Below are 56,147 nucleotides of genomic sequence, written 5' to 3'. Positions count from 1 at the left end.
TTTAACACCAAAAGGAGCACCTGCATTACCTGGGTTAATAGTGAGTGAGGAAGGCTTTGGCAATCACCAGCTTGAGCTAGAAACTTGGGATCAACTTGAACAGTTATTGGCACACCTTCAAAATGGGGATGCTGATTTTGTCGCTGCTCCAATTAATGTTGCTTCAAATCTAGTTAGTAAAGGCTTACCGTTACAATTAATTCACGTAAATACGTGGGGAACAATCTTTTTAGTCACAATAGACGAAAATGTAAATTCACTAGCTGATTTACAAGGTGAACAACTCTATGTTTCCCATAAAAGCGGTCCACCAGATGTATTAACAAACTTCTTATTAGAAGAGGAAGGAATAAAAGATAGTGTGGAAATACAGTATGCTACACCACCAGAGATTGCGCAAATGTTAATCGGTGGAAAGATTAAACATGCAGTTTTACCTGAACCTGTTTTAAGTGGTGTGCGTTTGAATTTGAAGGAGCAATTAAAAGAAGTTGTTGACTTCCAAGCGACATGGAATGAGATGTATGGTCAAGATCTGCCTCAGGCGGGTATCGTTGTGAATAAGGAGTTTGCTAGTGAAAATGCTGATGTAATAGAAGCTTTCCAACAAGCATATGGAGAAGCCATTGAAAGAATGTACGAGAATCCAGATGAAATTGCAACCCTTGCTGAAACACATCTAGATCTAAAGGCGCCAATTGTAAAAAGTTCACTAAACAAAATGGTCATTAAATTAGTTGAGGCTGAGGAAGCACAGTTTAGCATTGAACAATATTTCAATTTATTACTAGAATCACAGCCTGAGTCTATAGGGGGACAACTACCAGATGAAGGATTCTACTACAAACGATAGAAATTCATTGATGACTGTTTCGGCTTTATCTACAATCGTAGGGATTTGGTGGGTACTCTCATTTTTCTACCCACCAATTATTCTTCCATCACCAGTTGAAACAGTTTCAAAAGCCTATCAGTTAGCAGTAGAAGGTCAATTAATGAAGGAGCTTGCCATTACGATCCAACGGGTGGTTATCGGTTTCTCCTTCTCTTTATTTATTGGAACAATGCTTGGCTGCTTCATAGGCTCATATGAAAATTTATATAAATTTTTTAAGCCGATGGTTACATTTTTACAAACGGTTCCACCAATCTCCTGGATATTACTTGCAATTATATGGATGGGATTTGGTAGTGGGGCACCGATCTTTGTTGTTATTATCGCGACATTTCCTATTTTTTTCTTTAACTCGGTACAAGGGGTTCGTAATTTACCGGAACATTTAATTGAAATGGGGAACACCTTTCGAGTACAGCGTTTTCGAATGATCAAGGATATTTATTTACCAGCACTTTGGCCATTTATTTCTTCAGCTATAACAATCTGTATTGGGAGTAGTTGGAAGACAATTGTCATGGCAGAATTGTTGAGCAGTAATAATGGTGTTGGTGCGGCACTTAGCTTAGCTAGATTACAGTTAGAAACAGCGGAAGTATTTGCTTGGACATTAGTGGTTGTTGTACTAGGGTTGACAACAGAGCATATTTTTCAGTGGTTTAATGACCAAACGAGGGTAGGGAAGGTGAGGAAATGGAAATCGGGGGCATAACTTTTGCACATGATAAAAAGGTAGTCTTCAAAGACTTTTCCCTCTATATACCTGAGGGAGAAATTACGTGTATTCTTGGAAGTTCAGGAGTAGGGAAGACAACATTATTGCAAATGGTTGCAGGAATTAAAAAACCACAGCAAGGTGAAATCATTACTACCGATAATCAAGTAAGCTATATTTTTCAAGAGCCGCGACTTCTGCCTTGGAAGACAGTTCTTGAAAATGTGGAGTTTGTTCTGCTAGATAAGTTGGAAAAGGCAAATCGAAAAAAAGTAGCTGAAGAGATGTTAGAGCGAGTTGGTTTAGCCGATTGTTTACACTTATTTCCCCATGAATTAAGCGGGGGAATGCGTCAACGCGTTTCGATTGCTCGTGCTTTTGTCGTAAGACCGGATATATTGCTACTGGATGAACCGCTTCAGGGATTAGATGTAATGAAACGCCAGGAAATTCAAGACTTGCTCGTTTCTCTTTGGGAAACCTATCAACCTACTGTTCTTTATATTACCCATGATGTTGAAGACGCATTAGCTGTATCACATCAAATATTAGTATTTGCAGGTCAGCCAGTCAATGTTACTTGTAGTTGTTTTGTAGATAAGCCTATAAAAGAGCGGAGTCATTATCAGTCTCACATGGATGCTTTACGAACTCACCTGATGCTGCAAATGAAAATGTCAAATCAAGCAGCAATGGAGCGGATGAAGAAAAAGCAGCACATGCAGCAAAAAATGAAGATGGCAAAGAGTCTTTAAAATAAAAATGTTTATTAAAGGAGGATTGTTATGAACGCCACAAAAATGCCGGCTTATTTGTTTTTAGCAGTTTAGGAAAATTACTTCTTATTTGAACACAGTGATTTATTTGGTCATTGTACATTTCATGCGAAAAAAAAAATGATGAATCTTAAAAGCTATGAATTGCCTCTTGGTAGTTTATAGCTTTTTTCTTAGAAAAAATTCTCAAATACTGTTGACAATGATTATCAATAGCAATATAATACAACTTGTAATGAAATTCATTATCATTAAATACATACCTAGGGGGAAACAAAAAAATGAGTAAAGCATTAAAGTTTTTCTTATTTGCAATTCTAGCGTTTGGTCTAGTATTTGCAGCTGGTTGCGGTGGTTCAAACGATACGACAACTGAAGAACCAGAAGAAGCTCCGGCAGAAGAGCAAGTAGAAGAAAATGCAGCTGAAGAAGAAGCAACTGAAGAAGCTGGTGGTGTTGTAAATCTTTATACAAGCAGACACTACGACACTGACGAAGCACTTTATGCAAAGTTTACTGAAGAAACAGGAATTGAAGTTAATGTTATTCAAGGTAAAGGCGACGAATTAATGGAGCGTCTTGACCGTGAAGGTGAAGCAACTGAAGCTGACGTATTTATTACAGCTGATGCTGGTAACTTAGCACGTCTTAAAGAAAAAGAACTTACACAAGCAGTAGAAAGTGAAGTACTGGCAGCAAACATCCCTGAAAAATTACGTGATGTTGACAATGAGTGGTTTGGTCTTACGAAAAGAGCACGTGTTATCGTATATGCAAAAGACCGTGTGGATCCATCTGAACTTTCAACATACGAAGCATTAACTGAGCCAGAGTGGGAAGGTCGAGTATTAATTCGTTCTTCTGAAAATATTTACAACCAATCACTAATGGCTTCATTTATTGAATTAAATGGTGAAGAAGCTGCGAAAGAATGGGCTGCAGGCATTGTTAAGAACATGGCTAGAGAGCCTCAAGGCGGCGACACTGATCAAGCAGTAGCTGTTGTTGCTGGTGAAGGTGATGTAGCAATTACTAACACATATTATATTGGTCGATTAATAAACTCAGAAGATCCTGAAGATGTAAAAGTTGGAGAAGCTGTTGGAGTCTTCTTCCCTAACCAAGACACGAATGGTACTCACGTAAACATTAGTGGTGCAGCAGTAGTAAAACATGCGAAAAATGTGGAGAATGCTGTTAAGTTTATCGAGTTCTTAACGAATGTAGAAGCGCAAGAAGTATTTGCTGAAGGAAATAACGAATACCCTGTAAACCCTGAAGCTGAAATGAGCGAAACATTAAAGTCATGGGGCGAGTTTAAAGAACAAGATATCGATTTAACAATTCTTGGTGAAAATAACGCACAAGCAATCATGATTCTTAACGAAGTAGGTTGGAAATAATTAAATCGAACAGAAATCGTACCACTTAATTGGTGGTACGTTTTTTTAATTGAAAATGGTATTCACTTTCATTTTTATTTGCGTTATACTTATTCTATAAATAATAATCGTTTTCAATAGAGAGTTTTTCTCCTGATGTATTTAAGGATGTGGCAATATATGAAGCTAGTACAACAAGTTAAACGGCAAATGAATGGGTGGGCAGTATTAAGCTTTTTATTTCTTTTTTTCATTTTGCTGCCCAATATGTTAATTGCAATCGAATTTTTTGCAAAAGGTAACGAGAACTGGCATCACATTAAAGAATATTTATTACTTGATATTATCTCAAACACGTTAGTTATTTTATTTTTTACTGGATTGGCAACAACGATTATAGGCACTAGTCTCGCATGGATTGTAACTGTCTATAAGTTCCCTTTACGAAACTTTTTAAGATGGGGTCTAATCTTACCATTAGCGATTCCACCTTTTATTGGTGCTTATACGTATCATGGCATTGTTAATTATACTGGTATTATCCAATCAACGTTACGTAATAACTTTGATATTACCGTTAATCAAAAATACTTTAACATCATGACAATAGAAGGTACAATCTTTATTTTTACAATGTTTTTGTTTCCATATGTGTATGTCATTACAAAAGGATTTTTTGAAAATCAATCGGCATCTCTTGTTGAAAACGCTCGTCTGTTAGGCGGAAGTTCATTAGAAATTTTCTTTCGAGTGATTTTGCCAATTTCAAGAGCAGCGATCATTGGCGGTGTGACGATTGTTATGTTAGAGGTCATTAATGACTATGGAGTAGTGAAGTATTTTGGGATTCAAACGTTTATTACGGCCATTTTCCAAACGTGGTTTGGGATGGGGGATCTTGATTCAGCTTTTAAACTAGCCGGAACATTAATGGTTGTCGTCATTTTCATTTTAGTTTTTGAGAAAATTGTTCGAGGTCGTAAGCGATTTAGTTATTCGAATTCAAAGGTTAAACCGATTCAACCTCAGCAATTAAAAGGAGCAAAAAAGTGGTTCGCTTTTAGCTATTGCTTTGGGATTTTCAGCTTTGCTTTCCTTATTCCTTTTGTTCAATTAGTCTTATGGATGTTCATGACCTATGAAAAGATCTTATCTAAAGAATTTTATTTGTTAGTAAAAAATTCATTTATGGTTGCAGCCATTGCGGCTTTACTTATCGTTACTGTTGGATTAATTATTGCGAATTATTCACGAATACATCAAGGTGTAATCCCTAAAACTCTTTCTAAATTAACTGTAATTGGCTATTCGATACCAGGGGCTGTTATTGCTGTCGGTGTTATTACAATCTTTTTAGCTTTTGATGATCTTATTCTATTAATCTCAACATTTTTTAATACTGATCCAGTTATTGTTTTAAGAACGAGTTTGGTAATGTTAGTTTTTGCATATGTCATTCGGTTTTTGGCAGTAGGTTTCAATTCTATTGAAGCAGGCTTTGAGAAGGTTGGCAGAACATTTACTGATGCATCAAGAACACTTGGCGCATCAACAGTCAGAACGTTCTTTAAGGTTGATATTCCGATGGTAAAAGGAGCAATAATTGGTGGCTTCATCCTTGTATTTGTTGATATTTTAAAAGAGTTACCACTAACGATGCTTCTCCAACCTTTTAATTTTCAAACGTTAGCAACGAGAGCTTTTCGCTATGCGAATGATGAGATGGTAAGTGAGGCTGCATCGGCATCGATCTTAATTATTTTAATAAGTGGGATTTGTATCTTTGTCTTTCATAAAGTTCTGGAGAGAGGGGAAAGTAACTAATGTTTGTACAAATAAAAAACTTGCAATATCAATATAAGAATACAAGTGAGCCAACGATTAAAGATTTTACCTTAGATATTAATCAAGGGGAAATTGTTTCGATTCTTGGTGATAGTGGAAGTGGAAAAAGTACGATTCTTCGATTAATCGCAGGCTTAGAAATACCAAAATCAGGCACAATATCAATTGATGGAAAAACAATTGTTAATAACTCAACCTTTACTCCGCCAGAAAAAAGAAAAGTAGGAATGGTTTTTCAAGACTATGCTCTTTTCCCGCATATGACTGTAGAAAATAATATTAAATATGGTTTGAGAAAAATGAACCGTAGAGAAAAACAATTGCGTGTAGAAGAAATGTTAACATTAGTGAATATGTCCGAGTATAAAAAACGGTATCCTTATGAGCTAAGCGGAGGCCAGCAACAGCGTATAGCACTGGCGAGAGCGCTTGCTCCAGCACCTTCTCTCTTAATCTTTGATGAGCCATTCAGTAACCTCGATGCTAGTCTCCAAGTGAGAATTAGAGATGAGCTTCGTGGGATCTTAAAGGATGCTGGTATCACTTCGATATTTGTTACGCATGATCAAGCAGATGCGAAAGCTCTTGCAGATCGAATTGTCTACATTGCTAATGGTGTTGTCGACCGAATTGTTTCGTTAGATGATGAATTATCAAGATATAAAAATACTAAACAACTTAGTCTCGTTTAAATAACGAAAATAATCATATCTATCTTCTTGATAGGTATGGTTATTTTTTTGTTGTCTAGCTCCTGCACCTGTGATTTTTTGGTCTTAGTTCCTCTCAGTCTAAGGACTGAGAGAAAGACCATTCTCGAGCTCGTTAAGAAAAGAATGAAAATGGCTTACACTAAAGTCAAGGAATTGCAAAGGAGGCGAGAAATATGAATTGGTCAGCTAAAACAGTATTTGGAATGATCTTACTATTAATAGGGGTTAGTATTGTGTTGCAGTTAATTGGCATTTCAATTGGATATCTGCTTCGAATGATTATTCCAATACTTCTAATCATCTATGGCTATAAAAAATGGAACCTGGCAGAAACAAAGTTTCAAAAGTTTTTCGGTATGATTGTTCTTCTGTTTGGGGTCCTCCTCTTACTAGGAGCAGCTCACTTATTTATCGGTTTAATAGTGGCAGGACTCATCATGTATTTTGGCTACTCAATTATGAAAGGTAAGCAAGATGATTCAGTAGTAAAAAATGATCCCATTGAAGTAAAAGGACAAAGAGAATCTAAAGATTTGTTTGATGAAGAATGGGATCGTTTTATGAATGAGTATAAAACAAAATAACAATAAGTTGAATTGGAGGAAAATACAATGGTATTAAAACGTTTACGTGATATGACAGTGGCTACAATCAATGAGGGATTAGATAAAATTGAGAATCCGGTTGTCATGCTTAATCAATATATGCGTGACCTTGAAGTGGAAATTGTAAAGGCTGAACAGGCCATAACAAAACAAATCGTCATGAAAAATAGATTTGAGCAGATGCTTACAGAAACAAAGCAAATGATAAATAAAAGAAAACACCAAGCAGAAATTGCTCTAGATTCTGGTGAAGAGGAATTAGCAAGAAAAGCTTTATCACAAAAACTCCACTATGAAGAAAAGGTAAAGCAGTATAATGAGCATTTCGAGGATGTTTGTAAGCAAGTAACCGAATTAAATGAACAACTCCATGAAATGAAGGAAAAGTTCTATGAAATGAGAGATCGAAAATATCAATTAATGGCACGAGCAAATTCAGTGATGGCAAAACAACAAATGAATGCAACAATGAATCGTTTTGACTATGAAAGCACAGCGAAAGGTTTTGCACGAATTGAGGAACGGATACTCGAAATGGAAGTAAGCTCAACGATTCAACGTAAGTCTCGTTATGAACCAAATGAGATGCCCGGAGCGGATTTTGATAATCATGATGCAATTGATCAAGAGCTAGAAGCCATTCGTAGTGCGAAACAAAATGCAAATTAAATAGTAAAAAAGCGGATATGAAACATAACTCATATCCGCTTTTGGTCAGATAATAGAAATAGAATTGGAAATTCTAGTTTTTTTTAAATATGATAAGGATAATGCGTTATTTAAATTTCATAGTGCGAAAGGAAGGAGGCACCTTATGCGTACATCGAGCAATTATATAATAGGCATTTTTGTGATTTTCATCGGTGTTATTATTTTACTAAATACTTTAAATATTAATATTGGCAATTTTATCGGTCCTCTTATTTTCTTATTTCTTGGCGTGTTTTTTTATCAAAAAAAGCGTCGTATTTTAAGTACGATTTTCTTTGCTATTGGACTAATTGCTTTTTTTGAAAGTGTTCTACGGATCAATATCGGGGGAGTCATTGTAGCTGCTGTTTTTGTTTATTTTGGCTATCGTCTTATCCGACGAAAAAAGAAAGATCTCGATTTTGATGACGATTTTAAAGATGTAGAAAAGTACTCGTATAAAACATCACCAGAGGAGAAGGACCGAGATGAGAAAGTAACGGATCCTCGAAAAGAAATAGAGATTGAATATGAATCGAAAAAGTCAGTTGGCACACCGCAAATTAAGAGTTCTCTAATAGGTGATTTAAACCTAATGGGAAATCGTTATGAATTAAATGATATGAATATTTGGCATGGCATTGGTGATGTCAAAATTGACCTCTCGAAAGCAATAATTTCTCAAGGGGAAACCGTTCTTGTTGTTAACGGTTGGATCGGGGACATTGATATCTATATTCCATATGATCTAGACGTTTCAGTAAATGCAACTGTTACGATAGGCGATCTTGAGGTACTCAATTATAAGCAGGGTGGTCTGAATCGAAATATTACATTATCTACAAAAGAATATAAGCAGTCATCAAGACGGGTAAAGATTATTCTTTCATTATTTATTGGTGATATTGATGTGAGGTATGTCTAATGAGCAGGAAGAAGCTTGCCAATATTCAATGGCAATTCATTCGCTATTCGATATGGATATGCCTCATTTCTGGTATTCTAGTTATGTTTGTCCTTTTTTTTAATGAAACAAATCCCTTTGATTTAATGATAGAAAAGAAGTTATGGTTATTCCCGATCTTAATTATTGTACCTCTAATTTGCATTGTTGTTGGTGCCTGTTTTGGGTATGTCATAGGTAATTTAGTAAAAAAGCGACTTGAAGTCCTTGTTCAATCAACAATGGCACTTGAACGGGGAAATTTTGCGCATCGTACGATAGAACTCGGTGATGATGAGATTGGACTAATGGGGAAACACCTTAATGTTATGGCAGAACGCGTAGAGGATCAAGTAGCCTCTCTGCAACGTCTATCATCAGAGCGGGCGGAGTGGAACGAAACATTAAAGCAAGCTGCTGTAAATGAAGAGCGGCAACGATTGGCGAGGGAGCTTCATGATGCTGTCAGTCAACAATTATTTGCTATTTCAATGATGACATCTGCATTACCACACTCATTAAATGCAGATCTCAAAAAAGCAAAAAGCCAAATAGGAATGATAGAAAAGATGGCAACAACCGCACAGGCAGAAATGAGAGCGCTATTGCTTCATTTGCGACCTGCGCACTTAGAAGGAAAGAAATTAAAACAAGGGATTGAAGACTTGCTAATCGAATTAGAGACAAAGCATGGTCTAACAATTAAATGGAAGATTGAAGATGTCGAGGGACTGGCGAAAGGAATTGAAGATCATCTGTTTCGTATTATCCAAGAGGCCATTTCAAATACATTGCGTCATGCAAAAGCGAACTCACTTTTTTTACAATTGCAAGTAATTAATGAACAAATCCGGCTTAAAATTATTGATGATGGGATTGGATTTGAACCATCCGATCAAAAAAGTACCTCATCATATGGTTTGAATTCTATGAATGAGCGAACAAATGAAATTGGTGGTGTATTAGAGGTGATTTCCTTACCAGGCAAAGGAACACAGATTGAAGTAAAAGTACCGATTGTTAAAAATATTGGGGGAGTATAGGATGATTAGAGTTTTACTCGTTGATGATCATGAGATGGTTCGAATGGGTTTAGCTGCCTACTTAGCTACGGAAGCGGACATTGAAGTAATTGGTGAGGCTTCTAGTGGAGAGGAAGGGGTTAAGCTTGCGATTGAGCTGAAACCGGATGTGATTCTAATGGACCTTGTGATGGACGGCATGGATGGAATTGAGGCAACTAGAAAAATTACCACTCTTCTTACTGATACGAAGATTATCGTTTTAACGAGCTTTATTGATGATGAAAAGGTATATCCTGTTATTGAAGCTGGTGCTTTAAGCTATTTATTGAAAACATCACGTGCCCCGGAAATTGCCGAGGCCATTCGGGCAGCAACTGAGGGAGAGTCAGTATTAGAAGCAAAGGTAACTGGAAAAATGATGGCGCGAATGCGACAGGGGACACAAGAATTGCCTCATGAAAGGCTTACTGCTAGAGAAAGGGAAGTGCTCGTCTTAATTGCTGATGGGAAGAGCAACCAGGAAATTGCAGATGAATTAGTGATTGGAATTAAAACTGTAAAAACACATGTAAGTAATATTTTAAACAAACTTGAGGTAGAGGACCGTACTCAAATTGCTATCTATGCGCATCGTAATGGGCTTATTAAATAATAAAGAGAATGTAGAATTTAGAATTAAAGAACGTAATAGCTAAGAGAGTGGTTAATTTCCGTAAATCATTTTAACGGATTTGTTATTGAAGATGGCATCAATTTTTGCTTCGATTTCATCTTCTATTTCTTTATTCGTAGGTATTTTGTCAAAACTTTGAATAACAACATATTCATCTAAACTAATTAAATGATAGGGATAACGTTCTCCATTATCCAATACGAGGGCATATAATTCTCCTTTTTTAGAAAGAATAATATCTCCGTGTCCTTTGACTTTTTTTATTCGTTTATCAATGAATATCATCGGCTTGTCTCCTTAACTTTATTTTACCTATACTTATTCACGTGACCCAAGTCTTATTCATAAAAAGTACATGATTTTACATAATCTCATTTATCGTTGTTATAGTAAGGTTTTAGAGCGTTATTTTTGAATAATAAAATTCTATCCCCTTTACTTGTACCTGATAAAAAAGTAGAATTACCATCGAGAGATATTTATTTTGAAGGAGCTGGTTAGGTGTTTCGTACCACTTTATATGTACTGTTAGTCACAGTTATGTTTACACTACTTGCTGCTTGTGGTGGACAAGAACAAGTGCAAGAGGAAGAAATAGAAGGCGAAAATCAAGAGTATGTTGCAATTGTTAATGATCAGGAAATTCCAAGAGCTGAATATGAAGAGTTAATATTGCAGCAGCAAACAATGTATGCAGAGAATGGCTTTGATGTTACTGAAGATGAGGAAATGATGCAGGTCATTGAGGATCAAGTATTAGAAGAACTCATCAGTCAAGCCCTTATTGAACAAGCTTTTGTTGAAAGAAATATAGAAGTATCTGATGAAAAGGTTCAAGAAGAATTAGCCTTAATTAAGTCAGAATTTGAGGACGAGACTCAGTTTGAAGAAACATTGCTTGCAAGTAATTTAACAGTTGAAGAACTAAAAGAGTTAATTGCTCAACAGGTGAAATTAGAACAACTAATCGCTTCTGAAATTGGTGAAATCACTGTAACGGAAGAAGAGATTGAAACATTATTTAATCAATATGTCGAGAATTTTGAAGATGAAGAACTTAATTATGAAGAAGTAAAACCATTAATTGAACAACAACTAATGGACGAAAAAAGAAATGAACATACACTTCAACTAATCGATAACTTAAAACAGGATGCGAACATCGAACTGTTTGTTTAACGTACATTTACTAATGAAGGACAAGGTAATGGGAATACCCCGTTACCTTGTCTTTTTTTGTTAGAAAAAAACAGTTGTAAATTAATTACATTTTAGTATAATAAAACTGTACTAAGTAATATAATACGGTTAATACACAGAGTACAGAGCAGTTTTACTGAAAGGAGGAGTACGATGTTTCAAATAGACCTTCGAAGTAGGGTACCCATTTACGAGCAGCTAGTTGAGAGAATGAAGGAAGCAATCATTCATGAAGTATTTCAAGCAGATGAGCAGTTACCATCTGTAAGAGCACTTGCGCAACAACTAACGATTAATCCCAATACAATTCAAAAAGCGTATCGTGAACTAGAGCACCAAGGGTACATCTATTCAATTCCTGGTAAGGGCAAGTTTGTAGCACCACAATCAGTGACTATTAATGATGAAAAGGTGAAAAAGGTGAAAAAAGAGATTATTAAACTTATTTCAGAAGCGTTATATTTAGGTATGGAAAAGGAAGAAATCATCTCTTTAATAGCGGTTGCAGAACAGTCCGTGAGAGGAGGAGAAGAAAATGATTGATGTAAATAACCTTCGAAAGGAATTCGAGGATATTGAAGCTTTAAAGAGTGTGAATTTACACATTCAAAAAGGTTCAATTTATGGATTACTTGGATCAAATGGTGCTGGAAAAACGACGCTGCTTAAGACACTTGCGGGTATATATAAGCAAGATAACGGTATGGTGAAAATTTCAAATCAATCTGTTTTTGAAAATAGCGAATTAAAACAAAAGATCATGTTTTTAGCGGATTCTCTCTATTTCTTCCCGCATACGACAATAAAACAGATGGCTAAATTTTATAAGGATACGTATCAGAGCTGGAATGAAAAACGCTTTACGATGTTTAATGAAGTTTTTCCAATAGATGTAAATAAAAAAATTCATCGTTTATCCAAAGGGATGCAAAGGCAAGTGGCCTTTTGGCTTACGTTATCAGCCATGCCAGAAATTCTTATTTTAGATGAACCTTTTGATGGTTTAGATGCAGTGATGCGTCAAAAGGTGAAAAATTTACTCATTCAAGATGTAGCTGAAAGGGAGATGACAATCATTATTTCTTCGCATAATTTGCGGGAAGTAGAAGACCTTTGTGATCATATTGGGATTCTTCATCACGGTGAACTAATGGTTGAAAAAGAACTAGATGACTTAAAGTCAGATGTTCATAAAATACAAGTCGCATTTAAGGAAAGTCCGCCTCAAACCTTTTTACAAGATTTTGATGTGCTTTACAAGGAGGAGAGAGGAAGTGTACTTTTATTTATTGTTAGAGGGAAAGAAGAAAAACTAACTTCTTATATTCAAAAACTTCAACCAGTAATTTTTGATTTACTCCCACTTACATTAGAAGAAATTTTTATTTATGAAATGAGGGATGTCGGTTATGCAATCGAAAATATCATTGTTTAATCGTGGATTATTCATCCAAGGACTGCGAAATGTTGGTTGGATTAGTCTTTTATATTTTCTATGTTTATTGTTTGCATTGCCTCTTCAATTATTGATGAGATATACAAATAAAGAACGATATTATTATTATTATACTCATCTAGAGAATCTGTTTGATGTATTTGAAGGCTTTCAAATTTTGCTTATGTTTGCTGTTCCAGTATTACTGGCGATATTTTTATTTCGTTTTATGCAAGTAAAGTTATCTGCAGACTTTATTCATAGTCTTCCAATTAGGAGAGAAACAATATTCCATCAACATATTTTACTAGGATTACTGCTTCTCTTGCTGCCAATATTGTTATCAGGTGCGGTTTTGGCCATATTAGGCGGAGTTTTTAATACTGAAGAAATCCTATCAGCCACTTCAATTTTGCATTGGATGGGAATGACATCGTTAATAACGATTTTTGTTTTCTTTGCCGGTGTTGTTGTAGCGATGTTTACTGGTATGTCTGCCTTACAGGGAGTTCTAACTTATATCATGTTACTCTTTCCGGCAGGTATAACGATACTATTTGTTATGAATCTCAAACCTTACCTTTATGGTTTTGCAGCTGACTATTATTTAAGTACGAATATAGAAAGGATGATCCCATTTGTACGTGCAAGTGAGTTATCACGCAGCCCTTTCACTTGGCAGGAAGTAGTCCTCTATCTTTTATTTAGTATAGGTTTTTATGTTGTCGCATTAATCGTGTACAAAAAAAGAAATGTGGAAGCTGCAACTCAAGCAATTGCGTTTAAATCATTGAAGCCAATATTTAAGTATGGTGTTGCTTTTTGTTGTATGCTCATTGGAGGTTTTTATTTTAGTGAAACGCAGGGCGATATAGGTTGGATTGTATTTGGCTACTTTGTTACTTCATTACTAGGTTATTTTGTAGCAGAGATGTTACTCCAAAAAACATGGCGAGTATTTGCAAATTGGAAGGGGTATTTAGTTTTTGCAATTAGTATAGGAATAACTGGTTTTATTATCCAATTTGATATAACCGGTTATGAAAAAAAGATTCCTCCACTAGAAGATATAGAACGGATTTATTTTGGCCATTCTGTCTACATGATCAAAGGTGAAGACATGTATTGGAATAATGATGAACGGGAGGATCTTAGACCAAACTATTATCTACAGGAATTAAATAATATAGAGAATATTCAACAGTTGCATAAGCAATTAGTTGAGGAAAGACCTAAGTCTCGTTATCACGGACAATTAATGCCAATTGTTATTGGCTATGAATTAACGAACGGAAAAATGGTGGTTCGTCGTTATGATGTTCAAGTCAAAGATTATGAACAGCTTTATAAACCAATTGTGGAATCGAGAGAATATAAGCAAGGTCAAAATCCGCTCCTTCGCGTTAATGATTTATCAGATTTAGATCGAATCATCATTTCTTCTCATCGATCAATCGAAAAGCGGGTGATCATTAATGATCCCGAGAAAATGAAAGAATTTCATGCAATGTTACAAGATGATATAGTGGAAGAAACGTATGACGAAGAAATTGAACGTTATGGATCATGGGCTGAAATTGATTATAAATGGCAAAATGAAAAAAGTACGCGTGCTGTGTGGTATAAATCATATCACCACATTGAAGAGTGGCTTGAGCAAAATGGACTGGTAGATCAAGCGCGAATTACAGCAAAGGATGTTGCATATGCTGTTGTAATAAAAAATGAGAATGAAAAATTACTTCATGAGTTTATGGGCTCCATTGAAGAGATGGAAGGTTTAAAAAATAGACAGGATGTTTTACTAATAAAAGACGATGATCAACTCGATGAAGCACTGAAACAAGCCTCATGGAATGATCAAGGTAAATATGTGATAGGCTTTTATTTTAATGATTCGAGTTTTCCTGAACTCCAAACGTTTTCAGAAGATCAAGTACCAGCATTTATTAAAGAACAATTTTAGTGTACTTCCTTGGATAATTTTAGTTAGATTGCAAATAATTTTTGATGTAGCTAAAATTCTAGGAGGTCTTGCAATGGAAAATTTGTATGAAAAATTTGGCGGTGAAGAAACGATTGCCAAAGTTGTTGATTACTTTTATGATTTAGTGCTTGCTGATGATACAGTGAATCATTTTTTTGAAAATACGGATATGGTCAAGCAACGTGAGCACCAAACGAAATTTATTAGTTATGCACTAGGCGGACCAAATCAATACTCTGGCGGAACGATGGCGAAGGTTCATGAAGGAATGAATTTACAGCCTGAACATTTTAATGCCATCGTTAAGCACCTTCATGCAGCACTCGCTCATTTTGGGGTGAGTGAAGCTGATATCGACACAGCTTTAACGAAAGTAGAGGGGCTCAGGGAAGACATTCTTTATAAGTAGAAAAATAATATTTGAAAGGGTGGGAAACTTATTTGTTTCTCACCTTTTATTTTAGATGTACAGACACGAGCAAGCCCATGGGTACATAACTATAGTTATATACCTTCTTGGGGGTGAGTGTGTTGTCGAGTATATTAGCCGCACTATCGTATTTTATCAAACAAGTTCTGTTCTTTGTCTCGTATGTCAAGAACAATGCCTTTCCACAGCCGTTGAAAGAGGAGGAGGAGAAGAAGTATCTCGACTTGATGCAACAAGGTGACGAAGAAGCCCGTAACCTTTTAATTGAACATAACTTACGATTAGTTGCCCACATCGTAAAGAAATTTGAAAATACTCGTGAAGATACAGAAGATCTCATTTCAATTGGAACGATAGGTTTAATTAAAGCAATCGAAAGTTACTCACGTGGGAAAGGTACGAAGTTGGCAACATATGCTGCTCGCTGTATTGAAAATGAAATACTAATGTCAAAAGTGTAGCATAGGACAAATTCTCCCGCTCATAAGGTAGAGCAAAGGGGAGGATGAGTCCATGAAAGTACGCATCATTGAAGGGAAACTTTCGAAAAAAGCTCGTTCAAACGCTTATCACTATTTGAAAGAACTTTATCGAAAGGAGAAACCAAACAACAATGATCGGAATTTATGCTCGCGTATCGACAGAGGAACAAGCACGAAGCGGATACAGTTTGAAGGAACAGCTAAGAGCGTGTCGCGAGAAAGCAGCAACGAGTGAAGTTATCGAGTATGTTGATGAGGGGCTGTCTGGGGAATTCCTTGACCGCCCTGCATTAACTCGTTTAAGAAAAGATGTAAGGGAAGGTATCATAAAAGTTGTTATTTGCTTGGATCCAGACCGACTATCTCGTAAACTCATGAACCAGCTCATCTTATCAGAAGAAATCGAGAAAAAAGCCCAACTCATTTTTGTAAATGGGGAGTATCAACGAACACCCGAAGGAATGCTCTTTTATCAAATGCGAGGAGCCATCGCAGAATTTGAAAAAGCCAAAATTACGGAACGCATGAGCCGTGGACGAAGAGAAAAGGCAAGACAAGGAAAAGTGCTTCGGGATTTTCAGGTGTATGGATACAGTTATGATAAAGAAGAGGAACAGTTTATCATTCATGAATATGAGGCAAAAGTAGTGAAATTAATTTTTGAGTTATTTACAAGACCAAATGAACTAGTAAAAGGGATAAATGGAATTGCAAAATATTTAACCAATCAGGGAATACCAACGAAACGGAATGCAAAGCAGTGGCACAGACAAGTCGTTCGGCAGATATTAATGAACCGAGTTTATGTCGGTGAGTTTTATCAAAATCGCTGGAATACAGAAGGAATGCTCGGCAATAAATATAAAAGTTCGGATGAGCGAGTCAAAATGAAGGAAAGACCAAAACAAGAATGGATTAGAGTTCCCTGTCCTGCCATTATTGATGAAGAGCAATTTGAACACGCTCAGGCATTATTGAAACAATCACGAAGAAGGTGGAGCGGAATAAAGAAAAATGAATATCTTCTAAGCGGTCTCGTTCGTTGTGCCGAGTGCGGAAATACAATGACAGGGCGAAAATCAAAAAACTGGGGGACATATGTCTTTGAATATACCGATGTAAAAAACACAGCAGGAGCTAAGCATAAAGGGTGCGGCAATCGAATCAAATGTGAAGAACTTGATGAAATGGTTTGGGAAACCATTAAAGAATGGTTGAATAACCCGAAAGAAATTGCAGCTACTTTGGATGATGAAGAGGAACCCTATTCTTATGAAAGAACAGAATTAGATCGAATCGTTCATGAACTAAATCGAATACGAAGTGGAAGAAAAAAATTGCTTAATCTTCTTATGGTTGATGATGCAATTGAGGAACAAGATATACGGGAAAAACTAAGAGAATTAAAAGAAAATGAACAAGAATTAATAAAGCGTAAAGAAAAGTTGGAAGAATTATTAACCGAAACGGACCAAAATCAATTAAGTGAAAATTTAATGCAAAAAGCATCGGAATATTACCTATCATTATCTAAAAATGAACTATCTCATGATGTTAAAAAAGACGTAATAAGAAGTGTGGTGAAGGAAATAAGAGTTACAGTTGATAATAAGATTGACATATATACATTGTAAAAGCGATTTAAAAGTGTGGACTGTATCTATTGATGCAGTCCACATCTTCGTATTAATGGCAATTATCTTGTTTAGTTTTAGCGGTATTATTCACAAAGCAGAATAGTGGAGGAAAATGGAAGTATAAAACCTGCACATTATCTTTTATTATTAAAGAAAATGCACATCGGTCTAATGATGAAAGGGAGTTATTCAATGAAGCGCTTTGGGAAATATGCAACTTTAGCCATCTGGATGTTTCTTTTTAGTTATCTTGGAGATATTCTTGAAGTGCCAAAAAATATTTATTATGTTTTCATTGGATTTCCTTTACTTTTAGGAGGAGGATTTTTAATTTTTTATCTGTTTGAAAAAGGCGACGAAAACAGACAGTAACTAATTTTTATTCAAGAGCTTAATTTATCAATGACTAAATATGAAAAACAGAATTATGGAGGATGTACTAATGAAACTACCAAGGTGTAATGTGTGCAACCATCAATTTAACTGGAAAAAAACCTATACTGCACTTTTTAAAAGTAGGACAATACATTGCGGTGAATGTGGGACAGAGCTTGAGGCAACTAACCTTGGGAGACTCACTTTATTAGTAACATTACCAATGTTGTTAACAGGTTTGGTATTAAATAATATAGTTTTTAAGGATACCTCTGATTTTCATTTTTTTATTAGTTTATTAATAATGATCCTTATTGCTCTTCTAATCTCATTATTTTTACCCTATTTAGTTAAATACAGTTCAGATAAGTAAGTTTTTCACATTAATGGTTTTTGTGTAATGTAAAAAGATAACAAAGGATGGAAAATTTTATGCCGCCAAGTTTTTATGTTGGATTGTTCGTTTTTATTATTGGTGTTTCGTTAACCTTACTTACTTATTTCAAGTACACTAAGGAAGTACATCAAAGGGAAGTCACTAAAAGTCGTGATGAAAAAGATTTCTGGGACTGGGGTAATTTATTGGGCAGTTTATTTTCTAATTTGTTTGTAAGGATTTTTGTTTGGTTAAGCGAGAAGTCTTATAGTTACGCAAAATTTTTTTTAATATTGTTATGTCTAGTTATTACTGGATTTGGTGTATTTCTTCTATGGGAAACAATTTCATAAACATCTCGATTATTATACGAACGGTTGCGATTCTTCAATAAGAGGAATCGCTAAATTTGTATTGAAGTAAGCATTTAAATAAATAATTTCAAAATAAAGGAATATTGATTCTTCATAAATAGCAATGTATTTTTAATAAGAATCGTTAGAAGGAGGTGGCATTATGGGTATTATTTCACTAATAAAACCTTTAAAAAAGTATGAGGATTATGTTTATAGAGCCAATACTTATGAGAGCTTATTTCTCAGAAATAAAGCTATTGAGACTATGAATGCGGCGATTAAACAACCATTCACTAAAGAAGAAAAATCAAGTGGTTTAATTTATTTAGGGATATTATATTCTAAAATAAAGGAATATAGTAAAGCATCAGAATGTTATAATCAGGGTCTTGAAATAATGAAAGATGAAAACTTTAAATACAGTAGTAATTTTAACAAAGCCATTGAGACTTTCATCAAAAATCAAGAAACAGAAAGAGCAGAATTTTGGCTAAATAATCTTCTTCAACGAGAGGATTATGACAAAAAATTCAAGAAATTAACTGTGTTAAAAAGAAAAATTCAGTAAAACTTTATTCAACTACCATGAGAGAATGATTTTTTCTCTCATTATTTTGTGGTAAAACAAAGTTTCATGGGTGGCTAAAGGGTGCATTTCTGGAACAACGGTTATACATTTTCTTCTTCAAGTAAAGAGAGGGGAAAACAATTTATGACTCAGTATATTTATATTGCTTCACCAATGAAATTGCCAAAAGGTTCATTCGGGTCAAATCCCCTGTCTCCTAAACAGCCGAATGTCTTTAAAAATGAATTAGATTTCGTACATTTATATTTTGAAAATAATTACGATAGCAAATTAAAACGAAGATTTCCATATAGTCCGCACTTCTCATTCAATCACCAGGTGGCGGCTTACGTTAGTCACATCCCTTTAAAACTTGAATTAAAAGGAACTGCGGAAGAAGATAAATGTTTAACCATATTATATTCTTATTTAGAAGAAGCCCTCCAAGCAAGTGGGGTTGTAGAGTATTTTACTTGTTTGAGTGGTAAAGAAGATTTGGCAATTTCAAAAAAACGACACATTCGCTGGTTGGACATTAAAAAACCTTTTGATTTGGTCTTAGAAGACCGTGAGTTTTGGGAGATCACCTTTTAGAATTATTGCACTAACGGAGGCAAGAGTACAAGAGTTGAAGATCGATAAATATATTAGTAGCTCCTTTTTAATACTGTTAAAAAATAGATATCCTCAGCGGTTCCAATGCTATAATTGACTTATAATGTTGTGGAGGGAATGAAAATTAAAGAAGCAGAATGGTTCCTTCAATCGGCTTTACATTATTGTAATCAAATTGATTTATTTAATAATAATGATGAAGGTAACAAACTATACAAAATCCTTGTTTCTCTTTCTGATTTATATACAAAGGCTCTTTCTCTTCCCGAAGTTGAACCCAAAAATTCACAAGTAGCCAGTTTTGATATAGATTTACCACGAGTAAATTTTAAACAATATGAAAAATACTGGGAAGTATTTGAACCTTATCATTTAGAAGAGCTGATATGTACGAGTTTAGCCGATGACATCCTAGATATATATAAAGATGTTAAGGAAGGAATTTTATTGTATGAACAAAATGAGCATATGGAAGCAATTTGGCATTGGAAGTTTCACTTCGAAGTACATTGGGGTAGTCACGCTGTTGATGCAATGCGTGCATTACATTCGGCAAATTTTTCATAACGCTTTTTGGCTAACGGGTGCAATCCTTTAAGAAACAGGGATTGCTCTTTTGCTTTTTGAGTAAAGGGCAGTTTAATACAAAATTGGTCTTCAGGGGGTGTTAAATATATGATGTTTCTTACCTTATTGGTAATTTTCGTTTTATGGTTATTTATAGAAAGATTGATTAAACAGAGACTAGATATAACTACAAAAAGAAGTTGGAGATTTGTAAATAAAGGATTTACCATATTGTTTTATACTATTGGTCTAGCAGCTTGTATCTTGTTTGCTATTATGTATCCTGATTTTGATTTTTATCTTATATTTCCATTTGTTGGTACATTAGTAGCTCTAATTTCAAGTATAGAACAATTCATTTATAAAAAGGAAGAAAGATTATACATTGTTTATTTACTAGATGCAGTTTTTTGGTTAATCGTAGGAGTAACTATCAATACAAGGTAGCGATTGTTAAATAAGCACTATGATTTTTTATTAGCATATGGGACTATGTATAATTGAATAAATGGGGTGCTGTAACTGTTTTTTGAATGGTTTAGGATAACTGATGTTGGTGTAGTTTTCGGAATAATTATTTCGATTTATTCATACATCCAAGCAAGCAATATACTAAAAAGTGCAAAGACGAAATCTAAGGATGAAGAATTACCGCCAAGAAACGATAAAAGGGGATTTTTGAAGTATGTAAGATTTTGTATCTTAGGAATATTTATTACGACAGTATCTTTTATAGCAAGAGGTTTGTTATAAACAATTCCAAGTTGAAAGTTTTTTGCTAAACGGGTTGCAATTCTTCAAGGGGGATTAAGATTGAAAACAATAATTATTAAATATGGTTTAGCATTTGCAGTTTATATTACTTTAATGATTATCTATGAATACTACTTCTATACTGGTTCCCCTTGGATTCCAGCAGTTATTTTTCTAATATCAATGCTTGTTCTTATTTTACTAGAAAGAGTGTTTAAGAAAAAAGAATAAAAAGTTGTTTAACTAACTGGTAACAAGGGGTTACTGTAACAGCTTCACTTTGTTGAGCTAACGGGGATTTGTTTGATAAGAATGGTGTAATTTATTATTATATTTAGTTAACAGGAGGAGTGGAATGGATAAAGGACTTGAAGAAATAATTGTTAAAGCATTTTTTGTTAAAAGAATTCAACAAAGAGTTTTATTTGAACTTTTTTCTGCAAAAAAACGAATGGATGCAATGAATAGATTAAACCATAATTATTTAACTACACTCCTAGAGGAATTTATGATTGAAATACCAAAGCCAAACTCTAACCCAGCAGAAATAGAGAAATTATTGAAAAAACAAGGTGCTGGTAATGATTGTTACGTAATGTCATGGAATGATTCTATCGATGGTAAGCATTTGTCCTTAATTTCAGCTTTAGAGGTGGCAGTCGGTGAGGGTTTTCCATCAATCATCTCTTGTATTCCTGGTAAACTCGCCTATTTTGAAGCGGAGCAGGAATATGGTCCTCCACCAAGATTTATTTTGAAAAGATAAATTAATGTTGTTCAACGGGTGCGTTTATAAACTTCACACTTACGCTTTTAAGTTTTAAGGAGTCGAAAATCTTATGATTATTAAAATTGACTTTGGGGACGATTTTATTCAATATATTTCCTGTTCAACAAAAGTAGGTAGGAAGATTAATCGTATTAGAAACGACTTTGAAACGTGGATTTTTGATGAGACGAAGAATACAAAATATTGGACTTACGAAAATTGCGGAAAATATTGCCCAAATTACGATGCAAAAGCAATTATTGAATGGTTAAACAATGTAAGATTTAAGAGAGGGATTGCGAAAGCCAAATTAATTTCGAATGCCCAATTAAGCGTTAAAAAGAAATTATATTTTTAAATAAAGTCTTTAAAGCAAAAGATGGGAAGTATTGTTCCCAAACAAACGGGTGCTATGCTTCAAATAACAAGAACATCGCTTACTTATTCGACTAACGCTTTTTTAGCGGAAGAAGGATTAGTCACTTGTGTCAAATTTTTGGGAGAATTATACTAATGATTATTTCTCTTAAAGGAGACTCCTTTTATGATTTTTGAAATTATTGCTGGGTTGCTTGGAAGTATCGGTCAAGACGACTCCTTGGATACAAGGAAAATAGACAAACATATTGAAGAACTAAGAAAGCATAAATGGTTTAATGAGTTATATACTGATGAAAAGTATCATCGTCTGTTTTTCGGGAACAGGCGAGTAAGGAAATTTTTACAAAGTCGGTTTCTAATTAAAAGGATGATAAATAATTCAAATGCTCAAAAGGCTTTTAAATCATTATTGGATAAGCAATTAAGTAAATAATCCTTATTATGTTAACGGATGCGATTGCTTACAAGTGATCGTTTCTTTTGCATTAGAAGCAGGAGTTTAGTTTAAAAAGACAAGACAGTTTGATACTTAAAAGGAAAAGAGAAAATGTGAGGTGAAGTTATGGGTTTCTTTGTACCCTTATTGAGAGGGTGCAAGATTTGAATATCAAAATGTATCAGCAACTCTATTTTGTGTATTAATAAGGGAGTTACAAATGTAAAAAGTTGTTTAACCTAAAAATACCTTTAAATCAGGAGGGTAAAATTCTTGGATCAAAAAATTACACATTTTAATTCCCTTTTTACTGTATGGTTTAAACCAAGAGAAACAATGAGAAATTTATTAGAAAACCCTAATCCAAAGTTTTTTTATTTTATGATGTTGTTTTACGGATTATCAACTGCTTTATTTGAACTGTCTGATAGAGGAATCGGGCAGGAAATGCCTCGTGTAGTTATTTTATTTATAGAAATTATATTAGGGATAGTCGTTGGTCTTATTTGGTATTACTTAATTAGTGGATTTCTTAAATGGCTAGGAAGTTTGCTTGGTGGCAAAGGGAGATACAGAGATTTACAAATTGCCGTGGTTTGTCATGCAATTCCATATGTTGTTTTAACTGGTTTATCGATTTTAGCCTTTTTATTATTTGGCGATAGTAGTGGTTTATCTGATGAAGGATTGATATCCCTAGGGATTTATATCCTATCAGGAATTGCAATTATTTTATCAGTTTGGAGTATTATAATTTTTGTTATTTGTCTTAGTGAAGCTCATCGTTTTTCCATAAAGAAAGCACTATTGCTTTGGTTTGTTCTCTTACCATTTTATTGGATAGGTTCCATGAGCCTCTCCTTTATAGAGGTGGTACAAAACGAAGAATATAAAACAAAACCAATTAATGAAGCTATTTCAGATTTCGGTTATGATGTCAAGACCCCTAGTTATATTACGTTTAAACCCAAAAAAGAATATGGCTGGATTGATAAAGAATTAAATCAATTACAAATAACGTATCAAAGGGGTTTTTCTCAAGAATTAACATACAATGTATCCCCCGAAAAACCTTTATATTATAGGGAAATAGGAGAAAAAGTCTATTTATATGATGATGCCATAGGTTACTATACTGAAATTGATGAAGTAAACCGTATTGATTGGTACCACGATGGACTCTATTATTCCATGGATTATGTCTCGAATGATCTTATAAAAAAAACTCAATTTTTAAAAATAGCAAGATCATTTAAATAATTGCAGTGCTTTTTTCTTTTTCAAGTAACGATACAGGTTAGCGAAACATGGCATGAAAAAAAGGAGAAAAGTTAATGAAAAAATGGCTTGTTGTATTAGGAATTATATTTATAATTGGGATACCTATTTATGATTTTCTCAATGTTGAGTTAGATGAATTATCTGAGGGAGAATTTTTAACAGAATATCCATCACCAAATAATGAGTATATGGCTAAAGCTTATTTAATAGACGAAGGCGGGGCTACGGTAAGAGCAGCAATAAGAGTAGAAATTGATTTTGGGAATGAAATAAAAACAATTTATTGGAATTATGATGAAAGTACAGTAAATATAAAATGGTTAGACAACGAAACAATTGAAATAAATGATCATAAGTTAAACATTTTTAACGATACTTATCATTGGAAAAAAGACCCTAACTGGGAAAAAACCAGGGGGGAATATTAAAATTCTTTTGAATGACTTAATAATTTATGTAAGCCATAATATACGTTTTTTTATTCAATTCCGTAAATTTATGGTTTTTATTACATACAAAGTTATTTACCATATTCAACAGCAAGTACACTTGGAAAGGAAGACCCATAGTTGATTAAAAGAAAACACATCTTTGTTTTAATATCATGTATTTTACTTATTGGTATAGGGATTGCTATCAATCAATTTAAAGTAAACAATGAATATAGAGAAATAGAAAATCAGCTTTTGCCAAAAGTAATCAAATACAATGGTGCAGCTTTATATCTAGATAAACAAATAGGACAAGAACTCTATTTAAGTATTACATTTGAATCGACTGGCACGGAAGACCTAGATGTTGATTATCTTCTCAAATTAACAGCATTAGCCCTAGAAACACCAGCACAAGAGATTTTTATTTGGGTATATAAGAATAATACACTAACAGAAGCAATTTTTATGGAACGAGACCACATAGAAAAGTGGATGAATGGTCTAATTACGAAAGAGCAATTTGTCAGCGGTTGGGATATTGAAGGAGTAATCTTAGAGTGAGAAGGTGTAGAGGATGGAGGACAAACAAAAAATAAGAAAAAGAAGTTTTTTCAAAAGTGTTTTAATCGAAATTCGAGACTCCATAGTATTTTCAATTATTTGGAACATAATAGCTTTCATTCCAAAGTTATTATTCCGTTTCATTAAAAACATAACATAAAGGCGAGGGGTACCGCTAAATCCTACTCCTAATTATTCGGCTGAGGAAATGCGAAAGCGTGTTTTTAAAATTTATTATTTGTCCAATACTGAATGGATAATGAGTTATGAAATAGAGGGCTTGAAGTAAGATATTAGTTTGAAACAAAAATTTTTATAAATGGAGTTAAAGGTCATGGAGCTAAGAGAATATATAAATAATACTTTTCCTGGTCTTATTTTAAAGCCTAGTCTTTACTACCAATGGGATATAAGTCTTCATCTTGAATTTGGTAAAGGAATGTATCAATTTAAATCAGAAACAGATGAGCTAAATGGTGAGTATTTTAGTCAAGTGTACAATGAAGCTGTATCCATTTTTAATGATATTTTCTCAGAAAAAGATAAAATCCTTTTGGTTACGAATGATTATCATCATAATAATCGTTCAATTAAAAACTTGAAAAAAATGAAAGTTTATCAACACTACATAAAGAACAAAAATCTAAAATTTAAATTGAAACAGGAGACCGTACCGTATCTTTTTGATGATGAAGACGAAGCTGTGAAATGTTGCACTTCTCAGTATTCATTATTTTGCAGCAAACAAGATATTCGATATCCATTACTAATTAAAGCAATTTGCAACCAAGATTTTTTCTTGAAGCCCAATTTAAGAAAAAAATGCGGTATATACTGTCCAGACGTATTTTTTATTAATGTCACAAAAAATGTCATCTTTTTTATATATGATGATAGAGGCTGTGAAGTTATCGCTAGTAATAAAGAATCGATAGGCTCAATATATAACAAATACAATGAAATGATCGGTGAATATTATCGAGAAGAAATAAATCATCGGTTTAGATAAGTAACTTTAAGTATTGAAGAAGATGAAGGTAACTATATGGAAGTCCAATGTGGTATTTAGAAGCAAATAAAGGCGAAATAAAAAGGATAAGGTTATATTCCTTTACAGGTTGAATTCTTAAAATATCCTGCTTTCACTCCTTCTTGTATAATCAAAGCACCGATAAAAAAATAACTTTTTCTAAATAAAGGGTTTCCAATTAGGATCTTTTATATCTTTTTTATTTGGCTTTCTTACAAATTCAATACAATCTTCTTCACAAGCCCCAAACATAATGAAGTTTTTTTGTGCTTGTCTTAATGAAACATCATTAGCCCCGCCCTCAAAATCAGGATCTCGAAATTGAACATCATCATCTTCCCAAAAGCATATTTTGCAAATTCCATATGTACCTGGTGGTTCTTCATCTAATGTTTTATACCCACAGCAAGGACAAGTATATCTCATACATTTCACCTCGAATACTTTTATAACTTGTTTCTTCAACTAAACAAATAATAGTCGAAAAAGGAGAGCGATCTCCTTTTATTAAGCGTCGCACTTGTTTCTTTATTAAGAAATTTATTTTTTTCGACTATAACTTGGTTTTAGATTTTTAGGGTCTAACGGAGGTACACGAAACAATTTTTTTAGAAAATTATCAAAGGAAGGTGCAACCTCAAAATAATCCCAGGACTTTTCTTCTGCTGAGTAGTCTTCCATAATATAAAAGACTGGAGGATTTTTCTTTGTTTTACGGTAATCTAATACTAACCAGTTGTGATAATCATTCCATAGTACAAATAATTCCTGGGGTAGTCCAACTTCCTTTAATACACCCTTTGTATATAAAAAACTACTTCCATCGTCTGGGTCCAGAATAATCCCTTCAATATCGGTTATATCCTTCTTATGTCCCGTTGATATAAAAAAGTTTGGATAATTTGGTTCCCCACCGTTTTGCTGCTTCAGTAACTCTATATAGGATATTGGAAATTGCACATTTAAAATTTTCTCTGCTTGATTAACTGTCTCAACATCAATGGGTTCACGAATCATCCAACCATTTTCTTTCCAAAAATTGCTTCCTTTATAAAAGTCGTACTTAATACTAACACCTCCATTTTTAATCATAGATGTATCCTCCTAGTCAATGAGATTGCCTATTTTAACAAGAAACCCTGTATAGATACAAAGAAATACAGTAACAATATTCAACATATATCCATAAAAATTTTTTCTTATTTATTTTATCATTTATCCCTAGTATTGGAGCGATTAGTTAGGAACAATTGTTAAACTAGTTATGTGAAAAAAATTACTAATAAAAAGAAAACAAATATATCTTATGGTAAAATAAAGGAAACAAGCTTATATGGAGGTGGCATTATGAAATGGGAAGAAGTGCGAAAGATTTTTCCTGATCAATATGTTTTGCTAAACATTTTAGAATCCCATATTGATGGTGATAAAAAGTATGTTGATGAAGTAGCGATAATACGTCCTATAACTGATGCAAAAGAAGCCACCAATGAATTACTCCATGCAAAACCAGGTACACTTGTGTATCATACGAAAAATGAAAAAATTGTAATTGAGATTAGACGACGAGCTGCTTTTCGAGGTATTCTTACATGAAGATTGAATATGTTGATTATCTTTTGCAAACATCGCTGACAATCCAATATCAGGGGAAAATAAAAGTTGTTGACCGAATGGTCATTGATACTGGAGCTGCTCATTCATTAATATCATCTGATGTTGTCGATGATATCGGAATTTTCTTTGAACCAGGTGATCAATTAGTAACAATGGTAGGTGTCGGAGGAGAAGAATATTCTTTCCGAAAAGAGTTAGATAGTGTTGAATTAGATACAGTTAAATTAGAAAAAATAAAAATTGATTTCGGCACACTTGATAATGAATTTGGCATAAATGGTTTAATCGGGTTGGACATTCTCAAAAAAGGTGAATTCATTATTGATTTAAAAAGGCTGGAATTATATAAATAAGTTTTCGATTGCTTGGAATTCAATAGATTCTAAGCTTTTTTATTTTGTAATGTAATAGTTGTAACGCTACCACCATAAAGTTACTAAACAAGGGATAAAAATTTGGGCGGTGACTTAAATGGTTGAATATGATGTTCATCAGGTAGTAAACATATTAAGAAAATATTATATTACAGACAGTGTACAAATGGTCACACGATGGATTCGGCAAGGGAAGATGCGAGGGGAACGGTCTGAAAATAGGAAAGAAGGTTATCGTATTTATCATGATGACTTGTTTGAATTTATTGAAGAAGAACGCCCAGGATTACCATCAATTATGGCTGTTTATGAAGAGTATCAAGAAAAAGAAGTACCAAAAGAAATCTCAATGAAAATTAACGAACATAAAGGCGAAATGATAAAAGAAACGAAGAGCGGAGATATAGACCATCAAGTGGAAGGGGAAGTGCTTCCTATAAATGTTGGTGAGGAAGATAACTATGAACTATTAAATGAAATGGTGAATTATTTACAAAATCAAGTCCAAGAAAAAGAAACAGAAATTCAATATTTGCAAGAAGCATTATTTGATGTTCAGAAAGAAGCATCAAAGTGGGAAGAGGAATATAAAGAAATGTATCAGTTATGTGAAGAATACGAAAGAGAAGCTCAATCATTGAAGAATAAATTAAAAATGAAAACTAAAGAGGAAAAGAATAGGATTGAAGACGACGAAAATTTTCAATTACCTAAATCCTATGATGAAACAAAAAATAACTTGATGAATATGATTAAAAAAATGTCTATAAATCAAGAGATGCAGACGGAATTAAAAAATAAAGTTTTATCTACTCTTTTTGACGAAAACCACACATGGAGAAAAGAGATTTATTTAGAAGATGGGACATATAAATGTCCAATTGAAAAGAAGCGGTACAAATATGTTGGAAAAGTCATTACGAATGTTGTGAATTCTATTTATGAGTCGTTAAATACACAGGAAAAATCGATTAACATTCAATAGGATCTAAAAAAGCATTAATAATAGTAGCAGTGACACTTCTTAAGGAAGTATTAGAGGCTTACTTGAAGAAGTAAGATCATTAAAATGGATCTAAGAAAAGAAGTAAGTGATGCGTTGATTAAATTAAAAAGTTTATTGAATAACCCTTAAATTTTATCTGACGGGGGCAATAATTAATTAATTGGAGTAACTATATTGGGGTTGCTCCTGTTTTTGTTGTTCTAAACTAAAGAGTAGAGGTTAGTGGAAGGTTGTATAATAATAAATAACAAAAAATTCCAATATATAAAAGCATACGAGTTTAGTAAAATACAATTAAAAAATTCAAGTGATAAAGGGGTAATTTATGTTTTGGTTTAATTTCATTCAAATAGCTTTATTTTTTCTTTTGGTAGTTATTTTATATCCGCTATTTAAAATTCTTAAAACCAGTAACCCCAAAAATAACATAGTACCTTCAAAACGTGTAGTTTTGATTGTAACAACTTCAAGTTTGATATTTTTATTAATAGGTATTATCTGTATTTATAATTTTGCTAATCGAGTCGATAGACCGATGTTTATCCTTTTATTAGGTGCAATAATAATGGCTTTCCAGCAAGTGATTTTGAGAGTGATAGAGAATAAAATGAAAAATCCTTCTTAACAAACGGCTTTTTATACGATGGTTTATTTATGTATTTATTGGTGTTGTATTCGGATGCGATTGCTCAATAAAGGGTAGTCGCTTCTTCTTATTGAAGTAAGCAGAATAGTTCAATAAGGATTGGGTAAATTAGGGTAACAAAAATTTGGGGAGTAGAATGATGAAAAAATATTATTTCGCAGTGACGTATGAGATTTGTGAACACAATAATATTTATTTAGATATGAACAAATATAATTTAGATTCAACTAAGGATTTGGAAACACAAGTAAGGGTATTGGCAAAGGTTGATGTTGCTTCCGTGGTTAAGGTTTATGAATCAGATACAAGTGATCTTAAAGATTTCAGACTGTACAAAGAATATAACTTCAAGGAATATGAGTGCGGTTGTGATGGTAGTGAATATTAACTTAATCAACAATGAGTAGCATTTGTTCAAAAAGACTAGTCGCTTTTTCACAAAAGAGAAGGTTAGTGGAATAAGAGATATAATTATCATAGCTGTACATGTAGTCAATTGATAAAGGAGAAATCCCATCCTATGTTTAGTTTTTTAAATAAAGCAAAATTAAAAAAAGATGATTTAAAAGGCATTGCAAAATTAATGTATCAGGATGTTTCAGATGATTTATGGGATAAAGAGAACCTTACTAAAAGAAATTTAGACTTCACTATTGAAAGCGTTCGTTATATTGATATCTATGCAAAAAGATTAATGAATACGGAGTTTGGTAATGAACTGTTAAGTAGGCATTTTGATAATTTAGCGGAACGTATAGGTGCGTATATTGGTGAGGTTATTAAAAATAGCATTAATCAAGATTTTTACTGGTATGAGTCTGATTCTGTACGTAATTATTCGCCCAATCTTAATGGAGAGTTTAGTAATAGCAAAATTCAGGGTGTTCTTTATTCTAAAAAGAGGGATATGGTGATATTACCTTTGGATGTGGTATCGCAATTTTTGAAAGGGAACTCACCATACAGTAATCTTCTTAGTTACGTAGAGGAAACGATTAAGCAAAATACTTAAATAAGACATGTTACTCAACTAACGGATGCTCGATAGCGGAACAAATGCTATCGCTTGTTTAACTATTGAAGGTAATGAAGGGAGAAAATAGAAAATAAGTTATAACTTGAAAAAATAAACTACGAAGACTCAATGTAGGGTGAAGCTATGAAAAAATCTTATACTGTATTTTACATTACTAGAAATCCAGGTTATGGTGGCAATGGTTATGAGGTCCTGTCATTTGAAGGCACAAAAAAAGAATTTATAGAAGTTATTAGTAAAATCATTCTTACTAAATATGGATGTTACAAGTTCAGAATTGTACATGATAAGGAAAAAAGTATGTATATTTTAGGGATTAAAAGACGAGGAAGGAAAAAAGAATTTAGAGTTTTTATAAAGGATGTCCCTAATAAGTAATTACATTCAAAATAGAGATAATACTTATTCAATTTACGAGTGCAATGATTGAACAAGAAAGTTGTGTTTAATACAAATTAATTTGGGAGTGTAGAATTATGCTTGAACTTGTTAAAGAAATATACTCACCAAGTAAGGCATATAAAGTTGAAATTAATAAGCGATTGAAAGACGGACTATTAGAAATTGATGTTTATTTTTGGGATAGTGAATGGGAAACTTGGCTACAACAGTCCACAGACTTTTCACTTACTGACAACTTAAATAGTGCATTGACAATTGCTAAGGAGAAACTGAAGGTTTATTCAGGCGAGATAATAGAATAGGCAATTGTGAACCGTTTCACTTAAACTCCCTTTAGTTGAAGAAAGAGTAAACCATATTTCGCTTGGAAATGTATAATGGAAACACGTTAATATTGAGGGTGAAATTGATGAATTGGTTAAGATTAATATTTGCTGTAATTTCAATTAGCATATTTTTATATTTAATTATCCAGACATCTAGATTTGGTAAAGAATTAAAAAAGGCAACCAATGATGATAGAAGTATTTCGAAGAGGTTTGTTAGTAAATGGGATAGAAAATTCTCAAGAGAAGTTATTTTGATTATTATAGGTTCTATTTTCGGTATATTGTCCATTTTTTTATCTCACAGTGGAGAAAATCAAATGGATGACAAAATTATGGAAATGCCCTTTCCAGAACTATACTCAAATCTTGCGGTAGCCCCTTTGTATATAATTCAACTGATATTGTGTATTGGCTACTTAATTTTCACCCGAAATGAAAAAGGGTGTATTTTATTAATTGGAAAAATTTACTCCCTCTTTATTGTCGTCAATTATATTATTGCACTTTATTTTCGCATTTTTCACTAATAAAAAAGAGTTAATCTCAACAAACAGTGGCTTGAACGGAAGAAGGAGTTGTCTTGAAGGTAGTTCCTTCGCTTATTAAAGTAAAGGGAGCAATCCTTTACTAAACAGGAATTGCTCTATTGCTTATTGAAGTAAAGCAGGATACTTCAACAAGGGTATTAAGTTGAATATTAATTATTTCGATATTTTTTTGGGGTGAGAAAATGAAGATTAGTTTTTATCGGAATCTGAACACATTAGAGACTTACGCGACGAATAAACGGCAAATTAAATATCATTTTTCCAACGATGAAGATATTGATGTTTTTTTTGGTCTAAATCGAAAGTTTGAATTTGATAGTCGTTGTAAACGCCCGCCAGAACTGAATGGTACTGTTGTAGCATCAGTTTCTTGTAATAGAGATAAAGATATATGTATTAATTTGTATCCAATATCCCAAGACCACTATCCACATATTGCAAGGAATGAATTTCATAATGAAGTATTGCCTTCAATTAAGGAATGGGTTCATAATCAAAACATAAAACCAGAAACAGCAGTAGTAGGTGTTGAACAATATATAATTGACTGGAATGGAAAAGCTCACATATTCCATCAGCTCACATTCCTATAATTTTGAAATATTTCTTTATTCCACTAACGGAAGCTTTAATTTAGCAGCGGATTAGATTGTGTGGATCAATTTATAGGGATATTTAAAAAAGCAACAAAAAATCTTAAGAAGCACTCAAGGATTTTTTGTTGGCTTTTATAATTAAATCTGTTTATTTTGCTACTTTCAAATCATCTACAAACAAATGGTCAATTGTTGATGGCGGCTTATATAAAAATCCTATTTGTTTGCTCTTAAGATGATTAATGTAATTTCCTTTTCCGAAACATAAAACTTTTTTCTTTCCAACCTGAAAGGATAAGTGATGATTTGCTTGACCGAAAGTAGCCAAATCCTTTGGAGAAACTTTACCTGAGTAAAAAAGCGGCTTTTGAAAGTTCATTCCAAACGGTTCAAGGGAAGCTAAGTCTTTAATCATCTCGTTTGTTAATGATTGTACTGGAAAGATGGATTGAACCGTTTTAACAGGCGCAATCGAACCTTCTAAAGCAGCTGAAGGTTGTACAGCTTGTTGGAACATAGGTATTAAATTAAGGTCAATTGAAAACCCCGCGGCTGCTTTATGTCCGCCAAACTTTTTGAAATACTCACCACATCGTTCAAGGGTGCTAATCATGGAAAAATCGGTTCCATTAACTCCTCGGCAAGAACCTGTACCGTCTTCTGAAATCACAATGGCTGGCTTGTGATAAGTTTCTGAAATTCGTCCAGCAATAATTCCAATAATCCCTTTATGAAAAGGTCCATGTACAATAATTACATTGTTATCATATAGCTTCTTCTCTTGAATTACTTTTTCGGCAAGGTGAACTTGTTCGAGTGTTAGCGATTGCCGCTTTTTATTAATTGCAATTAATTGTTCTACTTCTAATTTTGTTGTTTTAGGGTTGTTCAAGAGTTGAACAACCAAATTTGGATCATCAATTCTTCCACAGGCGTTAAAGATGGGAGCAATTTGGAATCCAATGGTGGTACTATCTACTGATGAAACGTGCAGGTTTTTCATCATCAGTTTTAATACAGGATTGGAGCCGTTTGCCATTCTCTTTAACCCCATTTGACAAATTACTCGATTTTCACCATGTAAGGGGACTAAATCCGCAATTGTCCCAATCGTTGCTACCTCTAAATAATTCCAGATATTGATTTTCCAATCACGGTTTGCAAGTTGATATAGACCGTGAATCACTTTTAGTGCTACACCAACCCCAGCTAAATCAGGAAATGGGTAAGTATTATCTTTTCGTTTTGGGTTAATAAAAGCATAGCAGTCGGGGTGACCTTGTAGAATGTCATGATGATCAGTCACGATCACATCAATCCTATTTTCTTTTGCGGCTTGCATCGCTGCATGGGCGGAAGAACCATTATCAACTGTAATAATTAGAGAAACATTTTGCTCGGCAACTTCTAATATCGCCTGACTTGTTATGCCGTATCCTTCACTTCGAAGAGGAAGACGAAAGGTGACATTTGCCCCGAATCTTTTTAATGCCTGATACAATATGGTTGTTGCTGTCATCCCGTCACAATCGTAATCACCAAAAATGAGTATTTTTTCTTGTTGAAGAATTCCTTTAATGATTCGAAGCATGGCTTTTTTCATGTCGTTTAACAAAAAAGGATCGTGAAAGTCATCTAAATTAGGAAAAAACAACTTTTCCACTTTTTCTTCATTGTTATACCCTTGTTCAAATAACCAGTGCATGAGGATTGGGTCAATGATAAACCGCCTGGACAAATAATAGATCAAAGCCTTATCAGGATGATTTTCTAATGTTGGGGTTAATGGAACCCATTTAGTTTTATGAAACAAATCAAACATCACTCCTATATTTAACGACAAACAAAAAAGTCTGCCTAATTAGTGACAGACTTTCCATAATTATCGATATTTATTCTACTGACATGGAATAAAATAAAATATTTTCTATTATTGTAGAATATTTTTTATTTTTCTTGTCTATAATGATTTTTATCAAGGGATGTATCACATTCACCAAAAGTCATTTCATATCGTTTTTCAATGATATGAAGAAGAAATTCTGTATCTTTCGGATCGTGTTGATGCAACTCTTGTAGGAGGTGATGAATCTTTTTTAGTTGTAAATCAAATTCAGTTTCTTGTTCAAAGCCGTTAATCATTTCTTCTGGAAATAGGTTTAATTCATCTTGAAGTTTTTCTAAAACAGAAAGTTGAATGCTATCGGTTTTTGAGGTTTCTAAGTTAGAAAGATATGCTCTGGAAACACCAAGTTTAGATGCAAGGTCTTCTAAACCAAGACCTTTTTGTTTACGTAATATTCTGATTTTTACGCCGATGTCTTTTAGCATAGGGACCTCCATTTTTATCATCACGGTTTATGACTAAACCTTTCTTGTTTTTAGTAGTAATGGATGTCTGAAGTGTGAGTTAAAAAATACCAACATTGGTATTCATGTCTGTACTACTGATTTCATTATACCATCGAAAAATGAGTTCAGGTGGGATTAAATTCAATTTTTTAAGAGGAAGAAGGATAAGTGAAGTGAGGTAGTGTAAATTGCAAACCCTTGATAGATAAGGAAGGTAGTTGATGAAAGTTACATTGTTACAATTTCAAGAAGCGTACAATACGGAATATGACGAAAAAGAAAGCATTTTACAAGTAAAGCGTTTTTTAAGTCACAATAAACGAAAAGGGATGCTTTTCTTTCAAGAAAAGGTTACTATATTGAATGCTTCTACGCCATTTGAGCTTTATTATTATTTGACACCTAATCGGAAAACTGTCAAAGATGCTTTTCCCATCCCAACAAAAGACTTTGTGTTTTATCAGGATCGCAAAACTCAGTTTGAAATTATGAGACACTTCTTCGAGAGCTATTATCTTGAGGAAATTAACGATATCCATTACTTTGAACAATACAACTATAACAAACCATTCGTAGGAACACATTATCTTTGGTTTTTTAAGCAAGAGCAGAGTATTTTTTAAACCCTTAATGTAACATTCCGTTGTTCTAGAAAGTTTTGAATAAAAAAGGAGAGATTTAATGAAGAAAGTTAGAGAAGTAAAAGTTAGAACAGTTAGTTATGTTCACGATCCTCACGCAACACAAAAGTGGTGTGAAATATATCTAGATTTCTTGATTAATAAAAAAAGAAAAGAAAAAGAAATGAATCAAGGCGTTGAATCATAATTTTAATTATTGGATAAAAAGGAGGTAGTTTTATAGTTGATGACCGTTGCTTATTACCGCAATTCAATCGATGAAAAGAAACAAAAAATGTCAATTGAAATGCAAATAAGAAGTGTAAAAGAAAAAGCTCAATCCCTAAAATGTTTAATCGATGAAGAATTTATCGATCGAGCAACATCGGCTAGAAAAAACGATACACACCATAGGAAAAATATGGGGCTATTAATGGATAAAATTAGAAAAGGGCAAGTGAAAAGATTACTTGTGTACAGTCGGTGTCGTTTGGCGCGAAATGTTGGGGATTATATGAGACTGTATGATTTGCTAAATGAAAAGAAAGTAAAGGTGTATTTCGCAGCAGAGTACGAGTTCCCAATGCTTTATACATCAGAGGCTGAATTAATTGAGAGGATAATTGCTGCTTTTAATCAACAAGAAGCAGAAAAATTGGTTTATAAATTGCAAGATGCCAAAATAACAAAAGCTAAAGATGGAAGACATGCCGTTGGACGGATTCCATATGGATATAGAAAAAGTGAATCTAAAGTAGAGGACTGGATCATTGATGAAGAGGAAGCTGAAACAGTAAAAACTCTATTTCACTTGTTTGTTGAATTGGAGTTTGATTCCATAAGTGAATTTTTAGAAGTCATTCAAGAAAGAGGGATCACTTATAAAAACAATGACGGATGGAATTACAATCGTCTCCGTACTCTTTTAGAGAAAGCCATATACAAAGGAGATCGGATTTACAATGATAAAGGAGACTCGATCGTAAGGTATGTTCCTCATATTAAACTTGTTGAAGAAGACGTATGGGATGCAGCCCAACAAAAATTAAAAGAAGTGATCCGTAAAACTCCAGTTCCTGAAAGTGAAAAAAAAGAATTAATTTATTTGTTGAAAGGACTTATTGTATGCGCGGAATGCGGTAAAGAGGTAAAGGGAAAAAAATATGGTAAAAACCCAACTTATAAATGTGACACACATCATACTCACCGCATTCATAAAGATTTTCTAGAGATGGAAGTGATTGATAAAGCCAATCAATTTTTTATAAACCTGATTACAAGTTATATGGGAAAGATTGTGGATCGGTTAATGAAAGATGAGATTGAATTTTATGAATCTGCTGTTGAGAAATTTGAAAGGGAGATGAATCAGACAAAAAAGGTTCTTATTTTAAAAGGTCAATGTTTAACACATTCCAGTGATATGGAATGTGTAGATGAGAAGCTTATTAATCAATTAAAAAGATTTGAAGAAAAGCAGTATTTAATAAATGAAATGGAATCGAGAATTTTTGATATAAAAGAGCGATTTAGTGAACTAGAAAAGGTAAAAAAAGATGTTGAACCAGTCATTCTTACCCATGACCTGGAGGATGAAAAGAAAATTGAGCTTTTGCATGATATTGTCCACCATATAAAGCTATATCAAGATAAAGCAGAGGTTGTATTTAAACACCCTTATAATGAAAGTTTAACAGGATGTGATGAAGTTGAGTTTATCTAATTTATTAAAACCAGGCAGCGTGGGAGCTTTTTATGGGAGACACTCTACCGAAAAACAAAACATGGAAACGCAATTACGGAGTGCTTTTGAGTTTGTGGAAAAATATGATTGTACCATTGAAAAGGAGTATCTAGACAGCTCAGTTTCTTCAAGAAGAAGGGATCGTAAACAATTTCAAAATCTTTTGGCTGATGCAAATAAGAAAAAGTTTGATTTTGTCGTGATTTATGACCATTCAAGATTAGCGAGGATTCCAGAAGATCATGATATGTTACGAATTACAATGAGTCTTTTAGAGATTCCTATCTTTGAAAGCAGCACAGAAACACTTTATGATTCGGGTGACCTAATCCTTGCAGCTGTAAAAGATGGAGTTGCGAAATATGAATTAGATAAAATCAGAATTAATACCAAAAAAACGATGGAGACACTTGCAGATAAAGGGCATTGGACTGGTGGTGTGGCTCCTTTTGGATATATGTATCACAAAAAAGGGGAGAAGAAACACGGACACTTTGAACAAGTTGAGCATGAAGTAGTATTAGTGAAAAAAGTGTTTGAACTATATAAAGAAAATCATGGTTTTGCTTCGATAGCTAAACAACTACCTTTAAAAAGTCATCGTGGCTCCAATTGGACGAAAGACAAAGTGAAGAATATTATTACAAATCCAATTTACGCTGGATATCTTGCGATTAGAAGAAAAGATCTTGGTAGGCACAATGCTGTTAGAGAAAGAGCAGACTGGAGAATGAAGGAAAGTTCACTGATGAAACCCGTGATTACAAAGAGTGAGTGGGAGTATTGCTGGGATTTATATACAATTAAGAAGAGTGAAAATAAAAATCCAAAGCATTATAAGACTTCGTTTTTAGTTAATGGATTATTAATATGTAACAACTGTAATTTGTCATTAAAAAATAAGGATCAGCGCACAACAAGCAACCAAGGAAAAGTGTACGGAAAACGAGTGTATTATTGTCAGAGTTGCAGCTATAAGTTAATAGCTGATGATGTACACGAAAAAATCATCGATATTTTTAAAACCAGTTTTAAATTAGAAGAAGATAAAATCGTTGAAAATATGAAATTAAAAGTAAGTGAAAAGATTGACATAGAAAATGACAAAATGGAAAATCTTGTAGAGGCATTAAAAGTGGAAAAATCAAAGCTATATCAGTGTGATCAAAAGTTGGATGAATATTTTAAAGAAGAAGAGAAATTTAAAGAGTTGATTAAAATTTTAATTTTGACCAAAGAACATGTTCAAGAACAAATTTATCAAATAAATGAATCAATAAATGAAACCAAGTGGAACATTGAAACACTACAAGAAGTCTATTTGGATGATGAAATTTTAATTAATGGATTGGAAGCATTAAAGGAAATAACAAAGCAAGACCAGTTTCATGTAAGACGGCTTTTTATTTGTTTAGTGGATGAGATCGTGACCGATGAATTTGGAAGTTTGGAAGTAAAATTAAAATACAATTTAGGTTCGATGGCAAATTAAAATACTCTCCATGGGTGGAGAGTATTTTTGCTTATTTTATTTCTGAGTTCTATTCCTAAAAATCTCGGTTTTTGGGAAGGACAAGTTTGAAATTCTCGGTAAATAGGAGTAATTCGTGATCGGGGATTACTCCTAATTGCCGTAATTGGTATCACTGTGATGGACAAGGAATGCCTTGATATCAAGGGATAAGCTAATGTTTGTCCTATTTTTATTATAGACAAAAATACAAGCTATAATTACACCTCGGCAATTAGGGGAGATGGTTATAACATTTCTCGGTTATTTGGATGGTCAGGGATAACCATTCTGTAACAAAGAATAGTACAAAGTTCTTATAGAATACATATATAGGAACAAAGGAGGGATTGTTATAAAAATACCGCTAAAGAAATTAAAGTGTGATGTGGTTGAAGCTACTTACTTAAATGTTGGTGCGATGTATAACAGTCTTATTGCTGAAGGTTTGATTAGTTCCATTGTAGTAGAAGGTCCAAATAAACAAGGTGAATTTTATGTAATTGACGGAGTAAGAAGAGTCAAAGCTATGAAACAAGCAGCAGAAAAATTTCCGCAAGTGGAATGTAACGTTATAAGAGAAATTACATCAAAAGAAAAACGGAATGAAACCCGATTGAAGATGCAAACATCAGAGAAGCGATCCACAATGTTGGAAAAGCAGAAAATGTACAATGATTTAGATGAGCTAGGAAAGGATAGTTTACCAAGAGATGTTAGAAAAAGATTAGAAAAGGGTTCTAATATACCTGAATACATCCGTGATGAAACTGCAAAAGCGGGTTCTAGTAAAGAAGCGATGGAAGTTATTTATTACTTGGATATCAATGAAAGTTTTCGCAATTCCTTATTTAAAAGACTATGGAACCGTGATATTACTGGAATACACGCAACAGCTCTTAAAAGAATAATTAAGCATCCACTATTTCCTTATTTAAATGATGACATTAAACATGAGGTAATCAATAAAGTAATTAAGGAAGCTGAGTTTACTGTACAAAAAGGAAGTTTAATTATTGAAAAAACAATCATGAAACATAATCCTGAAATGGGAAAGTACGAAAAGTGGATTATTTATATTTGTAAAGATATACAAGAACAGTTAAATCTAATTAAAGATTCCACCGTTGAGTTAATGACAGATGAAAGCATCAGAGAAGTAAAAAAGACCATTGAATTTATGTATGAAAAATTTAAAATTCATTTGCATGAAACACAGGCTAGGGAACACACGAAAGCGGAAACAAAGGATGCCCCGTTCCAGCAGTACCATTCTGAAATCAATCCAATAGTAAAAATAAACGGTAAGGAAGTTGAATATTTATTTGTCCATTAACTCGATTCTAATACCCTGATTTAGGGTACTTTTTTTATTCATAAAATTACTCTCGTAATAAAACGCCTTAAATATTAATGGGGTATCCTTACATAAATAATCTAACAAAAGTAAATTTACTCCTTAAAAAAAATACTATTTTTACATCAGTAACATTACTTTTTTAAAAATTACTAATAGTGTCTAGTTTGTATTCTGCTTTGTAATAGTGCTTTAAAGTATTTGTTTTCTTTTGGACATACTTTTATCATTTCAATACATATTATGTAAAAAAGTGTATTGGGAGGAGCTATGGGGAGAAGAGGAAGAAGGAGAAAAATAAATCGGAATAATGATATGACAACAGTAATGGGAGTTTTAGTTATTATTTATTTTGTTGGAAAAAAGGTTGTGGAATGGTTAGATGCACATTCAAGTCAAATCATTCTAGGAGCTATCATTGTTCTTTCAATCGTGTTTGTTTATCTTGTGTATAAGTTAATTTTTAGTCTAGTAAATGTAGAAAGGGGGAACAGGGTTAATCAGAAGGAAATTGCGATTTCCGATCCAACAAGATTAAATAATAATATTATAGATAGTCCACCTATTTCATTGGATAATAGAGAAAGAGACCAAGAAATTTTTGAAAAGTGGCAAAGTGGTCAAAAGGAACGAGAGCGTGAAGCAGCTAAACAAAGAGCATTATTTGAATCTGGTATTAATGAAATCGATAAAATGAGCGGAATTGAATTTGAAAAGAGAATGGCAATATTATTTTCTAACCTTGGTTATAAAGCATCGATCACTCCAAATAATGATTTTGGTGGTGATATTATCTTGGAATCAAAAGACAATAAAAAGACCGTAATACAGTGCAAAAGGTGGAATAATAAAGTTGATGTTAAAGCTGTTCAAGAAACCTCAACAGCAGTTCAATTTTACGATGCTGATGAAGGAATCATATTAACCAATAATTACCTTACACCTAGAGCACGGGAGTTAGCGAATAAGGTAAATGTTAAAGTGTGGGAAAGGGAGAAGTTGATTGAGTTGTTAACGATAGAGGAAGATCAAAGTTTAGAAAGAACTAATTATAATTATAATAAGGACAGTCTTTGAATTATCAAGGACTGTTTTTTTAATTATATTAAATTTTCTCTGGAATTATATGGTGATGAATGTCAAAATTAAGAGTGATAAAAAGGAGGAATTTTATGAAAATTAGAAGCCTATTTATTAATAATTATAGAAATCTAGATAATATAAAAGTTACTTTACATCCAAAAATTAATTTTATTGTTGGTGAAAATAACCTTGGGAAATCAAATCTTATAAGATTAATAAATACAATAGTGAATTCAAGAAGTTTTAATGAAGAAGACTTTAACGATCCAAATTGTCCTATCGAGATTCATATGAAAATAGAGTTAACAAATGACGAAATAGGTATTTTTGAAGATTATTTTTCCCCTGAAGAAGAGCATCCGAATTTTATTAATATTATAGCTAAGCAATCGGAAATGGACACTAATATTGAGTATATCCATCTGGAAACACAAGAGAAAATCTCTTACCAAACTCTAAGAAGACTAAATTTTATAAATTATAATTCATTAAGAAGTCCCATGAATGAATTAAATTTTGATAAGGGCAGAGGTGGGGGGAAATTCTTAAAATATTTAGTCCATCGTTATTTAAATGAATCTGGGGAAGGTGTTGAGTATCTGGAAAAAGATAAATTTTTGGATCTTTTAAAGGCTTTAAACAGTCAAATAGAAAAGATTGAAACATTTGACCATTTCTCAATCAGAGCCCATTTAGATGAAGAAATTGAAAAAGTTCTTGCTAAATTAATCGTTTTAAAAGGAAATGATGAATATTATCTGCATGAACTTGGTTATGGGGTGCAATTTGCTAACATTATCCCTTTAGTAATTATTGATACAATACTTAATATCATTGAAAGACAAAGTAAATTGAGTTCTCCGTTTTTTGAAAGAGAAGATGGAACTAATTTTTTACCGATAATAATTGGACTAGATGAACCAGAAATTCACCTTCATCCTCATATGCAAAGGAGTTTGGTTAACTATTTAGTAAAGATTGTTAATGGAGAAGAGAGAAAATTTAATCAGCTATTAGAAGACTTGTTTGAGCTAAGTTTCGTTGATGGGCAACTAATTTTTGTTACACATTCTCCTTATATCATTCAAGATGATTATAGACATATTATTCGGTTTTATAAAGATGAAAATTCAAAGTTAAAGGTTAAAAGTGGTATGGATATTGAATTTACGGAGGATATGATAAAACATCTTAATAAAAATATGGCTGTATTAAAAGAGGCGTTTTATTCCAGGTCAGTTTTAATTGTAGAAGGGGAGACCGAACAAGGAGCATTTCCTGTATTTTCGGAAAGACTAGGTGTAGAACTTGATAAATTTGCAGTAAGCATTGTTAACGCTGGTAGCGTTAATACTGTACCACCGTTAATGAATTTATTTAATAAATTTGGTATAAAATCTGTTGGGATAATTGATCGAGATGATAATAATGGTGAACGTGATGCATTTAAAGGTCTTTCTAACTTGTTCATTACTTCAAATCGACATTTTGAAGAGGAGATGGTGCAATCCTTTGATATCCCTAGTTATGTTGAATTTATGCTTGAAAATATAAGTGATAAAAAAGGGTTAATAATTGGAAAAGCCAAGAGGCAAAATTTAGATATAAATCCATCTAACCCCAATTTAACTGAAGAGTTTGCAAAATTAGATGTTAAAGAATTAAATGCCCTTATGGAAAGCATAACTGGAGAGTTAATTAAACAATTTTCGACTTTAAAAGGCATAGTTATTGGACAAGAACTTGCAAAACACGTACCAAATATACCTCAAGTTTATCAAGATGCGATATACTGTGCTGTTGGGAGAAAGACAAATGAGTGAAGAAATTAGAGAAAAGTTTAAACAAGAACATAAGGATGACGACGCCCAACTTAGTGCTATTTTTTCAAATTCAAAAAAGCTAACAGTTGAGGCACCTGCGGGGTACGGTAAAACAAAAACTTTAATTAGCAAAATTGCGTTTGACATTGCAACTAAAAAAATTAATAATCATAAAAAAGTTTTAGTATTAACTTTTAGTGTTAATGCAGCACATAAAGTGAAAAAGGATGTTATTTTACAACTACCATCACTACTTGAACAATACTCGGATACATATACTGAAAATCTAGTGAAGAATAAGGTACAAGTAACGAATTATCATGGTTTTTGTAGAAAAGTATTAGGGAAGTATGGTTATTATATACACGAAAACCTTAAAAATATTGATCAACTAATACCTTTAACTAATAATAACGATATATCCTTAACTAAACTTGAATTGGAAATAATCAGTAACTTTAGTAATGCTGTAAATAGTGTAGATTATCAAAATATCAAAAAGTTTAGGGAAGAATATTTAAAGTTAGTAGTTGAAAAATTAATTCCTAACAATTGTATTACATATGATTCAATAATTTTATTGACTGAATATTTATTTATTAATTACCCCACTATTTTAAACTTTTATCAAAAGTTGTTTACAACTATTATTATTGATGAATTTCAAGATACAAATTATCTTAGCTGGAGTTTATTAAAACTTCTAATAAAGCAGGATACAAGAGTAATATTTTTTGGAGATTCTTTACAAAAAATCTACGGATTTATAGGTGCAATTCCTAACTTATTTGATGAAGCAGCTGAAATGTTTGGTACAGAGTATATACATTTAGAAAAAAATTATCGGTTTATGGAAAATAAAGAAATGCTATTATTAGACAAAAGTATAAGACGAATAGCCAGAAATCCAACTTTACCTCTAGTCGATGAACAATCCAATATATATGTAAATCTGTTCGAAACCCAAAGGGATGAAGCGAAAGGAATTATTAATATTTTAAAAAACCTTCCTGTTAAACAGGAAAATTCTAAAGTCTCTATAATTGTGAGACAAAGGGGAAAAAATCTAGAAGAAATATTAAACCAACTTGAGTCACAAGACATTGAATTTTTTAATGGATTAAATTTAAGGGATGAGGATTTATCCTATATTAAATTTAATGATGAATGTCTCTCGAAGTTTATTGAATTTATGAAAACTAAACATACTTTAACAAAAAAGACATTAGTTGAATTTTATAATATAGTTTATGAAATGTATAAGAATATCGAAAGTGACAATCAACCTTTATTAAAATTATTAAAGATATTTATACATGAATTTCCAAAGGAACAAGTATGGAAACAATCAACAATGGAGCAAAGGAAGCATTCAATTATCAATTTTTTTGTTAGTAGAAATTTAAAAAACTATATGGAGTACGTTGAAGAAAATTTAATTGTAACAACTGTTTATGGGGCAAAAGGTTTAGAATGGGATTATGTAATAATTCCTGATGTAGAGAAAGATTCCTTTCCAAATTATCATGGAATGTGTAAAAATTGCAGTTTTAAACGCTGGTGTCAATTGGGAATCAATCAAAACAATGAAGCTCAGCTTATTGATGAATTAGGTGTATTTTATGTTGCTGTTACAAGAGCAAAAAAACAAGTATATTTAACAGCAAGTGAAAAAAATGCTTTTGGATATAATGTAAATCGAAGTTGTTTCTTAAACCTTTTAAGGATAAATTGTAAAAAGCAATCTGTTTTGTCATAAGTAATAACTATTCATTACTCGACTATTAAAGGTAAACGCTCTATAATAGCCCTAGACAAGTTTTTTTTGATTGCCCCCTTCTGACATTAGAATAGAAATTCTCATGCATCTAAGAGCGCTTAAAAAAGTAAAAAAAGATGTTTCTCTACATGATCCAATTGGTACAGATAAGGAAGGAAATGAGATCACGTTAATTGATGTCCTGCAAGAAGATGTAGAAGACGTTGTTGATACGATCCATTTAAACATGGAGAAAAGTCAAATATATGAATTCATCCATATCCTAGATGACCGTGAAAAAACAGTGATTGTTGGCCGGTTTGGTTTGGATATGCGTAAGGAGCAGACGCAAAGGGAAATTGCCAAGCAATTAGGGATTTCTAGAAGCTATGTATCCCGAATAGAGAAAAGGGCATTAATGAAGTTGTTACATGAGTTTTATAAAAAGAATCATAGTGTAGGGAAATAATACCGTAGCAGCTGCCTATTAATGAGGGCAGCTGTTTTATTATATGTAGGATTATAGCACTAATCATCAAATAAAAGTAGTTCTAAATATTCATAGAATTGTTGAAAACGATGAAAGAATGTTCATTCAAGAAACTTAATAAATAGTATTATTAAAATCAAGGATTTCCACTTAGGTTAGCATGGTTGGATGACTGACTTACAAGGGGCGGCCGAGTACATTTAAATGCCTGGAGGTACTAATGAAACTAGCAGCAAAGTTAATTTTTTCATTCATGTTAATTGTATTGATTTTGATTTCACTAAGTTTTTATGCAATTTCGTCGTTATCAAGTATTAACGAAAATGGAGTGTCTATGTATGATGAACGTTTAGTGCCGATAAGTAATATTGGTAATCTAAGTCGTTTAGCAGAGAATACACGAGTTCAAATGCTAGAAGCTGGAAAATCACTTGACTCTACATTTACAGACCGTGCTGAGCAAAATATTACAGAGATTAATCAAATTATAGAAGAATATGACCAAGCATCTATGTCCCATACAGAAAGAGAGCTATTTGAAAGCTTTAAAGGAAATTGGAGTGACTATATTACCATTGTTAGAAATAATATTTCTTTAGTCCACGAAGGAAATGTTGAAGAATTACAAAAGGGTGTACAAGCAGCACAAACTCCTTTTCGGGAGGCAAGTATAAATCTGGGTGATTTATTAGAAATGAATAAACAAAGTGCGGAAAGTTTATTAGTGAAGAATCAGAATGTATTCGAAAAAACTAGGCTTTTATTAATTGTTGCAGTAGGAATTGGGATTGTCTTGGCGATTACAATTGGGCTAGTAATAAGCAGAATTATAGTGACACCAGTCAATGCAATAAAAGAGCAAGCAAACCGAGTTGCTGAAGGTGATTTAACGATCAGTGAAATGCCGGTGAAAAGTAAGGATGAACTTGGAGAACTTACGGTTTCGTTTAATAAGATGATAAAAGGTCTTCAATCAATTGTTCATACTGTAAGAACTTCTACAGATGATTTAGCTGCTGCTTCTCAAGAAATGGCAGCGTCCTCACAGGAGGTAACGGCTGGTATTGATGAAATGGCAACAAATACTCAACAAGTCGCTGAAGAAGCTGAAGTAGGAAATTTGAAAACTGTAGAAACCTCAAAAGTATTATTAGAGCTCTCATCACTCATTCAAATTGCCAAAGAGAAGGCTACATCAGCAACTAATAATTCAAAAACGACGCTGGATGCGGCTGTAAAAGGTAAAAGTACTGTTGAAGAGACAATTGCACGAATGGGTATAATTCGTGCAAAAACAATAGAAACTGAGCAGTTAATTTCTACATTAGATGATTATTCCAAAGAAATCGGTATCATTACAGAAACGATTACAGGGATTGCTAAGCAAACAAATTTACTTGCTTTAAATGCTGCGATTGAAGCTGCAAGGGCAGGTGAATCGGGCAAAGGATTTGCAGTTGTAGCCGATGAAGTTCGAAAGTTAGCAGAACAATCAAACCAAGGTGCTGGTAAAGTGGCTGATCTAGCGAGGAAAGTTACTACGAGTACTGCTGAAGCTGTTGAAGCTACACAATTTAGTCGACTAGAAGTTGAACAAGGGGTGACGATTGTGAGGAAATCCGGTGATGCGTTAGAGAGTATATTAACAGCTGTTAAGATGACGGTTGAAGATATTAGTCAAATAGAAGAAATAACTGACTCTGAGGTCGCCTCATCTGAACAAATAGTTGGTTTAATCCACTCATTAGCCACGATTATCGAGAATACGGCAGCAAGTGTAGAAGAAGTTTCCGCATCAACAGAAGAAGCCTCTGCGTCAATGGAAACGATCTCTTCGTGTGCAGAGGAAACAAGTGCGATGTCGAATGAACTTAAATCAGTAGTTGAAAGGTTTAAACTTAGTTAAAGGGTGAAAGAGTTCGTATTATGTAATTTCTAATCAAAGCTTGAAGTACTCCCTAATTATGGTTATAATGATGATGAGAATCACTTTCAATAAATTAGGGAGTGAGTATGATGTTATTTATACTTAGTTTCATAACAATTTTTGTTTATGTCATTGTTGGTATTTATATTTTTTGTGGTATTAGTGATGAGAAAACAGTTTCACTTGTTAATAAAGTAAAAAAAATGATTGGGCAATCTAAAAGTAATCAATACGATACAACTGATTCTTATTTAAAGTAGAGTAAGTAAAGTACTATGGATCAAAAATTGACAATCAACCTAAATGGTTGGAGATGTCAATTTTTTTTTTGATTCTTTCATGAAATGAATCAAAGAATAAAGTAAAATATAAAAAGGAAAAGACTAGGAGGGGGTGTTTGTTTTCATGTTTGATTGGTTTAATAAAAAGAAAAAGGAAGAGGTGCAATATCAGGAAATTGATGCTACAATCCATGATATTCGCAGTACGATAACACAGTGGGAAGAAAATGCACCCAAAGGGGTTTATAGATCTGTTTTAGTAAAAGAAGATAATAGTATTGATACAACGTTATTATTACCTTATTTGAAGGGGATTCCGAAAAAAAAATTTTTTATGTCCAAGGCTACCTATGAAACATTTGAAGAAGAAGAGAAAGAGATCCCAAAATACTTAGATATTGTTCAACAAGCAGTGGATAAATATATTTATATAGAAAATAAATTACCAGTCATCGATTTTGATCCTAATAATAGGCTAAACTACTTCCTTTTGATGAACAAAGGGTATTTAAAGGAAAAACCGCCATTAGATCTTTACCTTACTAATGAAGAAAATATGATTACTCACCGAAGAAAAGAGTGCTGATTTATTTAATCAGTACTCTTATTACCATACGTGGTTTGCACCCATTGAATCACACTTTTTTTATTGTTCTTTATTTGCTGATCCAAATACACACTTTCCATTTCATTTAAAATTTGTGAATATAGAGGCCTGGAGTAAATCCCAGTCTTTTTAAATCTGAACCTGTTAACAAACGAGGTATCGATTTACGTTTCTTCACATAAGCAATAAGTAAGGCTTCTTCCTGTTTTTTTAAATTTTTCATAACGATATAAGTAAGCAATGATTCATTACAATAGTCATTAAAAAGTTTATGAATCATACCTAATGAATGAGTCTGCTCTTCAGGGTAAGAGAAATGCATTAATGTTTCAATGAGGGTATTTTATCAAAAAATGTTGGCGGTCTTCATTAATAAATATGTCGATTTTTGTTCGTGAGTCAGGAAAAATTACTTATAAAGTCTTTCAATGTACTCAGAATTAGAATATGATAGGGAGGTAGATTTATATTAAAATTAGGAGAATAATAGTGGGGTAAATTATGGATAAGACATCAATTGTAGGAATCATCTTAGGAGTTTTAGCAATCCTTTTTGGAATGTTAGCTAAAGGGACAAGTTTAGGAGTTTTATTTAATTTGGCAGCCATTTTAATTATTTTTGCAGGAACTGCAGCAGCCATATTAATTGCCTTTCCAATGAAAGAAATTAAAAAAATACCACAGCTGTTTAAGATTATTATGACTGAGCAAAAAGTCACAGAAATAAAGGAAATCATTCCATTATTTGTTGATTTTGCGACAATTGCAAGAAAAGAAGGTTTATTAGCACTCGAAGATAAAGTTGATACAATTGAAGACTCGTTTCTTCGTCAAGGTATGAAAATGGTGTTGGATGGACAAGATCCAAATTACATTCGAGATACAATGGATGAAGAATTGATGGCAATGGAAGATCGTCATGCCAGTGGTGCTTTAATCTTTTCGCAAGCAGGGACTTATGCACCTACACTTGGAGTATTAGGGGCAGTCATAGGTTTAATTGCTGCACTTGGTAACTTGCAAGATATTGAAGCGCTAGGATATTCAATTGCCGCAGCCTTTGTGGCAACTCTTTTTGGTATTTTTAGTGGTTATGTATTATGGCACCCTTTTGCCAATAAGTTAAAAAGAAAATCTCAACAAGAAATTATGGTAAAACGAGTCATGATTGAAGGTGTATTATCTGTACAAGATGGTGTCGCTCCACGTGCGATAGAAGATAAGTTAATTGTGTATGTACCGTATAAAGAAAGAGAAAGTAGCAGAGCACAAGCTAAGCAAGGAGAGGGAGTAGATGCGTAGAAAGAAGAAGCATGATGAGCATATCGATGAATCTTGGTTAATTCCCTATGCTGACATTCTTACGCTACTCCTTGCTTTGTTTATTGTCCTTTTTGCAGCAAGTACAATTGACTCTATCAAATACCAACAAATTGTTGAGTCATTTGGTTCAAGCTTTGGTGGACAAGGATTGCTTGAAAATAACAGTATTGTTCCGGAAATAGAGAATTCTATTGTTACTGGTGAAAGGGAAAAAAATGAAAAACAAGACCGAAATGAATCAGAAGCTGCTCAAGAAGTAAAAGATCTTGAAGAGATACAAGAAAAAATAAACAATTACATTAATGATAATCATCTAGATTTACATTTGGAAACGAGTTTAACAAAAGAAGGACTGCGAATCACGATTTTGGATCTTGCTTTGTTTGATTCAGGTAGTGCCACGGTAAAGACAGAATCAAAACAATTAGCAGTTGAAATCTCTAAATTATTAGTAACAGACCCTCCTCGTAAAGTTTCTGTTGCTGGTCATACCGATAATGTTCCCATTTTTAATGAACAGTTTCGTTCAAATTGGGATTTAAGTGCAATGAGAGCAGTAAATTTTATGAAATTTATGCTTGATAATAAGGACTTAAACGCTGAGGATTTTAGTGCAACTGGCTATGGTGAATACCAACCAGTTGCCTCTAATGATTCGTCAGATGGCAGAGAAAAGAATCGGCGTGTAGAAGTACTGATCCTACCTAATTACAGCTTGGAGAATGAACAGGAAGTTCCAGAAATGTAAACCAACATTAAACCTTAACTAAGCTTAAAATAAAAAAGATCCCTATCATTTTTACAATGTGGGATCTTTTATAATTATACTTTCTTTACTTTAAACGTACTGATCATTAATAATGACATAATTAAGGTGATGAACATGAAGATATAGGCAGGAATTAAGCCAATTAGCAGGAAACTTACTGTCAAAATACATCCTCCAGCAGTAATTGGTAAACCGACAAAATAACCATTATGATTTGAGACATTGAATCGTGCAAGGCGAATGGCACCGCATGCAATAAAGATAATCGTAAAAATTGCTCCTGGCGTTCCGAATTCAACCAAAATACCTGAATAAAGTAATAATGCAGGTGCTACTCCAAATGAAATGAGATCACATAAAGAGTCTAACTGTTTTCCTAATTCGGACGTAATATTCATTTTTCGGGCGACAATTCCATCAAATCGGTCACATACAGCTGCCAAGCAAATTAACAATAAACCGGCTCTTAAATCATTTTGGATAATAAATAGAATCGCCAATGCCCCTAAGCTAAGATTCATAATTGTAAGCAAATTTGCTGTTTGGCTTTTTATTTTTTTAATTGTATGATCTATATGTTGTAATAAAAACATCGTTATCACTCCTTAGAATAAACTGACAAAAAGAGATGAGTGCATCATTATATATTATAATTATCTTTAGCAAATCATAAAGAATAACAAGCGGAAAATATTATATACTTCCTTAAAGTATAATTTTATCATAAATTTATTAAGTAGACTAGATATCTTTTACTTGATTATTTTACATATATTTGAAATTACCATGGAGGGTTTACATGAGAAAAGTTATTTACCGGTCGTTTGTTGAATTAAGCGGAAATCGAATTAATTCTTATTTATTAAAAAAGTTCACCAGTTCCCGTATAAGTCGCCATTTAAATAAGTCATTCGTAAAGGTATACAAAATTAATCAGCAAGAAATGGAAAAGCCAATTGAACATTATAAAAGCCTTCATGATCTATTTTGTCGACGTCTAAAAAGTGGCTCCAGAAAAATTGATAATGAACCTACAAATATTGTGAGTCCAGTCGATGGAGTACTAGCTGAGAGAGGAAAGATAACGGATGCATGCCAATTTTATGTTAAAGGGCAGCATTACAGCCTTCACGAGATGTTAGGTGATAAAAATAAAGCAGAAAGATACAGAGATGGTAACTATATGGTTTTATATTTAAGCCCGAGTCATTATCACCGTATTCATAGCCCTGTAAATGGAACAGTTCTCAAGCAATGGCAGTTAGGCCGAAAATCGTTTCCAGTAAATAAAACAGGATTAAAATATGGTAAACGGCCATTGTCTAGAAATTATCGCCTCATAACAGAGTTGCAATTTCATGATAAATGTCTTGCTATTGTAAAGGTTGGAGCTATGAATGTCAATAGTATTCACTCAACATTTACGGGAGATAATTTACATATTGGACAGGAAATGGCTTATTTTTCTTTTGGTTCAACAGTTGTATTATTGTTTGAGAAAGGGACAATTGCTTTTGATGAAGCTGTGCCAGTTCCTTCTGAAGTTAAAGTTGGAATGAAAATAGGATGTTATCAATTATGATACGTGTACTTACATGTATATGCGTTCTGATCTATTACAATGAATAAAAAACGAAAGCTCCACATAAGGAGCTTTCGTTTTTTATTTATCTACGCTTTGTTCTTTACGTTTATTATCAACTACTTTTTTTAAATCATCTTGAACACTCTTTTCCCAAAGAGGTACCTTGGAGTAATAAGCTGCTCTGGTAATTAAATGTCCCCCGACTGGTGCGGTTACAAATACGAAAAGGATACCGAGAAGTAACCTGGCACTGATGTAACCATCTTCAATCCAAAAGAATAAAAACGTTCCTAAGAGGATTGAGAGTACACCTAACGTTGCACTTTTTGTTGCTGCATGTGATCGTGTATAAATGTCTGGAAGACGAATTAGGCCGAATGCACTTAATACACTAAGAAATGCCCCTAACAGAATGAGTGCTGCAATGATTAATTTAACTATCTCGATCGCGCTCAATGACAACACCCTTTTCTATAAATTTGGCGAAAGCAACGGTTCCAATAAAAGCTAAAATACCGAGCAAGAGAATAACCTCTAGAAAAGCATAGGTTCTAAGTAGCATTGAAACAATTGCAACAATAGCAATTAAGTTAATACCAATTGTATCTAGGGCAATCACTCGATCCGGCATTGAAGGCCCCTTAATGACACGATAGAGTGAAGCAAGAATGGAGAGCGACAATATGATTGTAGCCCCAATTAAGATGGAATCAAACATTATCGGCTCACCTCCATAATTGCTTTTTCAAATGTTTCTTTTATTTGTCGAACAACTTCCTGTTTGTGAGGAATATCCATTGCATGTATATATAATACTTTATTATCCATTGAAACATCAACGGTAACCGTTCCAGGGGTTAATGTAATTAAGCAAGCGAGCGTTGTAATCTCCCAATCAGATTTCAGCTCAGTTGGATACGCAAACACTCCTGGTTTGATGTTCAGTTTTGGATCAAGAATTTGTTTAATTACAGTAACATTTGACAGAATAAGCTCCTTGAAGAAGATCATCACCAATTTAATAATGGCGAGAACCGTTACAAAATAAAAGTGGTGACTGAAAAAACGACGTAACACAAAAAGTATCCCTAGACCAAGTAAATATCCAAGTAAAAAGGTTACTGAGTCCCAACTATTCTGCAAAAACATCCAAACGAATGCGATTACAAGATTAATTATGATTTGATATGCCATATTATCTACTCCTTTAACACCGCTTGGATATAGGTAGAAGGATCCATTAGAGTCTCTGCAGCTTGCCATACATATGGGTAGAGCCATTCTGCACCTAAACCAAGTGCGATTGATATCATTAGTAAAAAGGCACAAGGATATAACAGACCTTTAGTTGTTCCTTTTTCTTCATCTTTACTAAGTTTTTGTTCGCGCCAAAAACCATTCATAAAGATTTTCATGACAGAGTAGAGAACAAGTAAACTAGAAAGTAAACCAATTGCTACAACCCAATAAAATCCACCTTCTAAACCTCCCTGAGTGATTAATAGCTTCCCGATAAAACCACTTAATGGCGGAACACCTGCTAATGCAAGAGCAGCAACAAAGAACATCCAGCCGAGTAGAGGGTGGTTTTTAATAAGTCCGCCCATCTCTTTGAGGTTGCTTGTCCCAGCAACAGTGATCATCGCTCCAGCTAATAAGAAAAGGAGTGCTTTAATAATCATATCATGAATAAGGTAATAAATGGCACCTGCAATTGCCGTAGTTGACAAAATTCCAACTGCAAACACAACAAAACCGACTCCGTAAACAATTGTATAGACTAAAATCGTCTTTACATTCCAGCTTGCCAGTGAACCAATGACACCTAGAATCATCGTAAAGGCTGCTAAAACAACAATTAATTGATGAGTGACACCTGTGTCATGGTAAAAAATAAGTGTAAATGTTCTAAAGATCGCATAAATTCCAACTTTGGTTAATAAGCCACCGAAAATGGCTGTAATAACTGCAGGTGGTGCGCTATATGAACCAGGTAACCAAAAGAAGAGTGGGAATATTGCTCCCTTGAGTCCAAATACAATTAAGAACAAGATGGCAACAACTGTAAGCTGTGGTCCTTGACCAGCTTCAGCAACGCGCACTGATAAGTCTGCCATATTTAATGTCCCGGTAATTGCGTATAGATAGGCAACTGCGACAATGAATAGTACTGATGAAACAATGTTTACTAAAATGTATTTTATTGATTCTCGAAGCTGTATTTTTGTACCGCCTAATACGATAAGGGCATACGATGCGATAAGCATAACCTCAAAGAATACAAACAGGTTGAAGAGGTCTCCGGTTAAGAATGCCCCGATAACACCTGTGATCAGGAATTGATAAAATGGATAGAAGTAATGTTTTTCACGATCTTTTCCAATCGATCGAAACGAAAAGAAAAGACAGGCTAAACTTACGATACTCGTCGTTAAAACAAGCAAAGCAGCAAACATATCAGCAACGAGCACAATTCCAAATGGCGGTTTCCAACTACCTAACTCAAGCGTTTGAATTCCAAGTGTTGAAACTTGATTTACTAACGATATTCCTATTCCAATTAAAACAAAAGATGCAATTGCACTGATCCATTTTTGAAGTGCAATTTGACGATTAAAGAATATAAGCAAAACCCCTGCGATTAACGGTATTAATATTGGTAAAATGACAAGGTTATTCATTATTATCAGTTCCCCTTAATTTATCCATATCATCGGTTCCCAGTACTTTGTATGCTCGGTAAGCAAGAACTAAGAAGAAAGAAGTAACCCCAAAACTAATAACAATCGCAGTAAGGATTAGTGCTTGTGGAAGAGGGTCTGTATAAAGTGCAGCTTCCTGTCCAAGAAGTGGTGCAGCCCCTCTTTTTAGTTCGGACATTGTTAGCAATAACAAATGTGCTCCATGGCTCAATAGGGCGGTCCCAATGATAATACGTAATAAACTTTTCGTGAGTATTAAATAGGTACCGACTGTAAACAACACGCCGACAACTAAAGACATTAATATTTCCATTATTCATCCTCCCCTATCGTTTGAATAATGGTTAGCGTCACTGCAATAACTACAAGATAAACACCAATATCGAATAAAAGTGCAGTCGCTAGTTCTGTTTTTCCTAATAACGGTAAATTGAAATAATCAAAGGTTTGGGTTAGAAACGGAACACCGAAAAAGAATGAACCTGCTCCGGTACCAACAGCAAAAACTAACCCGATTGCAATAATTTTTTTATAGTCAAACGGTAAAATTTTCTTTACTGTTTTCAAATCGAAAGCTAATAACAAAAGAACAATAGCTCCAGCAGTCATTAGCCCGCCAATAAACCCTCCACCTGGGTTATGGTGGCCAGCAAAGAAGACATAGACGGAAAAGGTTAGAATGATGAATGTTACAGCCTTTGTGACCGTCTGTAAGATGACATCATTAGTTCTCATCCTTCATTCCTCCCTGCTAAGCGTAATTTGATCATTGCAAAGATTCCAAGGGCAGCAATACCAAGGACGAGTACCTCAAGCATTGTATCAAAGCCTCGAAAATCAACAAGGATGACGTTAACCATATTTTTACCGCCGGCCTCTGCATAACTAGCCTCAACGAAATAATTTGAGATCGATTCAAATAATCGTGTTGAATGAGCAGAAATGGCAATAAGTGTAACAAGAGTACCTACACCTAATGAAATAACTGCATTTGTAAGACGGAAACGAACAGCTGAAATTTCTTTCTTAAGTTTCGGTAAGTGGTAGAAACATAATAAGAATAAAGCAACCGAAACCGTTTCGATTACGAGTTGAGTTAAGGCTAAATCGGGAGCTCTAAAAATTACAAAGAATAGAGCTAATGTATATCCAACTGCACCTAACGAAATAATCGCCGTAAGTCTAGACTTTGCAAACAAAATGGTTACCGTACCTATTACCATAACAAGTGACAAGATTGCCTCATATATACCTATTGGTGCTAAATCATTGGTATTTATAACAAAGGCATTTAGTGTAAATAAAGCTCCACCTAAAATGATAATGAAAAATGCAAAAATATAGACGAGGTAATTGCGAATAGAACCAGTCATATAAGCATTAGTAAGCTTATTTGAGCCACGCTCCATTGAGACAAGACCTTGGTCGTAAAAATGATTTAACGCTAATTTTTTAGGGAAGATATTGTAGAATCCTGACCATTTTCGTAACGTTAAAAATAATAGTGATCCAATAGCGATAACACCTATTGTCATTAATAATTCGGTATTAATCCCATGCCACATATAAATATTGACATAGAATTTCTCACCTGGTTCTAAAAGGTTTGGTAAGATTGAAGCCATTGCGGGCTCAATTAGGCTGTATGATAATAAATTAGGGAAGAAACCAAAAATAACAACTAATGAAGCTAAAACAATTGGAGGTATTAACATACCGATTGGTG

At 33.4% G+C, this 56,147-nt stretch carries 67 protein-coding genes and 2 pseudogenes (2 of these 69 cut by a window edge); 56 read left to right on the top strand and 13 right to left on the bottom strand.

Features of this window, described 5'->3' with window-relative positions; all coding sequences use genetic code 11:
• The 11 genes from ACJ2A9_RS06240 to ACJ2A9_RS06190 form a co-directional block, all read left to right on the top strand.
• Window positions 1-853 carry the 3' portion of an ABC transporter substrate-binding protein gene (locus tag ACJ2A9_RS06240; protein ID WP_441420753.1) on the top strand. The gene continues 191 nt to the left of window position 1, outside the view, so only the last 853 of its 1,044 coding nucleotides appear in the window; its start codon lies beyond the left edge, outside the window; it ends in the stop codon at window positions 851-853.
• Window positions 828-1,607 (top strand): ABC transporter permease, encoded by a 780-nt coding sequence (locus tag ACJ2A9_RS06235; RefSeq protein ID WP_441420752.1) that lies wholly within the window; start codon window positions 828-830, stop codon window positions 1,605-1,607. The genes ACJ2A9_RS06240 and ACJ2A9_RS06235 overlap by 26 nt, the downstream gene beginning before the upstream one ends.
• The gene (locus tag ACJ2A9_RS06230; RefSeq protein ID WP_441420751.1) at window positions 1,589-2,365 is read left to right on the top strand and encodes an ABC transporter ATP-binding protein; all 777 of its coding nucleotides are present in this window, start codon (window positions 1,589-1,591) and stop codon (window positions 2,363-2,365) included. Before ACJ2A9_RS06235 ends, ACJ2A9_RS06230 begins: the two co-directional genes overlap by 19 nt.
• Window positions 2,366-2,667: 302 nt before the next feature.
• Window positions 2,668-3,789 (top strand): Fe(3+) ABC transporter substrate-binding protein, encoded by a 1,122-nt coding sequence (locus ACJ2A9_RS06225; protein ID WP_441420750.1) that lies wholly within the window; start codon window positions 2,668-2,670, stop codon window positions 3,787-3,789.
• 159 nt (window positions 3,790-3,948) lie between these two features.
• Window positions 3,949-5,592, top strand: coding sequence for an ABC transporter permease (locus tag ACJ2A9_RS06220; RefSeq protein ID WP_441420749.1), 1,644 nt, complete (start codon window positions 3,949-3,951; stop codon window positions 5,590-5,592).
• Window positions 5,592-6,305: an ABC transporter ATP-binding protein gene (locus ACJ2A9_RS06215; protein ID WP_441420748.1), complete on the top strand. Its 714-nt coding sequence runs from the start codon at window positions 5,592-5,594 to the stop codon at window positions 6,303-6,305. The genes ACJ2A9_RS06220 and ACJ2A9_RS06215 overlap by 1 nt, the downstream gene beginning before the upstream one ends.
• Window positions 6,306-6,499: 194 nt before the next feature.
• Window positions 6,500-6,910: a LiaF transmembrane domain-containing protein gene (locus tag ACJ2A9_RS06210; RefSeq protein ID WP_441420747.1), complete on the top strand. Its 411-nt coding sequence runs from the start codon at window positions 6,500-6,502 to the stop codon at window positions 6,908-6,910.
• A gap of 27 nt (window positions 6,911-6,937) precedes the next feature.
• Window positions 6,938-7,600, top strand: coding sequence for a PspA/IM30 family protein (locus ACJ2A9_RS06205; protein ID WP_441420746.1), 663 nt, complete (start codon window positions 6,938-6,940; stop codon window positions 7,598-7,600).
• Between the two features lie 145 nt (window positions 7,601-7,745).
• Window positions 7,746-8,546: a cell wall-active antibiotics response protein LiaF gene (gene liaF, locus ACJ2A9_RS06200; RefSeq protein WP_441420745.1), complete on the top strand. Its 801-nt coding sequence runs from the start codon at window positions 7,746-7,748 to the stop codon at window positions 8,544-8,546.
• Window positions 8,546-9,607, top strand: a complete 1,062-nt coding sequence (locus tag ACJ2A9_RS06195) for a HAMP domain-containing sensor histidine kinase (RefSeq protein WP_441420744.1) — start codon at window positions 8,546-8,548, stop codon at window positions 9,605-9,607. The genes liaF and ACJ2A9_RS06195 overlap by 1 nt, the downstream gene beginning before the upstream one ends.
• Before the next feature lies 1 nt (window position 9,608).
• Window positions 9,609-10,241: a response regulator gene (locus tag ACJ2A9_RS06190; protein ID WP_441420743.1), complete on the top strand. Its 633-nt coding sequence runs from the start codon at window positions 9,609-9,611 to the stop codon at window positions 10,239-10,241.
• 51 nt (window positions 10,242-10,292) lie between these two features.
• Here the strand turns inward: ACJ2A9_RS06190 and ACJ2A9_RS06185 are convergent, their stop codons facing one another.
• On the bottom strand, window positions 10,293-10,547 hold the full coding sequence (locus ACJ2A9_RS06185; RefSeq protein WP_441420742.1) for a hypothetical protein: 255 nt from the start codon (window positions 10,545-10,547) through the stop codon (window positions 10,293-10,295).
• Between the two features lie 216 nt (window positions 10,548-10,763).
• Here ACJ2A9_RS06185 and ACJ2A9_RS06180 point away from each other — a divergent pair, with 216 nt between their 5' ends.
• The 21 genes and pseudogenes from ACJ2A9_RS06180 (at window position 10,764) to ACJ2A9_RS06080 (ending at window position 25,914) form a co-directional block, all read left to right on the top strand.
• Window positions 10,764-11,441 carry a SurA N-terminal domain-containing protein gene (locus ACJ2A9_RS06180; protein WP_441420741.1) on the top strand — a complete coding sequence of 226 codons (678 nt, stop codon included), beginning with the start codon at window positions 10,764-10,766 and terminating at the stop codon, window positions 11,439-11,441.
• Between the two features lie 174 nt (window positions 11,442-11,615).
• On the top strand, window positions 11,616-12,005 hold the full coding sequence (locus tag ACJ2A9_RS06175; RefSeq protein WP_441420740.1) for a GntR family transcriptional regulator: 390 nt from the start codon (window positions 11,616-11,618) through the stop codon (window positions 12,003-12,005).
• A complete protein-coding gene (locus ACJ2A9_RS06170; RefSeq protein WP_441420739.1) occupies window positions 11,998-12,897 on the top strand; it encodes an ABC transporter ATP-binding protein in 900 nt (299 codons plus the stop codon). The genes ACJ2A9_RS06175 and ACJ2A9_RS06170 overlap by 8 nt, the downstream gene beginning before the upstream one ends.
• Window positions 12,872-14,863, top strand: a complete 1,992-nt coding sequence (locus ACJ2A9_RS06165) for a DUF6449 domain-containing protein (protein ID WP_441420738.1) — start codon at window positions 12,872-12,874, stop codon at window positions 14,861-14,863. The genes ACJ2A9_RS06170 and ACJ2A9_RS06165 overlap by 26 nt, the downstream gene beginning before the upstream one ends.
• Window positions 14,864-14,936: 73 nt before the next feature.
• A complete protein-coding gene (locus ACJ2A9_RS06160; protein ID WP_441420737.1) occupies window positions 14,937-15,293 on the top strand; it encodes a group I truncated hemoglobin in 357 nt (118 codons plus the stop codon).
• Window positions 15,294-15,415: 122 nt separating this feature from the next.
• Window positions 15,416-15,763 (top strand): annotated as a pseudogene (locus tag ACJ2A9_RS06155) (sigma-70 family RNA polymerase sigma factor); the annotation flags it as partial.
• A 164-nt stretch (window positions 15,764-15,927) separates the two neighbouring features.
• Window positions 15,928-17,430 (top strand): recombinase family protein, encoded by a 1,503-nt coding sequence (locus tag ACJ2A9_RS06150; RefSeq protein ID WP_441420736.1) that lies wholly within the window; start codon window positions 15,928-15,930, stop codon window positions 17,428-17,430.
• 195 nt (window positions 17,431-17,625) lie between these two features.
• Entirely contained in the window at window positions 17,626-17,805 is a 180-nt protein-coding gene (locus ACJ2A9_RS06145; RefSeq protein ID WP_441420735.1) for a hypothetical protein, read from the top strand.
• A gap of 70 nt (window positions 17,806-17,875) precedes the next feature.
• Entirely contained in the window at window positions 17,876-18,181 is a 306-nt protein-coding gene (locus tag ACJ2A9_RS06140) for a TIGR04104 family putative zinc finger protein (RefSeq protein WP_441420734.1), read from the top strand.
• A 519-nt stretch (window positions 18,182-18,700) separates the two neighbouring features.
• Window positions 18,701-19,108: a hypothetical protein gene (locus ACJ2A9_RS06135; protein WP_441420733.1), complete on the top strand. Its 408-nt coding sequence runs from the start codon at window positions 18,701-18,703 to the stop codon at window positions 19,106-19,108.
• Between the two features lie 144 nt (window positions 19,109-19,252).
• Window positions 19,253-19,702: a hypothetical protein gene (locus ACJ2A9_RS06130; RefSeq protein WP_441420732.1), complete on the top strand. Its 450-nt coding sequence runs from the start codon at window positions 19,253-19,255 to the stop codon at window positions 19,700-19,702.
• Between the two features lie 138 nt (window positions 19,703-19,840).
• Window positions 19,841-20,290 carry a DUF5063 domain-containing protein gene (locus tag ACJ2A9_RS06125; RefSeq protein ID WP_441420731.1) on the top strand — a complete coding sequence of 150 codons (450 nt, stop codon included), beginning with the start codon at window positions 19,841-19,843 and terminating at the stop codon, window positions 20,288-20,290.
• A 108-nt stretch (window positions 20,291-20,398) separates the two neighbouring features.
• Window positions 20,399-20,737, top strand: coding sequence for a DUF4181 domain-containing protein (locus tag ACJ2A9_RS06120; RefSeq protein ID WP_441420730.1), 339 nt, complete (start codon window positions 20,399-20,401; stop codon window positions 20,735-20,737).
• A gap of 366 nt (window positions 20,738-21,103) precedes the next feature.
• Window positions 21,104-21,274 (top strand): hypothetical protein, encoded by a 171-nt coding sequence (locus ACJ2A9_RS06115; RefSeq protein ID WP_441420729.1) that lies wholly within the window; start codon window positions 21,104-21,106, stop codon window positions 21,272-21,274.
• Window positions 21,275-21,398: 124 nt separating this feature from the next.
• A complete protein-coding gene (locus ACJ2A9_RS06110; RefSeq protein ID WP_441420728.1) occupies window positions 21,399-21,809 on the top strand; it encodes a hypothetical protein in 411 nt (136 codons plus the stop codon).
• Between the two features lie 73 nt (window positions 21,810-21,882).
• Window positions 21,883-22,170 carry a hypothetical protein gene (locus ACJ2A9_RS06105; protein WP_441420727.1) on the top strand — a complete coding sequence of 96 codons (288 nt, stop codon included), beginning with the start codon at window positions 21,883-21,885 and terminating at the stop codon, window positions 22,168-22,170.
• A 186-nt stretch (window positions 22,171-22,356) separates the two neighbouring features.
• Window positions 22,357-22,626: a hypothetical protein gene (locus tag ACJ2A9_RS06100; protein WP_441420726.1), complete on the top strand. Its 270-nt coding sequence runs from the start codon at window positions 22,357-22,359 to the stop codon at window positions 22,624-22,626.
• A gap of 276 nt (window positions 22,627-22,902) precedes the next feature.
• The gene (locus ACJ2A9_RS06095) at window positions 22,903-23,889 is read left to right on the top strand and encodes a Yip1 family protein (RefSeq protein WP_441420725.1); all 987 of its coding nucleotides are present in this window, start codon (window positions 22,903-22,905) and stop codon (window positions 23,887-23,889) included.
• 74 nt (window positions 23,890-23,963) lie between these two features.
• Complete coding sequence (locus tag ACJ2A9_RS06090; protein ID WP_441420724.1) at window positions 23,964-24,338, top strand: DUF5412 family protein; 375 nt, start codon at window positions 23,964-23,966, stop codon at window positions 24,336-24,338.
• A 141-nt stretch (window positions 24,339-24,479) separates the two neighbouring features.
• Window positions 24,480-24,905 carry a hypothetical protein gene (locus ACJ2A9_RS06085; protein ID WP_441420723.1) on the top strand — a complete coding sequence of 142 codons (426 nt, stop codon included), beginning with the start codon at window positions 24,480-24,482 and terminating at the stop codon, window positions 24,903-24,905.
• A 334-nt stretch (window positions 24,906-25,239) separates the two neighbouring features.
• Window positions 25,240-25,914 (top strand): DUF3885 domain-containing protein, encoded by a 675-nt coding sequence (locus ACJ2A9_RS06080; RefSeq protein WP_441420722.1) that lies wholly within the window; start codon window positions 25,240-25,242, stop codon window positions 25,912-25,914.
• A gap of 180 nt (window positions 25,915-26,094) precedes the next feature.
• Here ACJ2A9_RS06080 and ACJ2A9_RS06075 read toward each other — a convergent pair whose 3' ends face one another.
• Together ACJ2A9_RS06075 and ACJ2A9_RS06070 are read right to left on the bottom strand one after the other, a co-directional pair.
• Window positions 26,095-26,361 (bottom strand): CPCC family cysteine-rich protein, encoded by a 267-nt coding sequence (locus ACJ2A9_RS06075; RefSeq protein ID WP_441420721.1) that lies wholly within the window; start codon window positions 26,359-26,361, stop codon window positions 26,095-26,097.
• Between the two features lie 114 nt (window positions 26,362-26,475).
• Window positions 26,476-27,027 carry an SMI1/KNR4 family protein gene (locus tag ACJ2A9_RS06070; RefSeq protein WP_441420720.1) on the bottom strand — a complete coding sequence of 184 codons (552 nt, stop codon included), beginning with the start codon at window positions 27,025-27,027 and terminating at the stop codon, window positions 26,476-26,478.
• 255 nt (window positions 27,028-27,282) lie between these two features.
• On the opposite strand from ACJ2A9_RS06070, the gene ACJ2A9_RS06065 reads away from it, so the two are divergent.
• The 10 genes from ACJ2A9_RS06065 (at window position 27,283) to ACJ2A9_RS06020 (ending at window position 32,486) form a co-directional block, all read left to right on the top strand.
• Complete coding sequence (locus ACJ2A9_RS06065) at window positions 27,283-27,531, top strand: hypothetical protein (protein WP_441420719.1); 249 nt, start codon at window positions 27,283-27,285, stop codon at window positions 27,529-27,531.
• Window positions 27,528-27,905 (top strand): aspartyl protease family protein, encoded by a 378-nt coding sequence (locus ACJ2A9_RS06060; RefSeq protein WP_441420718.1) that lies wholly within the window; start codon window positions 27,528-27,530, stop codon window positions 27,903-27,905. Before ACJ2A9_RS06065 ends, ACJ2A9_RS06060 begins: the two co-directional genes overlap by 4 nt.
• Window positions 27,906-28,023: 118 nt before the next feature.
• On the top strand, window positions 28,024-28,911 hold the full coding sequence (locus ACJ2A9_RS06055; protein ID WP_441420717.1) for a hypothetical protein: 888 nt from the start codon (window positions 28,024-28,026) through the stop codon (window positions 28,909-28,911).
• 346 nt (window positions 28,912-29,257) lie between these two features.
• Window positions 29,258-29,557: a hypothetical protein gene (locus ACJ2A9_RS06050; RefSeq protein WP_441420716.1), complete on the top strand. Its 300-nt coding sequence runs from the start codon at window positions 29,258-29,260 to the stop codon at window positions 29,555-29,557.
• A gap of 160 nt (window positions 29,558-29,717) precedes the next feature.
• Complete coding sequence (locus tag ACJ2A9_RS06045; protein ID WP_441420715.1) at window positions 29,718-29,966, top strand: hypothetical protein; 249 nt, start codon at window positions 29,718-29,720, stop codon at window positions 29,964-29,966.
• A gap of 132 nt (window positions 29,967-30,098) precedes the next feature.
• Window positions 30,099-30,590, top strand: coding sequence for a hypothetical protein (locus ACJ2A9_RS06040; protein WP_441420714.1), 492 nt, complete (start codon window positions 30,099-30,101; stop codon window positions 30,588-30,590).
• A 147-nt stretch (window positions 30,591-30,737) separates the two neighbouring features.
• Complete coding sequence (locus tag ACJ2A9_RS06035; RefSeq protein WP_441420713.1) at window positions 30,738-30,992, top strand: hypothetical protein; 255 nt, start codon at window positions 30,738-30,740, stop codon at window positions 30,990-30,992.
• Between the two features lie 98 nt (window positions 30,993-31,090).
• On the top strand, window positions 31,091-31,318 hold the full coding sequence (locus ACJ2A9_RS06030) for a hypothetical protein (protein WP_441420712.1): 228 nt from the start codon (window positions 31,091-31,093) through the stop codon (window positions 31,316-31,318).
• Window positions 31,319-31,425: 107 nt separating this feature from the next.
• On the top strand, window positions 31,426-31,872 hold the full coding sequence (locus ACJ2A9_RS06025; RefSeq protein ID WP_441420711.1) for a hypothetical protein: 447 nt from the start codon (window positions 31,426-31,428) through the stop codon (window positions 31,870-31,872).
• A 203-nt stretch (window positions 31,873-32,075) separates the two neighbouring features.
• Entirely contained in the window at window positions 32,076-32,486 is a 411-nt protein-coding gene (locus ACJ2A9_RS06020) for a hypothetical protein (protein WP_441420710.1), read from the top strand.
• A gap of 151 nt (window positions 32,487-32,637) precedes the next feature.
• Here the strand turns inward: ACJ2A9_RS06020 and recJ are convergent, their stop codons facing one another.
• Window positions 32,638-34,302, bottom strand: a complete 1,665-nt coding sequence (recJ, locus tag ACJ2A9_RS06015) for a single-stranded-DNA-specific exonuclease RecJ (RefSeq protein ID WP_441420709.1) — start codon at window positions 34,300-34,302, stop codon at window positions 32,638-32,640.
• Between the two features lie 134 nt (window positions 34,303-34,436).
• Window positions 34,437-34,820, bottom strand: coding sequence for a helix-turn-helix domain-containing protein (locus tag ACJ2A9_RS06010; RefSeq protein WP_441420708.1), 384 nt, complete (start codon window positions 34,818-34,820; stop codon window positions 34,437-34,439).
• A 242-nt stretch (window positions 34,821-35,062) separates the two neighbouring features.
• Between ACJ2A9_RS06010 and ACJ2A9_RS06005 the strand changes: the two genes are divergently transcribed.
• From ACJ2A9_RS06005 to motB, 13 genes and pseudogenes are all read left to right on the top strand, one after another.
• Window positions 35,063-35,464 carry a hypothetical protein gene (locus ACJ2A9_RS06005; RefSeq protein ID WP_441420707.1) on the top strand — a complete coding sequence of 134 codons (402 nt, stop codon included), beginning with the start codon at window positions 35,063-35,065 and terminating at the stop codon, window positions 35,462-35,464.
• Window positions 35,465-35,522: 58 nt separating this feature from the next.
• Window positions 35,523-35,669, top strand: coding sequence for a hypothetical protein (locus ACJ2A9_RS06000; RefSeq protein ID WP_441420706.1), 147 nt, complete (start codon window positions 35,523-35,525; stop codon window positions 35,667-35,669).
• Window positions 35,670-35,708: 39 nt separating this feature from the next.
• Entirely contained in the window at window positions 35,709-37,184 is a 1,476-nt protein-coding gene (locus ACJ2A9_RS05995; RefSeq protein ID WP_441421036.1) for a recombinase family protein, read from the top strand.
• Window positions 37,171-38,697, top strand: coding sequence for a recombinase family protein (locus tag ACJ2A9_RS05990; protein ID WP_441420705.1), 1,527 nt, complete (start codon window positions 37,171-37,173; stop codon window positions 38,695-38,697). Before ACJ2A9_RS05995 ends, ACJ2A9_RS05990 begins: the two co-directional genes overlap by 14 nt.
• 406 nt (window positions 38,698-39,103) lie before the next feature.
• Entirely contained in the window at window positions 39,104-40,051 is a 948-nt protein-coding gene (locus tag ACJ2A9_RS05985; protein ID WP_441420704.1) for a hypothetical protein, read from the top strand.
• Between the two features lie 291 nt (window positions 40,052-40,342).
• Window positions 40,343-41,149 carry a restriction endonuclease gene (locus ACJ2A9_RS05980; protein WP_441420703.1) on the top strand — a complete coding sequence of 269 codons (807 nt, stop codon included), beginning with the start codon at window positions 40,343-40,345 and terminating at the stop codon, window positions 41,147-41,149.
• Window positions 41,150-41,244: 95 nt separating this feature from the next.
• Window positions 41,245-42,978: an ATP-dependent nuclease gene (locus ACJ2A9_RS05975; RefSeq protein ID WP_441420702.1), complete on the top strand. Its 1,734-nt coding sequence runs from the start codon at window positions 41,245-41,247 to the stop codon at window positions 42,976-42,978.
• Window positions 42,971-44,737, top strand: a complete 1,767-nt coding sequence (locus ACJ2A9_RS05970; RefSeq protein WP_441420701.1) for a UvrD-helicase domain-containing protein — start codon at window positions 42,971-42,973, stop codon at window positions 44,735-44,737. Before ACJ2A9_RS05975 ends, ACJ2A9_RS05970 begins: the two co-directional genes overlap by 8 nt.
• Window positions 44,738-44,822: 85 nt before the next feature.
• A pseudogene (locus ACJ2A9_RS05965) lies at window positions 44,823-45,206 on the top strand (sigma-70 family RNA polymerase sigma factor); the annotation flags it as partial.
• Between the two features lie 241 nt (window positions 45,207-45,447).
• Window positions 45,448-47,133 (top strand): methyl-accepting chemotaxis protein, encoded by a 1,686-nt coding sequence (locus tag ACJ2A9_RS05960; protein WP_441420700.1) that lies wholly within the window; start codon window positions 45,448-45,450, stop codon window positions 47,131-47,133.
• Window positions 47,134-47,559: 426 nt separating this feature from the next.
• Window positions 47,560-48,021 (top strand): DUF3939 domain-containing protein, encoded by a 462-nt coding sequence (locus ACJ2A9_RS05955; RefSeq protein WP_441420699.1) that lies wholly within the window; start codon window positions 47,560-47,562, stop codon window positions 48,019-48,021.
• 522 nt (window positions 48,022-48,543) lie between these two features.
• Window positions 48,544-49,344 (top strand): flagellar motor stator protein MotA, encoded by an 801-nt coding sequence (gene motA, locus ACJ2A9_RS05950; protein WP_441420698.1) that lies wholly within the window; start codon window positions 48,544-48,546, stop codon window positions 49,342-49,344.
• Entirely contained in the window at window positions 49,337-50,113 is a 777-nt protein-coding gene (gene motB / locus ACJ2A9_RS05945; protein ID WP_441420697.1) for a flagellar motor protein MotB, read from the top strand. Before motA ends, motB begins: the two co-directional genes overlap by 8 nt.
• Before the next feature lie 74 nt (window positions 50,114-50,187).
• Here the strand turns inward: motB and pssA are convergent, their stop codons facing one another.
• Complete coding sequence (pssA, locus tag ACJ2A9_RS05940) at window positions 50,188-50,727, bottom strand: CDP-diacylglycerol--serine O-phosphatidyltransferase (RefSeq protein ID WP_441420696.1); 540 nt, start codon at window positions 50,725-50,727, stop codon at window positions 50,188-50,190.
• Between the two features lie 206 nt (window positions 50,728-50,933).
• Between pssA and ACJ2A9_RS05935 the strand changes: the two genes are divergently transcribed.
• Window positions 50,934-51,716: a phosphatidylserine decarboxylase gene (locus tag ACJ2A9_RS05935; RefSeq protein ID WP_441420695.1), complete on the top strand. Its 783-nt coding sequence runs from the start codon at window positions 50,934-50,936 to the stop codon at window positions 51,714-51,716.
• 81 nt (window positions 51,717-51,797) lie between these two features.
• On the opposite strand, the gene ACJ2A9_RS05930 is transcribed toward ACJ2A9_RS05935, so the two are convergent.
• The 7 genes in view from ACJ2A9_RS05930 to ACJ2A9_RS05900 are tightly spaced (at most 5 nt apart) and all read right to left on the bottom strand, a layout consistent with a single transcriptional unit that may run on beyond the window.
• A complete protein-coding gene (locus ACJ2A9_RS05930; protein ID WP_441420694.1) occupies window positions 51,798-52,175 on the bottom strand; it encodes a Na+/H+ antiporter subunit G in 378 nt (125 codons plus the stop codon).
• Complete coding sequence (locus ACJ2A9_RS05925; protein ID WP_441420693.1) at window positions 52,153-52,437, bottom strand: Na(+)/H(+) antiporter subunit F1; 285 nt, start codon at window positions 52,435-52,437, stop codon at window positions 52,153-52,155. The genes ACJ2A9_RS05930 and ACJ2A9_RS05925 overlap by 23 nt, the downstream gene beginning before the upstream one ends.
• Entirely contained in the window at window positions 52,437-52,913 is a 477-nt protein-coding gene (locus ACJ2A9_RS05920) for a Na+/H+ antiporter subunit E (protein WP_441420692.1), read from the bottom strand. The genes ACJ2A9_RS05925 and ACJ2A9_RS05920 overlap by 1 nt, the downstream gene beginning before the upstream one ends.
• A gap of 5 nt (window positions 52,914-52,918) precedes the next feature.
• Window positions 52,919-54,400: a Na+/H+ antiporter subunit D gene (locus tag ACJ2A9_RS05915; RefSeq protein ID WP_441420691.1), complete on the bottom strand. Its 1,482-nt coding sequence runs from the start codon at window positions 54,398-54,400 to the stop codon at window positions 52,919-52,921.
• On the bottom strand, window positions 54,393-54,734 hold the full coding sequence (locus tag ACJ2A9_RS05910; protein ID WP_441420690.1) for a Na(+)/H(+) antiporter subunit C: 342 nt from the start codon (window positions 54,732-54,734) through the stop codon (window positions 54,393-54,395). The genes ACJ2A9_RS05915 and ACJ2A9_RS05910 overlap by 8 nt, the downstream gene beginning before the upstream one ends.
• Window positions 54,734-55,156 (bottom strand): Na(+)/H(+) antiporter subunit B, encoded by a 423-nt coding sequence (locus ACJ2A9_RS05905; RefSeq protein ID WP_441420689.1) that lies wholly within the window; start codon window positions 55,154-55,156, stop codon window positions 54,734-54,736. The genes ACJ2A9_RS05910 and ACJ2A9_RS05905 overlap by 1 nt, the downstream gene beginning before the upstream one ends.
• A protein-coding gene (locus ACJ2A9_RS05900; RefSeq protein ID WP_441420688.1) for a Na+/H+ antiporter subunit A crosses the window boundary here: on the bottom strand, window positions 55,153-56,147 show its 3' end. Its footprint extends 1,411 nt past the window's final position; the window shows 995 of its 2,406 coding nt (coding positions 1,412-2,406); the start codon falls outside the window, past its right edge; the stop codon is at window positions 55,153-55,155. The genes ACJ2A9_RS05905 and ACJ2A9_RS05900 overlap by 4 nt, the downstream gene beginning before the upstream one ends.

Origin of the sequence: Anaerobacillus sp. MEB173 (genome assembly GCF_052119505.1) — a bacterium.
Lineage (GTDB): Bacteria > Bacillota > Bacilli > Bacillales > JBJMAU01 > JBJMAU01.
The sequence above is the reverse complement of the archived record's forward strand: the minus strand, read 5'-3'. Positions and strand labels throughout refer to the sequence as shown.

What these genes read in the sequence shown, in the direction of transcription:
- ACJ2A9_RS06235 (WP_441420752.1), top strand. Translation starts at nt 828, where the DNA reads ATGAAGGATTCTACTACAAACGATAGAAATTCATTGATGACTGTTTCG.
- ACJ2A9_RS06230 (WP_441420751.1), top strand. Translation starts at nt 1,589, where the DNA reads ATGGAAATCGGGGGCATAACTTTTGCACATGATAAAAAGGTAGTCTTC.
- ACJ2A9_RS06225 (WP_441420750.1), top strand. Translation starts at nt 2,668, where the DNA reads ATGAGTAAAGCATTAAAGTTTTTCTTATTTGCAATTCTAGCGTTTGGT.
- ACJ2A9_RS06220 (WP_441420749.1), top strand. Translation starts at nt 3,949, where the DNA reads ATGAAGCTAGTACAACAAGTTAAACGGCAAATGAATGGGTGGGCAGTA.
- ACJ2A9_RS06215 (WP_441420748.1), top strand. Translation starts at nt 5,592, where the DNA reads ATGTTTGTACAAATAAAAAACTTGCAATATCAATATAAGAATACAAGT.
- ACJ2A9_RS06210 (WP_441420747.1), top strand. Translation starts at nt 6,500, where the DNA reads ATGAATTGGTCAGCTAAAACAGTATTTGGAATGATCTTACTATTAATA.
- ACJ2A9_RS06205 (WP_441420746.1), top strand. Translation starts at nt 6,938, where the DNA reads ATGGTATTAAAACGTTTACGTGATATGACAGTGGCTACAATCAATGAG.
- liaF (WP_441420745.1), top strand. Translation starts at nt 7,746, where the DNA reads ATGCGTACATCGAGCAATTATATAATAGGCATTTTTGTGATTTTCATC.
- ACJ2A9_RS06195 (WP_441420744.1), top strand. Translation starts at nt 8,546, where the DNA reads ATGAGCAGGAAGAAGCTTGCCAATATTCAATGGCAATTCATTCGCTAT.
- ACJ2A9_RS06190 (WP_441420743.1), top strand. Translation starts at nt 9,609, where the DNA reads ATGATTAGAGTTTTACTCGTTGATGATCATGAGATGGTTCGAATGGGT.
- ACJ2A9_RS06185 (WP_441420742.1), bottom strand. Translation starts at nt 10,547, where the DNA reads ATGATATTCATTGATAAACGAATAAAAAAAGTCAAAGGACACGGAGAT.
- ACJ2A9_RS06175 (WP_441420740.1), top strand. Translation starts at nt 11,616, where the DNA reads ATGTTTCAAATAGACCTTCGAAGTAGGGTACCCATTTACGAGCAGCTA.
- ACJ2A9_RS06170 (WP_441420739.1), top strand. Translation starts at nt 11,998, where the DNA reads ATGATTGATGTAAATAACCTTCGAAAGGAATTCGAGGATATTGAAGCT.
- ACJ2A9_RS06165 (WP_441420738.1), top strand. Translation starts at nt 12,872, where the DNA reads ATGCAATCGAAAATATCATTGTTTAATCGTGGATTATTCATCCAAGGA.
- ACJ2A9_RS06160 (WP_441420737.1), top strand. Translation starts at nt 14,937, where the DNA reads ATGGAAAATTTGTATGAAAAATTTGGCGGTGAAGAAACGATTGCCAAA.
- ACJ2A9_RS06150 (WP_441420736.1), top strand. Translation starts at nt 15,928, where the DNA reads ATGATCGGAATTTATGCTCGCGTATCGACAGAGGAACAAGCACGAAGC.
- ACJ2A9_RS06145 (WP_441420735.1), top strand. Translation starts at nt 17,626, where the DNA reads ATGAAGCGCTTTGGGAAATATGCAACTTTAGCCATCTGGATGTTTCTT.
- ACJ2A9_RS06140 (WP_441420734.1), top strand. Translation starts at nt 17,876, where the DNA reads ATGAAACTACCAAGGTGTAATGTGTGCAACCATCAATTTAACTGGAAA.
- ACJ2A9_RS06135 (WP_441420733.1), top strand. Translation starts at nt 18,701, where the DNA reads ATGGGTATTATTTCACTAATAAAACCTTTAAAAAAGTATGAGGATTAT.
- ACJ2A9_RS06130 (WP_441420732.1), top strand. Translation starts at nt 19,253, where the DNA reads ATGACTCAGTATATTTATATTGCTTCACCAATGAAATTGCCAAAAGGT.
- ACJ2A9_RS06125 (WP_441420731.1), top strand. Translation starts at nt 19,841, where the DNA reads ATGAAAATTAAAGAAGCAGAATGGTTCCTTCAATCGGCTTTACATTAT.
- ACJ2A9_RS06120 (WP_441420730.1), top strand. Translation starts at nt 20,399, where the DNA reads ATGATGTTTCTTACCTTATTGGTAATTTTCGTTTTATGGTTATTTATA.
- ACJ2A9_RS06110 (WP_441420728.1), top strand. Translation starts at nt 21,399, where the DNA reads ATGGATAAAGGACTTGAAGAAATAATTGTTAAAGCATTTTTTGTTAAA.
- ACJ2A9_RS06105 (WP_441420727.1), top strand. Translation starts at nt 21,883, where the DNA reads ATGATTATTAAAATTGACTTTGGGGACGATTTTATTCAATATATTTCC.
- ACJ2A9_RS06100 (WP_441420726.1), top strand. Translation starts at nt 22,357, where the DNA reads ATGATTTTTGAAATTATTGCTGGGTTGCTTGGAAGTATCGGTCAAGAC.
- ACJ2A9_RS06090 (WP_441420724.1), top strand. Translation starts at nt 23,964, where the DNA reads ATGAAAAAATGGCTTGTTGTATTAGGAATTATATTTATAATTGGGATA.
- ACJ2A9_RS06080 (WP_441420722.1), top strand. Translation starts at nt 25,240, where the DNA reads ATGGAGCTAAGAGAATATATAAATAATACTTTTCCTGGTCTTATTTTA.
- ACJ2A9_RS06075 (WP_441420721.1), bottom strand. Translation starts at nt 26,361, where the DNA reads ATGAGATATACTTGTCCTTGCTGTGGGTATAAAACATTAGATGAAGAA.
- ACJ2A9_RS06070 (WP_441420720.1), bottom strand. Translation starts at nt 27,027, where the DNA reads ATGATTAAAAATGGAGGTGTTAGTATTAAGTACGACTTTTATAAAGGA.
- ACJ2A9_RS06065 (WP_441420719.1), top strand. Translation starts at nt 27,283, where the DNA reads ATGAAATGGGAAGAAGTGCGAAAGATTTTTCCTGATCAATATGTTTTG.
- ACJ2A9_RS06060 (WP_441420718.1), top strand. Translation starts at nt 27,528, where the DNA reads ATGAAGATTGAATATGTTGATTATCTTTTGCAAACATCGCTGACAATC.
- ACJ2A9_RS06055 (WP_441420717.1), top strand. Translation starts at nt 28,024, where the DNA reads ATGGTTGAATATGATGTTCATCAGGTAGTAAACATATTAAGAAAATAT.
- ACJ2A9_RS06050 (WP_441420716.1), top strand. Translation starts at nt 29,258, where the DNA reads ATGTTTTGGTTTAATTTCATTCAAATAGCTTTATTTTTTCTTTTGGTA.
- ACJ2A9_RS06045 (WP_441420715.1), top strand. Translation starts at nt 29,718, where the DNA reads ATGAAAAAATATTATTTCGCAGTGACGTATGAGATTTGTGAACACAAT.
- ACJ2A9_RS06040 (WP_441420714.1), top strand. Translation starts at nt 30,099, where the DNA reads ATGTTTAGTTTTTTAAATAAAGCAAAATTAAAAAAAGATGATTTAAAA.
- ACJ2A9_RS06035 (WP_441420713.1), top strand. Translation starts at nt 30,738, where the DNA reads ATGAAAAAATCTTATACTGTATTTTACATTACTAGAAATCCAGGTTAT.
- ACJ2A9_RS06030 (WP_441420712.1), top strand. Translation starts at nt 31,091, where the DNA reads ATGCTTGAACTTGTTAAAGAAATATACTCACCAAGTAAGGCATATAAA.
- ACJ2A9_RS06025 (WP_441420711.1), top strand. Translation starts at nt 31,426, where the DNA reads ATGAATTGGTTAAGATTAATATTTGCTGTAATTTCAATTAGCATATTT.
- ACJ2A9_RS06020 (WP_441420710.1), top strand. Translation starts at nt 32,076, where the DNA reads ATGAAGATTAGTTTTTATCGGAATCTGAACACATTAGAGACTTACGCG.
- ACJ2A9_RS06010 (WP_441420708.1), bottom strand. Translation starts at nt 34,820, where the DNA reads ATGCTAAAAGACATCGGCGTAAAAATCAGAATATTACGTAAACAAAAA.
- ACJ2A9_RS06005 (WP_441420707.1), top strand. Translation starts at nt 35,063, where the DNA reads ATGAAAGTTACATTGTTACAATTTCAAGAAGCGTACAATACGGAATAT.
- ACJ2A9_RS06000 (WP_441420706.1), top strand. Translation starts at nt 35,523, where the DNA reads ATGAAGAAAGTTAGAGAAGTAAAAGTTAGAACAGTTAGTTATGTTCAC.
- ACJ2A9_RS05995 (WP_441421036.1), top strand. Translation starts at nt 35,709, where the DNA reads ATGACCGTTGCTTATTACCGCAATTCAATCGATGAAAAGAAACAAAAA.
- ACJ2A9_RS05980 (WP_441420703.1), top strand. Translation starts at nt 40,343, where the DNA reads ATGGGGAGAAGAGGAAGAAGGAGAAAAATAAATCGGAATAATGATATG.
- ACJ2A9_RS05975 (WP_441420702.1), top strand. Translation starts at nt 41,245, where the DNA reads ATGAAAATTAGAAGCCTATTTATTAATAATTATAGAAATCTAGATAAT.
- ACJ2A9_RS05970 (WP_441420701.1), top strand. Translation starts at nt 42,971, where the DNA reads ATGAGTGAAGAAATTAGAGAAAAGTTTAAACAAGAACATAAGGATGAC.
- ACJ2A9_RS05960 (WP_441420700.1), top strand. Translation starts at nt 45,448, where the DNA reads ATGAAACTAGCAGCAAAGTTAATTTTTTCATTCATGTTAATTGTATTG.
- ACJ2A9_RS05955 (WP_441420699.1), top strand. Translation starts at nt 47,560, where the DNA reads ATGTTTGATTGGTTTAATAAAAAGAAAAAGGAAGAGGTGCAATATCAG.
- motA (WP_441420698.1), top strand. Translation starts at nt 48,544, where the DNA reads ATGGATAAGACATCAATTGTAGGAATCATCTTAGGAGTTTTAGCAATC.
- motB (WP_441420697.1), top strand. Translation starts at nt 49,337, where the DNA reads ATGCGTAGAAAGAAGAAGCATGATGAGCATATCGATGAATCTTGGTTA.
- pssA (WP_441420696.1), bottom strand. Translation starts at nt 50,727, where the DNA reads ATGTTTTTATTACAACATATAGATCATACAATTAAAAAAATAAAAAGC.
- ACJ2A9_RS05935 (WP_441420695.1), top strand. Translation starts at nt 50,934, where the DNA reads ATGAGAAAAGTTATTTACCGGTCGTTTGTTGAATTAAGCGGAAATCGA.
- ACJ2A9_RS05925 (WP_441420693.1), bottom strand. Translation starts at nt 52,437, where the DNA reads ATGTTTGATTCCATCTTAATTGGGGCTACAATCATATTGTCGCTCTCC.
- ACJ2A9_RS05920 (WP_441420692.1), bottom strand. Translation starts at nt 52,913, where the DNA reads ATGGCATATCAAATCATAATTAATCTTGTAATCGCATTCGTTTGGATG.
- ACJ2A9_RS05915 (WP_441420691.1), bottom strand. Translation starts at nt 54,400, where the DNA reads ATGAATAACCTTGTCATTTTACCAATATTAATACCGTTAATCGCAGGG.
- ACJ2A9_RS05910 (WP_441420690.1), bottom strand. Translation starts at nt 54,734, where the DNA reads ATGGAAATATTAATGTCTTTAGTTGTCGGCGTGTTGTTTACAGTCGGT.
- ACJ2A9_RS05905 (WP_441420689.1), bottom strand. Translation starts at nt 55,156, where the DNA reads ATGAGAACTAATGATGTCATCTTACAGACGGTCACAAAGGCTGTAACA.